We start from the raw sequence: 55,025 nt of genomic DNA on the forward strand, positions 1-55,025 counted from the left end.
CAGCCAATGTCACGATCAACTTTCCCTTCGGCACGATCTTCGGATGGTTCGGTGGATCTGTGGCGTCAATAACCACGAACGTTACCGACTCTGCGAGGGTGTTCGGCACATGACTTCGCAGTCCCTCACATCATTCATGACCGCATATCTGCACCGTTTTCGCGAGGATGACAGCGGCGTGACGCTGGTCGAGCTGGCCATAATCATCCCGGTCTTCCTGCTGCTGTTGTTCGGTCTGATCGACTTCGGCCGCATGAGCGGTGACTATGTGATGGCCAACAAGGCGATGCACACGGCTGTGCGTATGGCAGCGGTCCGCCCGCCTGTAGCCGCCCAGTTTTGCGGTGGCGTGGCCGTACCTGCGACCAACCTCCGCGGTCCGGTCCAGCAGGGAACGATCCCGCCGCGCTTCGGCACCAGCTGCTCGGCCGGAGCGAATGTCTGCGCCACTCCGGCTGCAGCGATCTGTACCGGCGATGCAACCGATCCTACAGCGAACGAAATCTGGACGAAAATCCAGCCCATGATGCCTGCCGGGTCGTCGCCGAGCAATCTTCTGATCCGCTACGAATTCGACTCCAATCTCGGTTTTCTGGGTGGGCCATATATTCCGGTCGTCACGGTCGAACTGCAGAACCTCAATTTCCAGTTTGTGACCCCGCTTGGCGGACTTGCCGCCCTTGCCGGTGCCACGGGCTCGACCATGCCAAACTCCGTGACCGTCCCACCGATGAGCACTTCGATGCCCGCTGAAGATCTCGCTTCAGGCAATAACGGATAAACCAAAGACCGGCGCAGTAGCGCCGAGAAGGACAACAAGATGGCAACCGAACAGAAACGATCAATGCTGGTTATCGCTGCCGGAAGCGAAGTGGCAGATGCCATCGTCAATGCGTTTTCCGGCGAACACGACCTTCGCATTGATACCAAGGATACCACGCTTGCCCAGATGAACGGCAAGGCGATCCGCGCGATGGCCGATTATGACGTCATCATGTTTCAGGCGAGCCCGGATGACAGTTCCGATATCGAAGCGATCCAGACCCTGGTCTCGAACCGGAGCAACGAAACGACCCTTGTGGCCCTCGCCGATGGCGATATCTCTTTGTCGAAGGCGCGTGCGCTGTCCAATGCCGGCGTTGACGAGGTTCTGCCGCTGCCGAAGGGCGACGGCGAGATTGACGCCCAGATGCTGCGGCTCAGCCGCAAGAAAGCCGCGAGGCATAGCGGGGGCGCTGTCCATCAGGGGTGCCTGATCGCGGTCGCGCAGGCCCGCGGAGGCGTTGGCTCCACCACCGTGGCGGTGAACCTTGCCGATCAACTTTGCCTCGGCAAGGGACGGTTTTCGCGTGGTACGAAACCCAAGGTCGCGCTGGTGGATCTGGATCTCCAGTTCGGGACGATCGGGTCGTTCCTCGACCTCGGCGAGCAAGATGCTCTGCTGCAGCTGGCGATGGATGGAAAGGTCCCCGACGCCACCTTCCTGACCCAATCCATGGTGGACCTGCCGAGCGGACTGTCAGTTCTGGCCGCGCCGTCATCATTCGCACCGCTCGACTCGCTTCGGTCCGATCAGGTTGCGGCGATCATCGATACGTTGCGGGAAAGCTATGACTTTGTCGTCGTGGACATGCCCCGTGCGCTCGTGGGCTGGATCGAACCCATCGTTCAGCGCGCGGATGAAATGATGGTCGTCACGGACATGTCGGTGTCCTCTGTCCGTCATTGCCGCCGACTGATCGACTTCTTTACGCAAGACAACCTGTCACTGCCGGTCCAGGTGGTGGTTAACCATCAACACAAACCTCTGATGCAGACGCGTCTGCACCGGGAAGCCGCGAAGGTACTCGACCGCAAGCTCGAGCACTGGCTGCCGCATGATCCGCGTGCAGCCTGTGGCGCTGCCGATCGCGGAAAGCCGCTTTCGGTTGCCGCCCCCCGCTCACCTCTCGGCAAGGCGATGTCCCGCCTCGCCCGTGCAACCCTTTCCGGCCGTCAACTTGCGACGCAGCAGGCGGCGAAATAGGAGTCTCAGTCGTGTTCAAACAATTTACCCGCTCAAGCCGCGACAAATCCTCCAATGTTGTCGAACTGGCGCGCCAACCTGCACGCACGGCACAAGTCTTGCCCGAGCCGACCGAGCAGGATCTGGAGCTTACCGCCCGCCTCGAACTGAAGAGCCATCTTCATGACATCCTGCTCGACCGGCTCAACCTTGCCGTCATCGACCGCGTCCAGCCCGAAGAGCTGCGCCGCGAGGTAGCGACCCTCGTGTCGCAGATCCTGAGCGAGGAAGGCCGCCCGATGCGGTCAGACGAATTCAAGCTGCTCGTCGACGAGCTTCTGGACGAGGTTCTCGGATTCGGACCGCTGGAACCGCTTCTGGCGGATCCCACGGTCAATGATATCCTCGTCAACTCGCACCGCAGCGTGTTCGTGGAACGCGCCGGGGTGCTGGAGAAGACGAAGGTTCGGTTCCGCGACGAACGGCACCTGCTGCGGATCATCGACAAGATCGTCAGCCGCATCGGTCGCCGGGTCGACGAATCCAACCCATGGGTCGATGCCCGTCTTGCCGATGGCAGCCGTGTCAATGCGATCATCCGGCCCTGCGCCATCGACGGACCGTCGCTGTCGATCCGTAAATTCGCCCGGGTGCCGCTGACACTGGACCGCATGGTCGAAATAGGCACGCTGAACGAGGCGGCGGCCAGCCTGCTTCAGGCGCTGGTTGCAGCCAAACTTAATGTGCTGATTTCGGGCGGTACCGGTTCGGGCAAGACGACGATGCTGAACGCCATGTCGTCTTTTATCAGCGGGCGCGAGCGCATCGTCACGATCGAGGATGCCGCCGAACTGCAACTTCAGCAGGACCATGTGGTCCGGCTGGAAACCCGCCCGGCCAATCCGCAGGGCTCTGGTATCGTTACCCAGCGCGATCTGGTTCGGAACGCGCTGCGCATGCGGCCGGACCGCATAATCGTCGGAGAGGTACGCGGCGCGGAAACCTTTGACATGCTGCAGGCCATGAACACCGGCCACGAAGGATCGATGACCACGGTTCACGCCAACACGGCCCGCGATGCACTCGGCCGGATCGAGCAGATGGTGACGATGATCGGCCTCGACTTCCCGGTCTCGGCCCTTCGCGCCCAGATCGCGTCCGGCCTGAACGTCGTCGTTCAGCTCAACCGACTCAGCGACGGCAGCCGCCGTGTGATCTCCGTATCTGAGATCACCGGTATGGAGGGCGATAAGATCATGATGCAGGACATCTTTGTCTTCCGTCGTCATGGTCTGGACGAAGACGGCAGGGTCCTCGGCGAGTTCATTTCGACCGGTATCCGGCCGAAATGCTACGACCAGCTGCGCCAGGCCGGCGTCGACCTACGTGGCGACCTGTTCGTCAATGACGGGGCAAGAGCATGACCTGGCTTCCGACTTTCGACACCTCTTCACTGGCTTATGTCGGCGTCTTTGTCGGGGTGCTGCTTGCCTTCTCGGGTATCTATCAGATCCTCACCCGTAGCGAGACCCTATCCGAAACCCGCAACCGCCGCATGAAGATGATCGCGGCGGGCGCGACGACCGAAGAAATGTTGCGGCTGCTGAAACCCACGGCCGACGAATGGAGCCTCAAGCATGTGCCGTTCATTGGAACAATCCCTTCGGACCTGCGTCGTGCGGGATTGACGGCGACACCGTCCGTCTTCCTCATGGTCATGATCGGTGCATTTGCGGTGATTACACTGGCGGCATCGACCATGATCAGCGCGTCATCCGCTGCGCTGGTCGGGTTGATTGTCAGCATTCTTGCCCCGATCACCTGGCTTCGGTTTCTTCGCAACAAGCGGATGGACACACTTGTCCGTCAACTTCCCGACGCGCTTGATCTGATGTCGCGCGGCCTGCGCGTGGGTCATCCGCTCAACACCACAATTGCGGCGGTGGCGAAAGACATGAGAGATCCGATTGCGACGGAGTTCGGCGTAATGGTCGACCAGGTCAGCTTTGGCGACGATCTCGTCGACGCGGTCATGGATTTTGCCGAGCGGACCGAGCTGGAGGATGCACGTTATCTGGCGGTCAGCGTGGCGATACAGCACGGAACAGGTGGCAACCTCGCCGACGTTCTTAGCACGCTGTCAAAGGTCATTCGCGACAGGATGTCCATGCGCAAGCGGATCAAGGCGATTTCCGCCGAAGGGCGTCTGACCTCCTATTTCTTGTCCTTCCTGCCTTTCCTGATTTTCGGCGCGATGTCGGCGACGTCTCCCGACTACTACATCGGCGTTATGGACAATCCGATGTTCCGCCCGATGGCCATCGTCGTGGTCGGACTTGTCATTGCCAATTTCGTTGTCATGCAACGCCTTGTGAACTTCAGAATCTGAGGAAACGGAAATGCTGAACTCCCTCCAGGAAATGTTGGCCGGGGCGAATATCTCGCCGCAGACGCTCGTCGTCCTTGGTGTCGGGTTTGGCGCGATGCTCATCGTCTTCGGCTTGTCTGGGACATTGGCGGGCAAAGATCCTGTTCTGAAGCGTATGGAGGATCAACGCAGGAAGCGCGGTGCCTCGGCAGATATGGGCATTCTGCGGCAAACCAGTTCCGATCCGAAGGGACTGATGAAGTCGCTGATCCCCGTGGACCGGCACGAACGCAGCGAGATCCAGCGGCAACTCGCGCTCGCGGGATTCAACTCGGCTCATTCCGTGCGCAATTTTTATCTCATGCGCTTGTTTTTGGGCTTCATTCTACCAGCAGCCTTTCTGGCAATGGTCTGGTCCGCACAAACCGGCCTTGCGATTCTGCCGATAGGAATAGATGCGAAATTCGGCGGTATGAGTCAGACCCGGATCATGCAGGTTCTGGCCCTTTTGGTAGCACTTGGTTTCTTTGGCCCGGCCTACTGGATGCGCTCGCGTGCGGAAGAACGCCGTCGCGCAATCGACGAAAGCTTTCCCAACGCGCTCGACCTTATTCAGATCTCGGTCGAGGCCGGATTGGGATTCGACGCAGCCATGGTGCGTGTCGGGAACGAATTGTCGGCCGCTGCCCCGGCTATTTCAGAGGAGTTTCTGACGGCCCAGCGGGAGATCCAGGCCGGGCGCAGCCGCGAGGCCGCACTTTATGACATGGCCGCCCGCACCGGCGTCGAGGAAGTTCAGGCATTCGCCAGCGTTGTCCTGCAGTCCATGCAGTTCGGCAGTTCCATCTCGGAGACTCTGATCACCTATGCCAGTGAGATGCGCCGCAACCGCGAACTCCGCGCTCAAGAGCAGGCTAACAAGTTGCCTGTCAAAATGTCCGGCGTTATGGCATCCCTAATGCTGCCCGCACTTCTCATCCTTGTTCTGGGGCCGACCATTCTCCGTTTCATTGAAGTATTCTCAAAGTAGCAATATTAACGCTGCATGAACGACTTATTAATGCTGAGTTAATATTCATTTTAAAAGAACGACTCGTCAATTAGCACTAAAAGCAACAATGATGCTGTTGTGCGCGAATCTCTACCTCCAAATCACCCCCTTCATCACCCGGAAGTTGTATTCTTCGGTTATTTGGAGGGGGGTGGATTCAAAAAGTTGACTCAATTCCGATACCCATGAAAACTTACTGGTAGAGAAGGGATGCGGGGGCAAATTTCCCGACATCGGAAAATTTTATTCTGCTCTTTCCAGCAGCACGGATTTCTATCCGTCGGCGAGGAATTAGTGACGTCTTCTGGAGGGAAGATGACGAGTAATTTGGTACAAAGCGGCAAGATCGCGACGACTGCGCCCGGTTCGTTTGAAACCGGTATTATTGAAGCAATGGCTGAATGGTGCGACGCACTTCACGGCGGAGTGGGTCTGGAAGACGCGTTTGCGCATCTCGCAGCAGGCTTCGGTGCAGAGGCGGGACTACTTGTCCGAACCAATCTGACTGATTTCCGGCCGATGCGGATTGCCGCATGGGACCGGCGTAGCGCAAGCACAAGCGCGCCTTTGACGTCCTCTTTTGCTGACGGTTTCTTCGGCCGTCCGCTTGCCCGGCCGCGCCCTGCCTCGATCTGGCTCGCCTCGACGCATGAAGACGATGGCGACAACACTCCGGATCCAGCACTGGTGAACTGGCAGTGTCGGCGCGGACTGACCGAATTTGCGACGCTGGTCCTGACCGGCGGTCCTCCGATCCGCGATCATATTGAGTTGCACTTTACCAATCCGGTGCCGAGCCCGGTTCATGCTGCCTTTGCCGCGGTAATGCCAACCATGGCGCGCACCTGGGCCAGCCGGCAGGTCGGTCTTGTTGCCCGCACCGTGACCAATCCCCGCACTCCCCGCGATGCCGGGCACAATGGGCCAGTCACCGGAGCGGTCCTCGGCATCGCCAATCCGGCGCGTCTCAGCCGTGCGGAGTTCCGTGTCTGCCTTTTGCTCAGCCGCGGCAGGTCGGTCCTCGGAGTTGCCGAGGAGCTTGCGGTCTCGGAATCCACTGTTCGCTCCCACCTGCGCAGCATTTACGCTAAGACCGAAACCTCGAACCTTGCGGAACTGGTGTTCAGACTGCTGGCCACCGCGCCCGGTGACGATCTTCCAGACAGAAGCTGTGCGTGAAGGAGGGGCGAGATGAGTCTGTTACCATTGTTTATTCTTTCGCCGCTTCTCATGGCGGTTGTCTGGTTCGATATGCGTTACATGCGAATCCCGAACTGGTTCAGCCTTCTGGCGATCGGCTTTTTTGTTTCGGTCGCGGTAATCTTTCAACCCGCTGACCTTTGGCTTCGCGTTCTGGTCGCCGCTTCGGTCTTCGGGATCGGATTCGCCGGATACTGCTTCAGACTATGGGGCGGCGGCGACGTAAAGTTCCTGTCCGCGCTGATGTTGTTCATCCCGTTCACGACCCTGACGATCTTCGGCTATGTTTTTTCGACGGCGCTCCTGTTGGGTATTGCACTCGTACTCGGACTGCGGCGGGTACCGACCGTTGCCGGCCATGATTGGAAGGCGATTTCCGGCAGCAACAAGTTTCCGATGGGACTGTCCATCGGCATGGCCGGGCTGGCGCATCCGCTGATCGTTATGCTTCTCGACGCGCCGCTGCCGGGCTAGCTTCCCGCAGCTTCCCGCGCGATGGAATCGAGAAGCGCCTCGACCTCCTCCATCGGGCCATCCGGCAGATTGCGGTAACCTATCTGAACCTCGCCCGCCTTGTCGGTGACGAATATCCCGTAAGGGCAGTGCGCAATGTTCATCGGATCGGCCTCCATTACCTTGCGCGACACGACCGCCGAGCAAAACAGGAACACGTCCGCCGCGTCGAAGATTTTCACGTCGCTGCCGACATCAGCACCGGTACGGTTCAGCATCTCGCCCACGTGGCTTCGGTAGTCGATCACCAGCCCCTGCCCCACGATGGCATTCTCGACCGCGAAAGCCGCGTCATCGAACGTCCCGTCGAAGGGATAGGTGGTGGCGTCCTGCGCCAGCGTGGCACCTGATCCAAGACCCAAGGCCACAATCGCCGCAAATCCGAATTTCGTCATGATGGACCCTCCTTTGCTAACATGCTCCGTCGCACGACGGCGGCCTTGCCGCGCCGCGGTCAGACCTCTTCCGTAAACCGGTAACCGGTATCGGTCTTCTCGGCCCGGCCGATACCGCCCCCCGGCAGATGATACCCTGAGATGATGAAGCCGTCTGCCGCAAGCCGGTCTAGAAGTGCGACACGCGTCTCGGCGGCCAGCGCTGTATCCTGATCGGAGCCCGACAGCCAGTCCGGCCGTTCGAACGCGACGTGATGGTTGGCGATGCAGTCGCCAAGCACCATCACGGGCGTCTGACCCGCAATCTCGAACGCCATGTGCCCCGGCGTATGGCCGGGTGTCAGCCGCGCGGCGATACCGGACAGCGGTTCCTCCCCGTCCACCAAAAGCCGCACACTGTCGGCGATGGCGCCAAGCCGCCGTGCCGCGCCGACCGCGAAGGTCGTCCGGGCCTCTCCGATGGTCGATACCGTGTCGGGATCGGTCCAGTAGGCGAACTCAGCCTCTCCGATCATGTATTCGGCATTGGCAAAGACCGGTTCGTCAAACTCGTCGAGAAGCCCCCAGATATGGTCGGGATGGGCGTGGGTGAAAAGCACATGCGTCACCTCATCCGGCGTCAGGTCCATCGCCTCCATCGCCTCGGAAAGCTTGCCGGCAGAAGCCTGAAAATCCGGCCCTGCCCCGACGTCGAACAGCACGGTGTTGGTGCCGTCGCGAAGAAGCGTGACGTTGCAGGGCGGCGTGACCTGATCGGCCGGAACGCCGTACCTGCCGAGGATCACCTTCAGCTCGTCCTGCGGCATGTCGCCGAACAGGAAGTTGCCCGGCAGCATGAGGTTGCCGTCCGACAGTGTGTCGATCCGGATGTCGCCGATGCTCAGCGTATTCGCGGCCCAGACCCGGAGCGGGGCAAATGGCGCGGCGGCTGCGGCAGTCAGAAGGGTGCGTCGGGTGAGCATTGAATGCCTTTCGAGGTGGGATGCGGGGCCCCATCAGAGGGGCCACCGCCGGTTGTCGTCAAGTTAGCCAAAGATGTCGGCGGTGATCCCCGCATACCAGCCGAGACTTTCCTCATAGGTCGCCTTGCGCAGGTCGGCATCCTCACCCGTCTGGCTGACAAAACTATCGACGGAAGCGATCTTTTCATCCGTCGCCTCATACGAGGCGCCGACCTTGACCCCGTCGTCGGTCTCGATCAACGACCAGCAGGTGTTGGAATACTTGGCCGGGAAGGCCTTCGATCCCGTGAGTTCCGAGCGGATGTTCATCGCCGCGACCTTGGCCTGGCTGTTGGCCGAGAAGCCCGACTTCGGCATATCCCCCTGCGCCGAGGCGTCGCCCATCACATAGACATTGGGATCGGCATGCGTCGCCATCGAATGCGGGTTCACGGGGGCCCAACCCTTGTCGTCGGTCACGCCCGCGGCCGCTGCAATTTCCCCCGCCCTTTGCGCCGGGATGACGTTGCACACATCGACCTTCTCGACCTCGCCGTCGATCACGACTTCCATCGTGTCGGGCCGCACCTCAACATTCGTCGCACCGAAATCCGGCCCGATCCGCTCGATCATGCCCGAATAATGCTTCTGCCAACCCTCTTCGAAGAGCCCCTGTTTTGAGAACTTCTCCTTCGGGTCGACCAGCAGGATCTTGGCGGTCGGGTTACGCTCTTTCAGAACATGGGCGACCATGCTGATCCGCTCGTAGGGACCGGGCGGGCAGCGGTAGGGATTGGGCGGTGCGATCATGCAGAAGGTGCCGCCTTCCGGCATCGCCTCCACCTGCGCTTTCAGCAGCTGCGTCTGGGGTCCGGCCTTGTAGGCATGGGGCATGATCTCGGCCTTCGAAAGATCCCAGCCGGGAACCGAGCCGTCGACGAAGTCGATACCCGGGGCGATCACCAGCCGGTCGTAGGACAATGTCTCGCCCCCTGCCAGCGTGACCGTCATCGCGTTGCGGTCGACGCCTGCGGCCATATCGCGGGCATGGGTGATGCCGTAGTCGCCGGTCAGCTTATCATAGCGGTGCGCGAGACTTTCGAAATCGCGGAAGCCGCCGATATAAAGGTTGGAGAAGAAGCAGGTGTAATAGACCTCGGCCGGTTCGACGAGCGTTACGTCGATGGCGCCGTCGCTATCCTTGGCGATGTAGCGCGCGCAGGTCGCCCCGCCAGCGCCGCCACCGATGACAACGACGCGCGGTTTGGTCTGGCCAAGCACGGCCGGCGCCGCGAGCACCGCCCCCGAGGCCGCAAGCGTTCCGATGAATCCGCGTCTGTTCAAAATCATGTCTTCTTCCTCCCTTTATTCCTCCAAAGTTCCGAAATAGGCGGCGAGCGCCGCGATCTCCTCCTCCGTCAAACGACCGGCCATCATCTGCATGACGGGGTGTGGTCTTAACTTTTGCTTGTAAGCATGCATAGCTAATACAAAATCTTCTTCTGGCCAGAGTGTGATCGCGGGGATACCCTCATCCGCGCCACTCGCCTGATGGCAGGTCTGGCATTCGCTTGCGAGGTATTCACCGAATTCCGGATCGCCCTTAAGCGCCAATACTTCCGGCGGCAGTTCTGGCAGGGTGCGGCGCGCGGTTGGCTCAGCCTCGGGAATGTCCCGGGGCTTGTCAGAAAAGTCGCGCAGGAAAGCCAGAAGGTCGGCGCGTTTGCCCGCATCCTTCAGCCCACGATAGGACATCCGCGTGCCAGATGCGAAGGTGCGCGGGTTTTCGATATAGGCATCCAGCGTTTCCAGCGTCCAGATCAGCCCGTCGCGCCCGGCACGCTCCAAACTGCGGGAATAGGGGAACGCCTCGATACTCGCCGCCTTTCGCCCGAAGATACCGTTCAGCTTTGGCCCGATCGCATCCTTCGCTTCGGGTCCGATCTGGTGGCAACCGGAACACTCGCCCCAAATCTCTGCACCCTTCCCGGCATCGCCGATCTCGGACGCAGACACCTGGGAACCGCCCCACGCCACCAGAAGCGCGAGGCCGAGGGCGAGGTGAATGTCCCCCCGCCCCGCCATCACTATCCGCCGAACGTGCCGAGATACGCGATCACGGCGTCGATTTCTTCAGCCTTTTTCAGACCCGCAAAGGACATCTTGGTACCCTTCATGTAGCCCTTCGGGTTGGCGAGGAATTCGGCCAGAGCCTCATGGCTCCAGACCAGCCCGCCCTCGGCCGCTGCCTGCATCGGTTTGGAGTATTTGAACCCGTCCACGGCGCCGGCGGCCTTTCCGACAATGCCGTTCAGTATCGGGCCGGTAGCATTCTTGGCCCCGTCACCGACCTTGTGGCACGCCTTGCACTTCTTGAAGACTTTCTCGCCCGCCTCAACCAGCGCCGGATCGGCGGCGGCGGTTTCCACGGCAGGCGCCTCCTCGGCAGCCTCGGCCGCAGGTTCCTCGGCCGGGGCCGCAACGTCACCCGCTGCCGCGAGTGTCAGGGGCGGCAGGGTTCCGGCGGGCTTGCCGTCCGGGTCCTCGGGCGTGACGTTCAGATCGACGGCGCGTTTCGTGACCTTCAGGTCGCCCGCGCAATCCGCCATGCAGGGTTCACCCATGAAGAGCGGGTATTCCGCCTCTGCCCTGTCGTCGGGCCGGAAACCGCCCTCATTCGGCAGCCTGATCTCGCTGAAATTCTCCTTCGACAGGACAAAGTCGTCTTCAACCAGCCCGTTGGAATAGAGAATGAACGCCGTGATGGCATAGGCCTCATCCGGCGTGACGGTTTGGGCCGCGCCAAAGGGCATCGAGCGGTGGATGTAATCCCATACGGTCGAGAGATAGGGCCAGTAGGAGCCAACCGTCTTGACCGGGCGGCGGTTGGTGAGGCTGTTCTGCCCGCCTGCCAGAACCGGCCAGTTGTCGATCCCCTCGGCAAAGTCGCCGTGGCAGGAGGCGCATTTCTCGGCAAAGACCTCATCGCCGGTGAAGACATCGCCCGAGCCTTCCGGCAGGCCGGTGCCGTCGGGTAGGACCGCGACGTCCCATGCCGCAACTTCCTCCGGCAGCGCCGGGCGGCCGAGGCCGATCTTTTCGGCCAGGACCGGGGTCGCGGCCGTGAGCGCGACGGTGCAGGCGAGGAGCTTAAGCGATTTCGACATTCTCGACCTCCCCGTCGGCGCGGACCCACCAAGTCTGGATGGAATTGTTGTGATAGACGTTGTTCAGGCCCCGGATTTCGCGAAGCTGGTCCTTTGTCGGCTGGACATAGCCGGTTTCATCCATGGCGCGGGACTGCAGCAGCAGCTCCGACCCGTCCCAGTCGATATCCAGATGGAAACGCGTCAGCGCCTTCGGCTTCACGTCGCCCGATAGCCGCGCGGTCTGCCAGTTCTTGCCACCGTCAATCGACACATCGACGCGGTCGATCTTGCCGTGACCCGACCATGCCAACCCGGTGATGACCAGCGGCCCCTTGCCGTGGCGGATCGGCGCCTGCGGCGAGGGCGAGGTGATGACCGACTTCGCATCCATCACCCAGGTCCATTTCCGGGCTGATCCATCGGCCATCAGGTCGGTGTATTTCGAAGTTTCCTCGCGGCTTTCGACGGCCTGATCGTAGACCCCGATCCGGCGCAGCCACTTGACCCACATATTGCCCTCGAAGCCCGGCACAACGAGGCGCACCGGATAGCCATGTTCCTTTCTCAACGCCTCACCATTGGCGAAGAAAGCGACAAGCACATCGTCCAGAGCCTTTTCCAGCGGCATGGATCGGCCATTGGAGGACGCATCCGCGCCCTCGGCATAAATCCATTTACCTTCAGGCTTTACACCGGCTTCTTCAAGCAACAGGCGCAGGGGTACGCCGGTATATTCCATGTTGTGGATCATGCCTTGCGTGAACTGGCAGCCCTCCAACTGCGCGCCGCCCCATTCCATGCCGCCATTCGCCGCGCATTCGCAGAATGCCGTCGTGACAGTGCGGGGGAAACGCATCAGGTCTTCGTAGGTGAAGACCATCGGCGTCTCGACAAGACCCGAGATCATCAGCCGGTAATCGCCCTTGCTGAGTTCGATCGCGCCCGAATGGTGCCGCTCAAAGGCGCAGCCCTGCGGGGTGATCGTGCCTTCCAGCGCGTGGATCGGCGTGAAGTTGATCGAGGAAACCGGGCTTTCGGTCAACCATTCGACATTGCGCCGCACAACATGGCTCTCGAACCGGATCGGCGTACCGTAAGGCGCCGCATCCACCGGGTCCCCGAAGGAGGACGCCCAGTCCTGCACTTCCGTGATCAGCGGATCGGCTTCCTGCGCCCGCCCCATTCCCGCTGCCAGTGCACCGGTCGCAAGACCTGCGCCCAGCACAGCCCGGCGGCTCGGGCCTTTCTTTTCGGTCTCAGCCATTGAAACCTCCTGTCGTCTTATGCTGCATGGTCATTTCCGTCCGGGACCGCACCTGCCGGTCCCCGCCCGGCAGGTGCGATCCAAAACCCGTGGTGGTGGCCACGTATCTCATGCCCCGGTCACCTGAACCGAGGTATTGGGGTCAACCGTCACGGTCCCCTGTTTCTTGATCCAGCCCTCGACGAGGTCCCAGATCGCCGGACCCTCGGTGCCCTCGTTGACGCTGGCCCAGCCTGCGACGACATAGGTCTTGGCCGGATCAACCGCCTCGCCGGTCTTCAGCATCGTCATGTTGGTGATGCGAGAGCCTTGCGGCTTTGACACGTCGATGTGGTAGCCCATGCCCCCCACGCGGACCATATCGCCGCCCTGCTGGTAATAGGGGTCGGGATTAAAGAGGTTGTCTGCCACATCCTCAAGGATCGTGTGCAGGGTCCCACCCGTCATCTCGCTGCGATAGGCGGCCGGGTAGGACATGGCGGTTGCGTTGTGCAGATCCTCGCGGGTGATGCTGTCGCCTGGCAGAAGCGACGGCCCCCAGCGGAAACCGGGTGAGAGCGCGATATCGGCCTGATGTTCGTCAATCAACGCGTTGCAGATCAGGTCGTCCCAGGTACCGTTGAAGTTACCGCGCCGGTAGAGGAGCGAGTCCGTCGTGCCCAGCACCTCTTCCAGTTCCGCCTTGAACGGTTCGCGCTCCGCATCGATCAGGCCAGCCACCTCGGCATCCGGCTCGATCACGTCCGAGAAGATCGGGATCAGCTTGTGGCGGAAGCCCAGCATCTGGCCGTTCTGGACATCGAGATCGACGCGGCTGATGAACTTGCCGTTGGAACCGGAGGCGATCATTAGCGTCTGGCCGACCATCACCGGTTCGGGCAGTGCATCATGGGTGTGGCCGGTCAGGATCACGTCAATCCCCTCGACATTGCCGGCCATCTTGCGGTCAACGTCGAAGCCGTTGTGGCTGAGGACGACGACCAGATCGGCACCCGCGTCGCGAACCTCCTGCACGACCTCGGCCATGCGCTCCTCGCGCACGCCGAAGGAGAGGTTCGGGAACATCCATTTCGGGTTGGCGATGGGAAGGTAGGGGAAAGCCTGTCCGATAACCGCGACCTGCGCGCCGCCAACCTCGAACATCTTGTAGGGCTCATAGGCCGGTTCGTCCCATTCGGCATCAAAGATATTCGCGCCAAGGAATGGGAAGTCGAGGCCCTCGACAATCTCGGTCACCCGGTCGATGCCCAGCGTGAACTCCCAATGCGAGGTCATCGCATCGGGCTTCAGCGCGTTCATTACATTGACCATATCCTGGCCCTTCGTGCGCTCTGCCGTCAGCGACCCCTGCCAAGTGTCGCCGCCATCGAGGAGCAGCGCATCGGGCCGCGCCGCGCGGATTGCCTTGATCACGGTCGCGCAGCGGTCGAGCCCGCCCATCCTTCCATAGCCCTTGGCCAGCCCCTCGAAATCCGGGTAGGTCAGCGCATAGGCGTGAGGAGAGCCGGTTTCGATATTGAAAAGCTTCAGGAAATCGGCTCCGGTGACATGCGGCGGCAAGCCGTTAACCTCGCCCACGCCAAGGTTGATCTCAGGCTCGCGGAACCAGATCGGCTTCATCTGAGCATGGATGTCGGTGATGTGGATGAGAGTCACGTTGCCGTAATCCTCAAACTCCAGAAGCTTGTCCTGCGTCAGCGCCTGTTGCGCGGCCAGCCGCCCCCAGTTGCCCACGCCCGACGCGCCCCAGAGCGCTGAGGCCGCGACCGTTGCCTGTAGAAAATCCCGCCGGGAAATCATCGCCTGTCGTTCCTTGTCGTTCGGCAATACACGACCGCTCGCGCGAAACGCACGTCCGGCCTTTGCCGTAGTGAAAATGGACTAACGAATAGACCGGGCGGCGAACCGCCCGGCCCTGCCACTAGTTACGTACCGACGGCCCTTCGACCGACAGTCCGTTGCCACGCGAAGCGACGTACAGCTCCAGCGCGATGAACTCGGGCGACCCCGGCTTGAACGTCTCCGCGCGCGTGTCACGGATGCAGCCCTTGAAGCGGTTGTGGATCGACGAAAGCTTAGCGTCCTTCAGCCGGTAGACCGGGAAGCCGTTGATCTGGCCCTGGCTCAGGTGGTCGGCGCGGATGTAGTTGCCGTAGTTGTCCTCGTGACAGTTGGAGCAGGACAACTCAAGCTGGCCATAGCGGGTGTAGTACATCTCCTTGCCTTGTTCCCAGTACGGGGCGGCAGGTCCGTCGATGGCGACATTCATGGGCATACCGCGCGAAACGGAAGAGATGAGCGCTGTCATATTGACCATGTCGGCGCTGTCCCAGTCCCAGGCTTCGGCGCCCATGCGCTCCGTCCGGCACTGGTTGATGTACATCTCCATCGTGTACATCTCGCCCTTTTCTTCGTTGAACTTCGGCATGACCGCGCGAACGCCCGCCATGCTCTCCGCGCCTTCGTGACAGGACGCGCACGCCTTGCCCTCCGTGCCGTCGGCCGTATCCCAAACGCCCATGGCTGCCTCGACACCCAGCATACCGGGGTTGTCGAAATCGTCAGCCTGCATCACGCGCGTATCATCCTCGCGGAAATGCCAGCCCGAGTACTGCTCCGACAGGCCCTCGATGTAGTCAGGCGCTTTTTCGGTATGAGTAATCATGTTGATCTCGCCATTGACGACAAGCGTGTCATCTGCGGGATCGGCGGTTGCGGAGAGCCCCGTGAGCGTCAGAGCCGCAAGGGCGCAGCCGCCGGCGAGTAGTCTCATGTTCATGCGTTATCCTCCCTGAGTATCCACCGCCGATCACACCGGCAGCGGCCCTGTCCTCATCCCGTTCGCGTCAGGCAACTTCGATCGGCTTCGTATCCTCGTAGACCGAGCCGTCGTCGTCGTACCAGGTGAACTTGAACTCGCCCGTGGCATCAACCTTGGCCGAAAACTCAATATAGGGGTTCGTCGAAATCGCCGGTTCGAGCGTCACGTCAACGACGTTCTGGCCGTTGAAGTCGCAGGTAAACCGATTGATGATCGAGCGCGGTATCAGATTGCCGTCGCTGTCCTTGCGCTGGCCGCTTTCCATCGGGTGGCTGATCAGGGTCTTGATCGTCACCACCTCACCGGCAGCGGCAGAGCTCGGAACCTTCACGCGGGGTTTTACGTCTTTTGCCATCTTGTTCTCTCCCTGACCTCAGCCGCCGCAGCCGCCGATGGTGACCTTGACCGTAGACGTTGCCTGCACGACCGAACCATCCGCCATCTTGGCAAGTGCGACCACATCCTGCGTCTTGGCCAGACGGATGCGGGTCGAGGCGGCCTGAGATCCGGCAGCCGGACCGAAGTTGAAGGTTGCGACCGGTGGCGTCGGGTTGCCGGTGGCTAGGATCATGATGGACACGGCCCCCGGCGCATCGACGCCGATAGGCACTGTATTGCCGTTCTCGGCGATCTCCGGCGCGGTCAGCGTGAGGCCGCCCGAACCGATCTCTGCGCCGCCGGAGAACTCTGCAATCAGTTCCTCGACCGTCGCGGCGAACGCAGGCATCGGCAGCGTTGCGGCAGCCAGGCCGCCGAAGCCGATCGCGAGCGCGTCTCGTCTTGTTATCGTCATTGGTTGCTCCTTATCCTCTGTGTCCGACCTGCCCGCTCATTCCTTGAGCGTCATCAGGTAGGCCACCACATCTTCGATCTGCTGGGCCGTCAGAAGCGGCGGCAATTCGCCTTCAAAGGCCTTTCCGGTAAAGGCATCGCCCTGCCGGATATAGGGGCCGACCTTGTAGAACGACGGCATGATCGTGCCATCAAAGGTCATCTTCGCGTCCGACACGATGCCGCGAAGCTGGGCTTCTTCCCAGCGATCCCCGGCACCGTCCAGCGACGGACCAACATTGCCCTGGAACGCGACATCCGGCATCGCCGAAACGGCGTGACAGGCAACGCAGTTGCCCAACCCGCGGTTTGACATGACGTTTGCGCCTTCGTCCGGGTTGCCCGGCATTCCCGTCAGAGATTGGGCCACTGCCCCTTCTTCGTAGGCCACCGCGACCGGTGCGGTTTCGGCCATAGCGGCCGTCCCGACGATCACCGGCAGGACCATGCCTATGAGTATCTGGCGCTTCATCAAAGTCCTCCCTGTTCTCTCCCGAGTCGGACACTACCTGAGGCATGCTGTCGCATGCAACATAAAATTCATTTGCTTGAATATATGAATTCGAGAAAATGCCGATCCAGCCGGTTCCGTACGATTGCGCTTAGTTAGATGAGTTCTCCTTCCAGCGATCGGCGACATATTTCTGGAAGTTTTCACCTGACTCGTAGCCGTGATCCCTCACCCAGGTAAGCAGCGCGCTCGTGGTGCCTTTTTCGAATGCGCCGGGCATCATGACCACCGCCGCCTCGGACACTGTCTTTCCTTCCGGAACCTCTTCGGGAAGAAAGATCATCGTCGGGGTGAACATGACGCCCCACTTCATCGCCATGTCCTTTTCGGCCCGGACGTCGCCATCGAAGTCTGTGAACTCGACGTCGCCAAACAGGTTCATCTGAACGACGAAATAATTCTCTCGGATGAGTGTATCGATCTCGGGGACCGGAAAGACCGTTTCGTACATCTTGGTGCAGTAGGCACAGCCGCGCTGTTCCACGATGATCATAAGGCGCTTGCCCTCGGCATTTGCCTCGGCAAGGTCCTCACGCATGTCTTTGAATGTTTCACGCAGCCAGGTCGGCTTGTGCAGCCCGTCATCGCCGAGGGGCGCCACCTCTGCCGCCCTGACCGGAACGGTGAGCGATAGGACGAGACATGCAGCGGCAAACAAGCGGTTCATTTGTTTTCCTCCCTCAGATGTTCAGATGAATTTCGTCGTCCAGGGCATATGTTCGATCATGAACTGGGCAATTGCGTTGACCGATCCGGTGGCGATCAGGATGGCAAAGGCGATCAGCATGACGCCCATGATCTTCTCGACATGGCCAAGATAGCGGCGGCTACGGTTCATCCAGGCGAGGAACGGCTTGGCAAAGACCGCCGCCAGAACGAAGGGCGCGGTCATACCCACGCCATAGACGAACAGAAGCACCGCGCCGCGCCAGATCGTATCGAGTCCCGAAGCCACCATGAGAATCGCCGCCAGCGCGGGTCCAACACAGGGCGTCCAGCCAAAGCCAAACGCGAGACCCATTACGTAGGCGCCAAGCATGGTTGACGGCTCAACTTTGGCCTCGATCCGTGCCTCACGGTAAAAGAACGGTATGCGCAGGATACCGAGGAAGTGCAGACCGAAGAGAAACAGGATGCCAGCCGCAACATAAGACAGCGGCCTCAGCCATTCCCGGAACACCTGCCCAAGCGCGGTTGCGCCCATACCCAGAAGGACGAAGATCGTCGTGACGCCAAAAGCGAAGGCGATGGCCGACAGAATCAGTCGCCGTTGCGCGCCGGGTGCGATCGTCGCATCCGACCGCAGCTCGGCCATGGAAATGCCTGCCATGTAGCACAGGTAGAATGGCACCATCGGAAGGATACAGGGCGACAGGAACGAGAGGATACCAGCCAGCAGGGCACCGCCGAATGTCGGATCGATCAGCACGGGAACCCTCGCCTTGCCGGTAACAGAAAAACATATTACGATTTTTATATGTAAAGCCGAAGGCGTCAACCATGCGTATCGCCCTGATACCGTTTCTGGCCGCTCTGCTGGCCGCATCTCCGGCCATGGCGGACCTGCGCCTGCTCATGGTCGAGCAGGACGGATGCGCCTATTGTGCCGAATGGGACCGGGTCATCGCGCCGATCTATCCGAAAACCCCAGAGGGGCAGACAGCGCCGTTGGAGCGCGTGCATTTACGCGGCCCCTACCCTTCAGATGTTGAGATTGGTCCCCGACCTGTCTTCACCCCGACCTTTATCCTGATTGCAGACGGCCGTGAGGTTGGCCGTATCGACGGCTATCCGGGCGAGGATTTCTTCTGGGGGCTACTGGGGCAGATGATGGAGAACACGGGCCAGTTCGAACGGAAGGACTCAGAATGAGGAAGCCTTTGGTTATTCTGACATGCATGGCCGCGCCTGTCGGTGATGCCGTTTGGTTGACCGACGATGTGACTTCGGGTCCACCGCGTTCGGGTTTAGCAGGTGGCCTTGCCTTCTGACCGGGAACCGCTCACCGGCCCGAAAGCCGGTGACATGGGCTGCGGGCCGACGCTCGCGGACGATCTAGGTCCGCGCGCCGACGCGGCCGCCAATTTCCTCAAGGCACTCGCACATGAGGGGCGGCTGACCATACTCTGCCATCTGCTCGACGGTGAAAAGTCGGTGACAGAGCTTGAAACGCTCCTGGCCTCGCGTCAGGCTGCGGTCAGCCAGCAATTGGCGCGGCTCAGGCTGGAGGGGCTCGTCCGTCCCCGGCGCGATGGAAAGGTGATATACTATTCGCTGAATGATCAGCGGACGGAACGCGTACTTGGGCTTCTGAACGACCTGTTCTGTCAGGACCCTTGAAATAAGTCTCGGGGAGGAGACAGGAATGGAGACGTTACCACCGGGCGTTCTGGCGGCCCTTGTCGGCCTCAGCGCGGGCGCGATTCTCGGCCTTGCGGCACGGCTTGGCGATTTCTGCACGCTTGGCGCGCTGGAAAGCGCGGCTTACGGCGCCGACCAGCGGCGGCTACGGCTTTGGGGAATCGTCCTTGGCGTGGCGATCATCGGTACCTTTCTGGCCGAGGCGGCGGGTCTCGCCGCGCCGACCGAGACCTTCTATCACACAATCGGCTGGACCCCCTTTGCTTCGATCCTTGGTGGGCTGGTTTTCGGATACGGCATGGCGATGGCCGGGAATTGCGGTTTCGGGGCTTTGGTGCGGTTTGGCGGCGGCGATTTGCGGTCGCTTGTCGTTGTCGTGGTGATCGGGATATTCGCCTTCGTCACCCTATCGGGTCCCCTTGCCCCGTTGCGGGCCGCGATCTTTCCGCAAAACGATGCCACGGCGACGCAGGGTATCGCGCATTGGCTGGCGGCCCGGACCGGCCTGCCGCCCTTGATCTTCGCATTTGTCGTCGGTCTGGCCGCGTTGTCTTGGGCCCTCGTCCATGCGCCGCTTCGCCAAAAACCGGCGATGATCGCCTGGGGGGTGGCCGCGGGCCTGGCGGTCGTCTGGTGTTTTGTCGGCACAACCTGGCTATGGCACGAGAGCTTTGGTGAGATCGGGGTAGAAGGACCGTCTTTCACCGCGCCCCTCGGCCGTACCATCATATTCTTCATGACCTCGACCGCGGGCGGCATCAGCTTTTCGGTCGGCATGGTCGCGGGCGTCCTCGGCGGCGCTTTCGCGGGGTCCACAATCCGGGGACTTTTCCGATGGGAGGCTTGTGAGGACCCACGCGAACTTGGCCGTCAGGTCTCGGGCGCGGCGCTGATGGGAATCGGCGGCACCCTGGCGCTCGGATGCTCAGTTGGCCAAGGTGTGACCGCGATGGCGACCCTCGCCATCTCCGCCCCTGTAACACTGGCGGCAATCGCCGTGGGGGGGCTGTTCGGGCTCCGGCAACTCATCGGCGGCTTTCAACCCGACTAGTGGTCAGGCCAGCACCAAATATAGGCAATCAACCGCGTGGCCGTTCGCCCATCAGGTAACGGGGACCGGCGCCTTTGAGCCCGGCCTCGTCGTCGGGGTTATAGAGAGTGCAGCGTTCAAGCGAGAGACAACCGCAACCGATGCATCCGTCCAGCCGGTCGCGGAAATCCTGCATGAGGGCAATCCGCGCATCGAGCTCTGTCCGAAACCTGCTCGCCAACCTCTCCCAGTCGCGCACGTTTGGCGCGCGTCCCTCGGGCAGTTCCGCCAGTCGCGTGGCAATCTCGGCGATCGTGTAGCCAAGCTGCTGGGCGATCATCACGAAGGAAAGCCGCCTTATGTCTGAACGGGCAAACCGTCTCTGCCCCCCGGCATTGCGGCCCGGCCGAACCAGCCCGCGCTCCTCGTAAAACCGGATCGCCGACACCGAAAGCCCGGTTCTTTGCGACAATGCGCCTATCGTCAGTTCCCGCTCCACTTCGCCTCCGATCATCCGCCTGACCTCAAGTTTAGTTGAGGAATAGTCGGAAGCAACAAGCGAAGGGCCAAAGCGGCTTACGATCCGGCTTTTTCCTCAAGCATCAGCCATTCCTCCTCGGCTGCGGCAAGGGCAGCCTGACGTTCGGAAAGCCCTTCCGATGCGCGGCGGAACTTATCTGGCGACTTGTGGAAAAGGTCCGGGTCCGACAGGAAATCCGACAGTTTGCCAATCTCTGCCTCCAGCCGCTCGATGATACCGGGTAAGGCATCCAGCCGGTGCTTTTCGGTGAAGGTGAGACCCTGCGATGCCTTCTGCGGCTTGGTCGCGGCGGGCGCGACGGGCTTCGCAATCTTGGGCGGCTTCGGCGCGGTCGAGACCTCTCCCCGCTGCGCCTGATAGTCCGTCCAGCCACCCGCATAGGCAATGGCGCCCCCCTCGCCTTCCATCGCGATGGTGGTCGTCGCCACCCGGTCGATGAAGTCGCGGTCATGGCTGACCAGCAGGACCGTGCCATCATAGTCGCCGAGGATGTCCTGCAAGAGGTCAAGCGTCTCGACATCCAGATCGTTGGTCGGTTCGTCCAGAACAAGCAGGTTCGACGGTTTCGCCATGATCCGCGCCAGCAGGAGCCGCGCGCGCTCGCCGCCGGAAAGCGACCCGATAGGTGCTCGCGCCTGCGCCTCGTCGAAAAGGAAATCTTTCAGATAGGCGACGACATGTTTCGGCGTTCCGCGCACCATGACCTGATCCGACCGGCCCGAGACCGCCATATCGGGGTCGTTCACCAGCCCGTCCCAAAGTGTCATGTTCAGATCGAGCGTGGCTCGCGCCTGATCGAACACCGCCATTTCCAGCTTCGTGCCATGGTGAACGCTGCCACTGTCCGGCGCGACCTCGCCGGTCAGCATCTTCAGAAGCGTCGTCTTGCCTACGCCGTTCGGGCCGACAAAGGCGACGCGATCGCCGCGCAAAACCTTCAGATCAAACAGCTTCAGGATCACCTTTTCACCGAAAACCTTTGAAATTCCTTTCGCTTCGATCACCAGCTTGCCCGAGGTCTGGCCACTCTCCAAAGCCAGATCGGCCGTGCCCTGCCGCCGGATCATCGCCGCGCGTTCGGCCCGCATCGCCTGAAGCGCCCTGAGCCGCCCCTGATTGCGCTTGCGCCGGGCCGAAATACCCTCCACCGCCCAGCGTCCCTCGGACTTGATCCGGCGTTCCAGCTTGTGGCGGGCAAGGTCTTCCTCGGCCCAGACCGTCTCGCGCCAGTCCTCGAACGCCTCAAAGCCCCTCTCGCTGCGCCGCACCTCGCCCCGGTCGATCCAGAGCGTGGCCTTCGTCAGTGCACGCAGGAAGGCACGGTCATGGCTGATAATGACATAGGCGGCGCGGGTTTCCTTAAGCTCGGCTTCCAGCCAGCCGATGGCCTGAATGTCGAGATGGTTCGTGGGCTCATCCAGCAGCATCAGCTCCGGCGCCTCGGCCAGCAGCTTGGCAAGCGCCGCACGGCGCCGTTCACCGCCCGAGGCGGCTGAGACCTTCGTCGCCGGATCGAATTTCAGACCTTCGGCGACGACGTCGACTTTGTAAGCCTCGGTCTCCGGCAGGCCCGACGCGGCGAAGTCGCCGAGCGTTTCAAAGGCCGAAAGGTCCGGTTCCTGCTCCATATACCCAACGGTCACGCCCGGCGGCACGACGCGGGACCCGGCATCGGCCTCCACCAGCCCCGCCATCACCTTCATCAGGGTCGATTTCCCCGATCCGTTGCGGCCGACCAAAGCGACCCGGTCGCCCGGCTGAACGGTCAGGTCGAGCCCGTCGAAAACGGGGTTCCCACCGAAAGTCAGCGAGATACCGGAGAGCTGAAGAAGCGGAGCGCGTGCCATGGCCGCCCAGCTACCCGGCCCGATGCGCGGCGTCAACGGCTCCCGGCGACACATCGCGGTCTCGCCAGTACCGTCGGTAATGCGGAGCAGTTACACTGCGCAGATCCTTGCCTCCGGGGATGTCCGCAGTTGCGAAACCGCGTCAATCCTTGCAAAAGGGGCGCGCAGATCCGGAAAGGAATCGATCCCGCCCATGACCATGCTTTCGACCTTCATCAAGCCGATGCATCGGGAAGGATACCGCTTCGTCGGTATCTTCACGGCGGTCACTCTGGTTCTGTTCCTGATCTGGCAGCCGCTTGGCTGGATCGGCGTGGGCCTTACGGTCTGGTGTTATTACTTCTTCCGCGACCCGAACCGCGTGACACCAGTGCGCGAAGGGCTGATCATCTCGCCCGCCGATGGCGTCGTGCAGATGATCGGCAGGTTCGCCCCTCCCGAGGAACTGGGACTGGGCACCGAACCGATGACGCGCGTCGCGGTGTTCATGAATGTTTTCAACTGCCATGTGAACCGCGCCCCCATCGCAGGCCGCATCGAGAAGATCGCCTATCGGCCGGGGAAGTTCCTCAATGCCTCGCTCGACAAGGCAAGCGTGGACAACGAAAGAAACGGCCTCACGATCCGGATGGAGGATGGCCGCGCCATCGGCGTGGTGCAGATCGCGGGCCTCGTCGCCCGCCGCATCGTCTGCGAGGTGCAGGAAGGTCAGGCCATCGGCACCGGCGAACGCTTCGGCATGATCCGGTTCGGCTCGCGCCTCGACATCTACCTGCCGGAAGGTGTCTCGCCGCTCGTCGCGGTGGGCCAGTCGACCATTGCGGGTGAAACGGTGCTGGCCGATCTGGTCAGCGATGAACCTGCACGCGCCGGGGCGGGGCGGTAGGCATGAACGATCAGCCGCGCCACGACCGCGACTCTGACACCCAGCCCTTCTTGGCGCTGGTGCCCAACATGGTGACGATGATCGGGCTCTGCGCCGGGCTGACCGCGATCCGCTTCGTGCTGGCAGGCAATTTCGAGATGGCCGTAGGGCTGATCATCTTCTCGGCCGTGATCGACGGGCTCGACGGGCTTCTCGCACGGCGCCTGAAAGCGACAAGCGATATCGGCGCGCAGCTTGATTCCCTGTCCGATTTCCTGAATTTCGGCGTGGCGCCGGGGCTGCTGGTCTACCAATTTGCGCTGGCCAACAGCGAACGAATGGGAAGCTGGGTTGTCGTTCTGCTTTACGCAAGCTGCACCTGCCTGCGGCTGGCCCGATTCAACGTCGCCCAAAATCAGGCGGTCACGACCGGGATCAAACCGCCCGCGCATTTCGTGGGCGTTCCGGCGCCTGCGGGCGCGATGATGGCGCTGATGCCGGTCTTTCTCGCTTTCGAGACCGGGCTTGACCCGGCGAAGTACCCGTTCCTGACGGGGTTCTACCTAGGTGTGGTCGGCCTCCTGATGGTCAGCCGCCTGCCCACCTTTTCACCGAAGTCACTGCGCGTTCCAAAAGAGCGGACGAGCCTGATCCTGATCGCTCTGGCACTGATTATCGGTGTACTGCTAACCCGGTTCTGGCTGTCACTGATCCTGCTCGGACTGATCTACGTTCTTTCCCTTATCTTTTCATTTTACAAAGTTCTCGCGGCCCGCCGCCGCGGCCCGGCCGACTGAAAGGAACCACGTTGGAGCTCGCCGCAGTGAAGACCAGTTACAAGTACTGGGCCCCGATCTACGATTACACATTCGGTCTGATCACGCGGCCCGGCCGGCGGCGGATGGTCGACTACATCAACAGCCGTTCGGGCCGGGTGCTGGAAATTGGCGTCGGCACGGGCCTGTCGCTTGACCGCTATCACACGCATCTGGATATCACTGGCATCGACGTGTCTCCCGACATGCTCGACAAGGCGCGTGAAAAGGTCGCCGAGAAGGGTCTGACCCATGTCACCCGCATTTCCGAGATGGACGCGCGCACGCTGGCATTCCCGGACGATCATTTCGACACGGTAGTGGCCATGTATCTGGTTTCGGTGGTGCCGGAACCGGAACGCGTGCTTGCCGAAATGGCACGGGTCTGCAAACCAGGTGGCGAGGTTCTGATCGTCAATCATTTCGCCCGCGAAACGGGGCTGCTCGCCGCGCTGGAAAGGCTTTTCGCGCCGCTGGCCAATATCATCGGCTGGCATTCGGATTTCGCGATGGAGCGGGTTTTAGGCGAGCGGGCACTGGAAACGGTCGGCATCCAGAATGTCGCCCCCTTCGGCATGTTCACCTTCCTCCGCCAGCGCAAGCGCGCGGCAGACGCAGCGGCAGCCTGAAGCAGGGGCTGAACGCGCCCTTCTCCGACGTGATTCACAAATGAAAAGGCCGCGCTTGCTGCGCGGCCTTTCGAGTCTATCAATGTCGGTTCGGATCAGAGCTCGTCGAGCGCCTCGACAGCCTTTTGCAACTTGTCCTTCGACACTTCCTTCTCGGTCACCTTGGCGCCCGCGACGACCAGATCGACGACCTTGTCTTCGAAGATCGGCGCGCGCAGCTGCTGTTGCATCTGCGGATTCTTCTGAACGAATTCAAAGAACGCGCGTTCCTGTCCCGGATACTGACGGGCCTGCATCATCACCGCCTGCGTCATCTCGCTGTCGGTGACCTCGACATTTTCCTTGCGTCCGATCTCAGCCAGCAGGAGGCCAAGACGCACCCGACGCTCGGCCAGCGACTTGTGCTCGTCCGTCGGCTCGATCGCACCGTGGTCGTGGCCGTGATGGTCGGGGTTCTCGTCATGCCAGAGCTGGTGGGCGATCTGACCGGCCTCGGCCTCGACGAGGCTCGGCGGCAGGTCGAACTTCACCAACTTGTCGAGCTGGTCGAGAAGCGCACGCTTCATCACCTGACGCGAGGCGCCGACATATTCCGCTTCCAGACGCTCCGTGATCTGACCCTTCAGGGCCTCAAGGCTTTCGGCCCCGAACTGCTTGGCAAGCTCATCGTCGATCTCGGCGGGCTTCGCGCCCTTCACGGCCTTTACGGTGCAGTCAAAGACGGCTTCTTTGCCCGCCAGATGCTTCGCGCCGTATTCCGCCGGGAAGGACACCTTGACGGCCACTTCGTCACCGGCCTTGGCGCCAACAAGCTGTTCCTCGAAGCCCGGAATGAAAGAGCCGGAGCCAAGCTCCAGCGGGTAATCCTCGCCTGCGCCACCTTCAAAGGCCTCGCCGTCGATCTTGCCCACGAAGTCGATCACGACCTGATCGCCGTCCTTGGCCTTGGTGCCCTTCTTCTTGTCCTCGAAGTTCTTCGCGGACTTCGCAAGGTTCTCCAGCGCCTCGGTCACGGCCTTTTCGTCGGCCTTCACCACGAGCTTTTCCAGCTTGACCTTGGATACGTCGACTTCCGGGATCTCGGGCAGCGCCTCATAGGACATCTCGACGACGACATCGTCGCCCTCTTTCCAGTTTTCGCCGCCCTGCATCTCGACCTTCGGCTGCAAAGCCGGGCGATCGCCGGTCGTGTCGAAATGCGATTTCATCGCACCGTCGATCGCGTCCTGCATCGCATCGCCAAGAATACGCGGCCCGAACTGCTTTTTCAGCAGCGCCATCGGCACCTTTCCCTTGCGGAAGCCCTTCATCTCGACATCCGGCTGCGCCTCGATGAGCTTTTCATTGACCTTCGCGTCAAGATCGGCGGCCGGCACGGTGATCGTGTAGCTGCGCTTGAGGCCGTCTTTCAGGGTCTCGGTGACCTGCATTCCTTCGTCCTTTTATCCATGGTGCGGGTGGAGGGACTTGAACCCCCACGCCTTGCGGCGCCAGAACCTAAATCTGGTGCGTCTGCCAATTTCGCCACACCCGCGATGCCCAAAGAGGCGGGTCCAGTGGATCCGCCCCCGAAATCCGCGCCCTTCTAGCAAGTCTCGCTGGGCGATGCGAGCGGAAAAAGCGCCCCGGAAATGGCACCGGGCCAGCGCAATCTTGACATATTCCGATCCGATCATCGGTTTTGGGATAGGACGGGGAAAACCATGACACATATGGCAAGGGAACATATCGCGTCTGAACGGGCCGATGCCGTACAGGCGCCGGTTCGCGGGATTGCGGCCGGAACCGTGGTGCTGACGCTCGACGGGGCCATGCCGGTCGATTTCCTGATGCCGGGCGACCGGGTCGTGACGCGCGAAGGGATGCGCGTTCTGCGTGAGGTTCATGTGCACCGCTATTCCGGTCCCGCGATCTGTGTGAAGGCTGGCGCACTTGGACATGACCGGCCAGAGCAGGATCTGGTCCTGCCCGAGTCGACCGAGGTTTTGGTCCGTGACTGGCGGGCCGAGGCGCTCTTCGATCAGGATCAGGCGCTGGTCCCGATCGCACGGCTTGCCGATGGTGAGTTTATCGCCCCCACCACGACGCTCTCGATGCGGCTATATGAACTGCGCTTCGACAGCGAACAGGTGGTCTACGCGGAAGGTCTGGAACTGGCCTGCCCTGCCGTCGAGGCTGAGGCCCGGATCGCCGCAGAATAAGCCCGAGAGATTAGACGGGTTTTACCCCACCCCGGCTACCGGATCTTATTCGGCCGCCTCTTTGGCAGCCTCGATCTCGGCCGCGCGGGCTTCGACCAGTTCAACGATATGGTCGATCATCTTCTCGTTCGACAATTTGTGGTCCTGTTTGCCCGCCAGATAGACCATGCCCGACCCTGCCCCGCCACCGGTGAAGCCGATATCGGTCATCAGCGCCTCGCCCGGGCCGTTCACCACGCAGCCAATGATACTGAGCGACATCGGAGTCTTGATGTGCTCCAGCCGCTTCTCCAGCGCCTCGACTGTCTTGATCACGTCAAAGCCCTGCCGCGCGCAGGACGGGCAGGAGATGATCTGCACGCCGCGCGTGCGCAGGCCGAGTGATTTCAGGATTTCATATCCGACTTTCACCTCCTCAACCGGATCGGCCGAGAGGGAAACCCGGATCGTGTCGCCGATCCCGGCCCAAAGCAGATTGCCGAGCCCTACCGCCGACTTGACCGTGCCAGTCATCAGCCCGCCCGCCTCGGTGATGCCGAGATGGATGGGCGCGTCGGTCGCGTCGGCCAGTTGCTGGTAGGCGGCAGCAGCGAGGAAGACGTCAGATGCCTTGCAGGAAATCTTGAATTCGTGAAAATCGTTGTCCTGCAAGAGTTTAATGTGATCGAGCCCGCTTTCGACCATCGCATCCGGGCAAGGCTCGCCGTATTTGTCGAGCAGGTGCTTTTCGAGCGAGCCGGCATTGACGCCGATGCGGATCGAACAGCCGTAATCCTTCGCGGCCTTCACCACTTCGCGTACACGGCTGGCTGAACCAATGTTGCCCGGGTTGATGCGCAGACACGCCGCGCCCGCCTCGGCCGCCTCGATGGCGCGCTTATAGTGGAAATGGATATCGGCGACGAGCGGCACCGGGCTTTCCCGAACAATCGCGCGCAGCGCTTTCGTCGAGGCCTCGTCTGGGGTCGAAACCCGCACAATGTCGGCCCCTGCAGAAGCAGCCCGCAGCACCTGCTCCACGGTCGCCTTCACATCCGAGGTGATGGTGTTGGTCATCGTCTGGACCGTTATCGGCGCATCGCCACCCACGGGCACATTGCCGACCATGATCCGGCGCGACTTGCGGCGGTCGATGTTCCGCCAGGGACGGATCGGATTATGGGTCATCGGGGCCTCGGGTCTCGGTACGCTCGGGCTTTAGATAGAGCGCCGCACCGGAATGGGCAATTGCCGGATTACTCGGTGGCGGCTTCCGGCGCAACGACTGCGGTCGCATCTGCCACGGTCGTGAACTGCGCCAGATCGGCATCCCGGCTGACATCGGCGACCACATAGCCCGCCTTCAAAGCCTCCACCGACAATTCGACGTTTTTCGTCACGACACCGCGATCACCCGCCGGACCATAGGTCTCACCATTGACGGCGAAATAGAGCGCACCGGATTCGCCGACCCGCAGGTTCGGCGCTTCCTCAGTCTTCGGCACAGTAAACCGCTCACCCGCATCGAGGATCTTCTCAAGAATGATGGTGCCGTCGCTCGCCTGAACGCGGACCCAAGCGGGCCGGACGGCCAGCAACTCGATCGCCGGGACATCGGCCGCGACGACCTGAACCGGTGTTTCCCCAAGCGCGGGCACGTCAACAGCCGGGATCGCATCGGCCTCGGGCGTGACTTCAGCCACCAGCATCCCGACTGTACGCGGGTCGATCGCGGCAATCGGACCATCCCGGGCAACCAGAACCGGTACATCCAGCGCTTCGGGGCGGTAGAGCCGGTCAAGCGCATCGGGTGCGGGGGGCAGTGCGCCTTCCCCGGGCAGGTCCAGCAGCGCGACATCGGTCATGGCATCCTGCGTTTCGGGTGCGCCCATCGCGACACCTTCCAGCGGATCAAGCTCGGCAATCACGCCCGGCGCCTCATCAACCGGTGCAAGATTGACCTTCTGAACTTCCTGCAACACCGTCCAGCCGCCGTACCCGATGCCGCAGATCAGCGCCACAAGGACAAGGATCGACCCGATCGCACCCGGTTCGACGCCAGACATGAAGGCCTGGCCGCGCGGCACGAAACTTGCATTGGGATTGGCAAGCGGGTCGCTGTAATGCACCTGACGCGTCGGTGTCTTGCGCGGGCCCGAGGCCGCTGCCGACATGCCGTGCACGACCGTGAAGTTCGCTTCTTCGCAGAACCGCTGAAAGGCCCAGTCTCCATCCATGCCGAGATAGCGCGCATAGGACCGGACATAACCCGCGACGAAACCGGGCGTCTCAAAGGCCGAGACATCGGCGTTTTCGATCGCGGCGATATAGCTCGCCTTGATTTTCAGTTCGCGTTGAACATCGAGAAGGGATTTTGCAAGCGTCGCGCGTTCGCCGCGCATGACATCGCCGAGCCGCAGTTCGTAGTCGTCAAACCCCTTGGGTTTGTCCGCGTCCTGCGTCGAAGGAGTGGCCCTCCGCCCGATCATGCCTGCTGCCCCGTAACCTAGTATCCCCGAACGGCCGACGATTCGTCGTACCATCACTGTCCTATTGTTCAATTAATACCATAGGACAAGCGTGATTACGACTGTGGATAACCTCACGCCGTAAGGTCAGCGCGATTCAGCGCACAATGCGCCCACAGCTTGTCCATGGCGCGGACAAGGTGGTCGATGTCCTGCAGCGAGTGGACCGGCGACGGCGTGAAACGTAGCCGTTCAGTCCCACGCGGAACGGTCGGGAAATTGATCGGCTGCACGTAGATCCCGTAATGCTCCAGCAGCATGTCCGAGATCTTCTTGCAGTGGACCGGATCGCCGACATGGACCGGCACGATATGAGTGCCGTGGTCGATGATCGGCAGGCCGAGCGCACGAAGCCGCATCTTGAGGATCTTCGCGTGTTCCTGTTGCTTCTCGCGCAGTTCCGGCGCGGTCTTCAGATGCTTGACCGACGCGGCCGCCCCGGCAGCCACCGCAGGCGGCAGTGAGGTCGTGAAGATGAAGCCCGGCGCGTAGGAGCGGATCGCGTCACACATCTGCGCGGTCGAGGCGATGTAGCCGCCCATCACGCCATAGGCCTTGGCCAGCGTCGCGTTGATGATGTCGATGCGGCCCATCAGGCCCAGCTTTTCGGCAACCCCGGCGCCCCTCGGCCCGTACATGCCAACGGCATGAACCTCGTCGAGATAGGTGAGCGCGTTGAATTCCTGCGCCAGATCGCAGATCGCCTCCATCGGGCAGATATCGCCATCCATCGAATAGACCGATTCGAAGGCGATCAGCTTCGGCGCCGCCGGATCGTCGGCCTCAAGCTTGGCGCGCAGATCGGCAAGATCGTTATGCTTGAAAATGCGCTTGGCGCCGCCATTCCGGCGCACGCCCTCGATCATCGAAGCGTGGTTCAGTGCGTCGGAATAAATGATGAGACCGGGAAAGAGCTTCGGCAGCGTCGAAAGCGTCGCGTCATTCGCGATATAGGCCGACGTGAAGAGAAGCGCCGCTTCCTTGCGGTGCAAATCCGCGACCTCGGCCTCAAGCCTTTTATGATAAACGGTGGTGCCCGAGATATTGCGTGTGCCACCCGACCCGGCGCCGGTCGCATCCAGTGCCTCGTGCATCGCCTCAAGCACCACGGGGTGCTGGCCCATGCCAAGGTAATCGTTGCCGCACCAGACGGTGATGTCCTTTTGGGTGCCATCGGGCTTGTTCCATACGGCCTTGGGGAACTGGCCTTTCTGCCGCTCAATATCGATGAAAGTCCGGTAGCGACCTTCGTCATGCAGCCGTTTGATGGCTGCGTCGAGCTGAGCGTTGTAGTCCATATCCGTCTCCCCGGCTCTTCGTCTGTCACACGAGACCTAGGGCCCCTCTTCGCGTTTTTCCTTGATAAAGGTCAATAAGGATGAAGGCGAGAGTACAATTTGCCGCGCATTGGTGACGCGGTCATCTGTCGGCAAAGTGCCCATTGCAGACATTTTCCTCATGCTAAACGTTTGCCGGACGGGTGCTTGCCCGTTGGGCGGCTCAGAAAAAGTCCGTCAGATCAGTTTTTGCAGCGAACCCTGTTGAGTGGCACGCGAAGCGCACGGCCTCCAAACCGTCAGCCCGACAGGACGGGCAGCGCTCGCACGGCGCCTTCGGCTTGATTCCCGGCGCAAAACACCGCCCCAATATCGTAGGACGGCAGGCAAAGCTCTATTCAATCGACCAGTACTTTGCGCCTCGTGGCTTCGGTACGCCATCGGGCACGATCAGCCGGACACCACGCTCGGTCGTAAGTCCCGCAGGCAGCTCGATGGCACGGCGCACCACCACCGTCAGCGGAAACCGCGCATGGCTGCCACCGCCGGGCGTATCCTGCCAGACGACGCCATCCGTCCTCTCGTTCTCGGGCACGACGCGTTTGATCCCCTCGGGCACGTTCCGCGACAGAAAACCCGGAGGCGGCGCGACGAAGTCGATCTTGCCTTCCGAGGCAAGCACGATCAGACCGATTTCAAGGGGCGGCAGGTCACGCGCACGAACCGGCATGGTCGACTGAATGTCGCCAGGATCGAGCATCTGATATCCGCCAGGATCAAAGGACAGGAAGCGATCGACGATGAACTGTCCGTCGCCCATCATGACCGGCAGGGCATCATGGTCCAGCAGGCCATCCGACCCGTTTTTCAGCGTGCCGAGATCGACCTGTCCCAACCGCTTGGCAACAACGGCGCGAAGATCGTCGCGGCCCAATGCCCGACCGAATTCCGCCGCGACACCGCCGGGTTCCACGACCCTTATCCCAAGAAACCCCCTGTGGCATGGCGTATTGGCAAGATCCGCCGCGCCTCCATCCAGCGCGACCGTGTCAGCGACGCCGATGACCGCCTTGACGCGTCCGACGCCCGGCCCCGTCAGCCGCATCACCGTCGGTGAACGCATGGACGCAATAAGGTACATGTCCGTCGCACCTTCCGGAACCATGACCTCCGCCATGCGGACAACCTCGTCGTTTGGTTCCGAAAAAGCCAGGTTCGTGACCGCAGTGCCGGAATCGCCCTGAATCACCACGGCCTCGGCCGACCGGGGCACCTCCGGCAAAGTGCACCTGATCCGTCCCTCACGCGACGGATCACCTGCGCGCGCACGGGCCTTGAAAAACGCCTGACGGGCGACCCGCGCCTCTTCGGTATCAACCACATTGTCGTCATTGACGTCGATAAGTTCGAGCAACCTGCCCGCAGCCAGCCGGACCTCTGCTTCGGTGATCGTTCCGTTCCCATCAGCGTCCCAGATCGGATCCAGCGCGCCGCCCTCCGTCCTGAGTCGCGTCAGAATGCGTTCCGCGTCAACCGAAGCAACCGCCTCGTCATAGGTGACGGCATCGTCACCATCGAAATCTCGCGCGAGGAAGGCGCTGACATAATCCATGACCAGCGCCTCGCGCTGCTCATCGGTCAGTTCGATCGAGTTGCCCAGACCCTGACGACGGGCCTTCTCGTCATATCTTGTCCGGCCGACAACCATCAGCTCCGCCCGCGTTACGATACCGTCGCTGTCCAGATCGTTTTCAGCCCAAGGTTGAGCCGCACGGGCGCGTGCCTGCGCGATCTCCACACGTGCGGCCAGTTCCCGGTCAGCATCGGTGATGCCGGGCCTCCCATCAACATCGTCCTTGGCGAAATTCCTGACGAGGCCAGCGACAATCGCAGCGCGCGACGTACGCGCGCGGACATGGTCCAGAATGTCGAGGCCACGGTAAACAGTGTCGAGATCAAGCGCCCCCATTTCCGGCTCTGCGACCTGCTCGGCAGGCGACTCGCCTGGACGGATGAATTTGATCTCGGCAGCAGCCGGCGCCGCGGCGGACAAGAGCGAAACAATAGTGGTCAAAAAAAGTTTAGAAATCATGTCCCGATCCTTTCGGAGCAATTGGGCGGGAATGTGACATCTGCCAGTTGAGAACGAAAGGGAGCTTCGTCTCTCGAAGATGCGCATTCGTTTCGCGATAAGAAGGACCGAATGAGGCACATGGCGCACCAACCGGGCGCTACATCTGCCCGACGGCAACAACTGGACACCGCCAATACGCCTGATACGGTCGCGCCTGACCAATCAGGAGCCCAAAAAATGAGCCTCGACGCCGTCCTCGCCAAGATCGACGAAACCCTGCCCGAAGCGATGGAGCGGCTCTTTGGCCTTCTGCGCATTCGGTCGATCTCCACCGACCCCGCTTTCAAGGCGGAATGCGCCAAGGCTGCGGAATGGCTGGCGAACGATCTCAAATGGCTCGGCTTCGACGCTGCCGCCCGGCCGACACGGGGCCATCCGATGGTTGTCGGTCATTCGAAAGGCGACGGACCGCACCTGCTGTTTTACGGCCATTACGACGTCCAGCCTGTCGATCCGCTGAACCTCTGGCACCGCGACCCGTTCGATCCGGCCATCGAGGATACGCCGAACGGCAAGGTGATAAGGGGACGCGGAACTTCGGACGACAAGGGTCAGCTCATGACCTTTATCGAGGCCTGCCGGGCCTGGAAGGCGGTCCACGGAAAACTGCCCGGCAACCTCACGATATTTCTGGAAGGCGAGGAGGAATCAGGCTCGCCCTCTCTCATCCCCTTCATGAAGGAAAACGCTGCCGAACTGACCTCGGACCTCGCGCTGATCTGCGATACGTCGATGGTCTCGCCCGGCGTGCCCTCCATCGCCTCGCAGCTTCGCGGTATGCTGAAGGATGAGTTCACCATCATCGGACCCCGCATCGACTTGCATTCCGGCCATTACGGCGGCCCGGGGCTGAACCCTTTGCGCGAAATGGCCCGCATTGTCGCCTCATTCCACGATCCCGACACGGGCCGTGTCGCGGTCGAAGGCTTCTATGACGGCGTCCACGAAGTGCCGGACGCGCTTCTCAAGCAATGGGAGAATTGCGGCTTCGATGAAAAGGACTACCTGAATTCCGTCGGCTACACGCAGGCCCATGGCGAAAAGGGGTATTCGACGCTCGTCCAGCAATGGGCACGCCCGACGCTCGAAGTGAACGGCATGTGGGGCGGCTATCAGGGGGCCGGATCGAAGACGGTGATCCCGTCTGAGGCGCATTGCAAGATCACCTGCCGGCTTGTGGGCGATATGGACCCCGACGATCTGCGCGAAAAGATCCGGGCCCATGTCTCGGCCCGCCTCTCGGCCGATACGAAAGTGAAGTGGGACAATGACCTCGAAGGCTCCCCCGCGGCCGTGATGAACACCGACCGCGCGGAATTTGAGGCGGCACGTAAGGCGCTGTCGGACGAGTGGAACCGGGACGCTGTTTTTGTCGGCATGGGCGGCTCGATCCCCATCGCCGGGTTCTTCAAGGAGATTCTCGGCATGGATGCGATGCTGGTGGGATTTGCCAATGACGACGACGCGATCCACTCACCGAATGAGAAATACGACGTCAAAAGCTTCCACAAGGGCATCCGCAGCTGGGCGCGCATCCTCGACGCGCTGAACCGGTGACGGGTTTTGGGGACGGCACAATCGAACTCGAAGGCCAGACCATCGCCTACACAACGGGCGGTTCCGGCCCGCCGGCCCTTCTGCTACACGGCTTTCCCCAAACCCGGGCAATGTGGAACCGGATCGCCCCTGATCTCGCCCGGCACTTCACCGTCGTGACCGCCGATCTGCGCGGCTACGGCGCGTCGTCGAAACCCCGCGGGGCGGAGCACTACACGTTCCGAGCCATGGGGCACGACATGTTCGCGCTCATGTCCCAACTCGGACACAAGCGGTTCCACCTCGTCGGCCATGATCGCGGCGCGCGAACCGCATATCGCATGGCGCTGGATGATGAGGCCCGACTTCTCAGCCTCACGCTCATGGATATCGTCCCGACCCACCATCTGCTGGCGGATCTGAACCACAAGGTCGCGGCGAGCTATTATCACTGGTTCTTCCTTGCCCAGCCCGCCCCCTTCCCGGAACGGCTGATCCTGTCGGATCCGGACTATTTCTTCGAAAGCTGCCTGCTGGGCTGGGGCGGGGCACAGCTTTCCGACTTCGACCCCGACCAGCTTTCCGCCTACCGCGCGGCATGGCGCGACCCGGCGACGATCGGTGCGATGTGCGATGACTACCGCGCGGCTTTGCGGCTCGATTTCGACATGGATGCCGCCGATCTTGACCGGCAGGTAACGGTGCCGAGCCTCATCCTCTACGGTCGCGATGGCGCGATGGCGAAAGCCTATGACGTCCCGCAGAGCTGGGCCGGGCGGCTCGCGAACATGCGGCACGCCGCTGTGCCGGGCGGCCATTTCTTCATCGACACCACACCCGAGGCGACAGCCTCGGCCCTGCTGGACTTCCTCTCATGCCCCTGACACTCCGCGACGCAACCCCCGAAGACGAAACCGGCTGGCGCGGCCTCTGGGAAGCATACCTCGCTTTTTACTCGATCGACCTCGCCCCGGCCGTGACCACCGCGACCTGGGCGCGGCTGATGGATCCTGCCTCTTCCCTCAAGGCCCGCCTTGCCACGCGCGATGGTCGGATCACGGGTTTCGCTATCCACCAACATCACCCATCAAGCTGGGTGCCGGGCGACGATTGTTATCTTGAGGACCTCTTTGTCGCCGATACCGAACGCGGAAAGGGCACCGGACGGGCGCTGATCGATGACCTCATCGCACTGGCCCGCGCGAAGGGCTGGCACCGGCTCTACTGGCACACGGACGAGGGCAATGCCCGCGCCCGCGCGCTCTATGACAGTTATACGCCAAGCGACGGCCATATCCGCTACCGCCTGACGCTCTGAACCGGACCTTTCCGAGGATGCTTTAAGTCCGACTACGAAATTCGACTGGCGCCCTGGGCGCTCATTTCCGCTTGCCATGACCGGAAAACATATGGGTCCGGATTTAACCCACAGCGGACGTTACCCCATTCGCAGCTCAAGCCGGGCGGGCGGCTGCCCGTGGGGTGGCGCGGCCACCTTTCTTCAGGGCAGTTTATCGTGGCAAAGTCCCTCCGACCTCCGGCGAAGCACGCCGCCTCCAAAGCGCCAGCCCACCGGGACGGGCAGGCGCTCGCCCGGCGCCTTCGACCTGATTCCGGGCGAAAGGGAGCAACCGTCAACGTCCTGAAATCGGACCAATTTTGTTCCGCAACACCGCCCATCCGTCACGCTCCGCGGGTCAGCGCCATCCGGACGAGCTTGGCGACCACAACCAGCCAAGGCGCGGCGTGCAGCAGTAGATCAAAGATGTCGATGGGCCGGGTCAGCGTGCCCGCGGCCAGCATCTTCAGCTTTTCCCAGATATGCGGCTCCGGAACGAAGGGCGCGAGCCCCAGGGTCAGCGCCGCAAGCACCGCAATGGTCATGGGGATTCTGTCAAGAAGGTCCATCGCTGCCTCCGGTCACACGCCACCGGAATAGAACACCGAGACTTCCCGATCACTGAGGCGAAATGGCGCGGTTGACGGGGCTCGAACCCGCGACCCCCGGCGTGACAGGCCGGTACTCTAACCGACTGAGCTACAACCGCGCGTGGCACGCTCTCGGGCGATCCGGGTGGTGGCGCGGTTGACGGGGCTCGAACCCGCGACCCCCGGCGTGACAGGCCGGTACTCTAACCGACTGAGCTACAACCGCGTGTCCACCCGCCCGGATCGCCGCCCGAGCGTGGGATGCGTAATAGGCATCCCGCGCGGCCCCGTCAAGCGGACATTGGCGGGTTTTCCGCATCCCCCGGAATCGCGCCGGATTCAGAGTTCTTGCTGAATATCTGCTGAACCCGGCAGGCGAAGCTGCACGAGGCGCGACATAACCAAGGAGGCAACCAGAAACCCGGGCAGTGAAAGGAAAAACGAATGCCAGAACTTGTCTTGCGGGGGGTACCCTTGTCGCTGCAACGTGACGCCTGGTGGCTCGCAGCCGCCGATGAAGGGGAGGCCCCTGCACCGGTTGACCACCCGCAAAGGGAACACCGGACAAGCACCCGCCAAATACGAATTGTCTGGCCGGTGCTGATCGCCCTCGTAACCTTTGCCGACTGGCTCTTCTGGGGCCACGCGGCGGGTCTGTCTCTGCCCCTCTTCGCCGCCGCCTGCCTTCTGGCGATCTTCGGTCTCTCCCCCCATCCGCTCAACGCGCGCGGTCTTGCGTGGATTGGAGGAGCCTTCGTCGCCACAGCCCTGCCGGTGATCGAAACGGTGCAGGCGCTCTCGCTCCTCTTTCTCATTGGCGGCAGCCTTGCCATCGCCGCATGGCTCTTGTTGGGCGAATGGGTCACCATGCCGGACCTTCCCGCGCTGACCGCACGGCTTGCCCTGCTGCTTCCGGGCGCAGCATTGCATGAGGTCGCCGAAACCGCGTCATCCTCCACCACCTTGCCCCGCTGGCACGCCCTCGCCCGCGACTGGACGCTGCCGCTGGTCGTGGGCCTGATCTTCATCACGCTCCTGATCGCCGGTAACCCGGTTGCCGAAAGGTGGAGCATCGAGAGCGGCGACTGGCTGGCCCAAACCCTCTTCGGCAGTACCCGCCCGCTTTTCTGGGCGCTTGTCGCCCTGCCACTCTGGCCGCTCCTCAGGCAGAACACTCTGCGCGCCGGGTTAGAGCGACCGTCCCGGCGCTTATCACGGCCCGCAATCTCGCTCTCTGCCGAGGGCCGGGCGTTGTTCCACCCGGCTTCAGTCACCCGGTCGCTCATCCTCTTCAACCTGATATTCGCCGCCCAGTCGGTGATGGACCTCACCTATCTCTGGTCCGGAACAGCCCTGCCCGACGGGATGAGTTACGCCGAATACGCCCATCGCGGCGCCTATCCTCTGGTGGCGACGGCGCTTCTGGCCGGGGGCTTTGCGCTGGCCTGCCGCCCCTTCGCCGCCCACAATGCCGCCCTGCGGGCTCTGCTCCTCCTCTGGATCGGCCAGAACGTGCTTCTGGTGATCTCCTCGCTCTACCGGCTCGACCTTTATGTCGGCAGCTATGGGCTGACATATCTGCGCGCCTATGCGGCAATCTGGATGGGGCTTGTGGCGGCGGGGCTCGTGAGTGTGGTCTGGCAGATCGCCCGCACCCTGACGAACGGCTGGCTGGTCGGCATCAACGCGGGACTTCTGGCCGCCACGCTCTACGCCTCGACCTTCGTCAACTTCGCCCACGTGATTGCCACCTACAATCTCGCCCGGAACACCGACGCGATTGACTACTACTACATCTGCGATCTCGGTCCCGACGCAGCCGCCGCCCTGCGGGCAGCCGATTCGCAGATCGCGATGGACCAGTGTGCAGGCTATCCGATCGTGGAGTGGCCACAGATCGAGGGCTGGCGCGATTGGGGGTTCCGGTCCTGGCGCATCCGGCGCTACCTTGCGGCAACCGAAATGGCAGATCCGGGACCAGATGCAGGCGAAAATCCTCGTCACTGACGACGACCCGCAGATCCGCGAGGTTTTGCGGATCGCGCTCGAACGCGCGGGCTTTGCCACCGTCGCGGCGTCGGACGGACGCGCGGCGCTCGCCTCGGCGGCCACGGCCCGGCCCGACCTCATCGTCCTCGATATCGGCCTGCCGGAGATGGACGGGCTGGCGGTCTGCCGCCGCCTGCGCGCCACTTCGCAGGTGCCGATCCTGTTCCTGACAGCGCGGGATGACGAGATCGACCGCATTCTCGGCCTCGAACTCGGCGCCGACGACTACGTCACCAAACCCTTCTCGCCGCGTGAGGTCGTGGCCCGCATCCGCGCCATCCTGAAACGTGCGGGCCACGGGCCATCCGAACCCCGCCTGATGCGTCACGGCATCATCGAACTTGACCCCTCAGCCTATGATTGCCGGGTCGCGGGCGATGCTCTGAAACTGACGGCGACGGAACATGCGCTGCTCGCGCGTCTCATCCGCCGACCTGAGGAAGTCGTCACCCGCCGGCAACTGGCGGACGCGCTTTATGGAGCAAACAGCGCGGTCTCCGACCGAACCGTCGACAGCCATTTCCGCAACCTGCGCCGCAAGCTGTCTGACGCGGGCTGCGCCGATCCGTTCGAGACCCTGCACGGGATCGGCATCAGGATGGGTCCATGCGGGAAAGGATAAGCCGCAAATGGCGGCCGCCGCTGCTTCTCGTGCTTGGCGGGGCGCTGGCGGGCGTTCTGGCCTCAGGCCTCGCGGGACTACTTGCGATGCCGGTGCTCGCTCCGATCCTGGGGCCGCGCCCGGCCGCGCTCATGGTCTTCGTCGCCGTGGTGCTGGTGACCGCACTTCTGGCCTTTCTTCTGTGGCGGCTGATCCTGCGACCCGTCACGGCGCTGGCCGACCGCGCCCACAGGCTCAGGGAAGGAGAGGCAGATGCCGTCCAACCCCTGCCCCATTACGGCACGCCCGAACTGCGCGATCTGGGCGAAAGCGTGCTGGGCATGGCCTCGGCCTTGCGGAACCGCGCCACGACGATCCGATCCTATACCGATCATGTGACCCACGAATTCAAGGCACCGCTGTCCGCGATCCGCGGGGCCGCGGAACTTCTGGCGGACGCGGACCTCTCTGCCGAAGACCGGCGCCTCGTCACCGCGATCACCGGCTCCGCACAAAGGATGGACACGCTGCTTGCCGCCCTTCGAACCGTCGCCGCCGCGCGTGAACCTGCTGCCCCGGGCGAAACGACATTGGCCGCGATCCTGCCCCGCCTTCAGGCCGATCATGCAAGGCTTAGCTTCCAAACAGACGGCAACGCCCCGTCACTGCCACTGCCGGAACCAACCCTGTCAGCGGTCCTCGGCCATCTCGCCGCCAACGCGGCCCAACACGGAGCAAGAACCCTTCATCTGAACACCACAATCACGGAAGGCGGCCCGATCCTTGAGGTCGGCGACGACGGAACAGGAATCGCCGCGGGCAACCGCGCCCGCATCTTTGAACCCTTCTTCACGACGCGCCGCGAAACGGACGGCACCGGCATGGGGCTCGCCATCGCCGAAAGCCTGCTGTCCGCGCATGGTGCAGGCATAGAACTGACCGACCGCCAGCCCGGCGCATGGTTTCGGATCACGTTCTGAGGGGGATGGTGGGTCGTGACGGGCTCGAACCGCCGACATCTTCGGTGTAAACGAAGCGCTCTACCAACTGAGCTAACGACCCGTTGGGCGAGCATTTAGCCGCTCGCGCCGGATGGGGCAAGCCCCCAGTCTCTCAAGCTCGACAGAGATGCCATGCTTATGGTGACACTCCATGCCCTGCTCGTTCGTCAGGCGTGCAGACCCGTGCAGATCAGAGCCACGCGGCGACGAGAGAATGTTCGCCGCAAGCCTTTTAACAGCAGTCCGTATCAGGGCCGGACCGCCCCCCTCAACCCGATCCCGACAAGGCCGGCATTGATCAACAGGTAGGGTGAGGTACCGCCAAAGGTCGTGCTGATGGCGCGTGTCCAATCGCCAAGATGGTGAACCGGCTCAAACGCAATGAACAGCCCGGCGCCAAGCGGCAGGGCCGAGGCGAGCCAAGTCAGCGAAAACGGTTTGAAATATCTGAATTCTATCGGCACGGCGGCACTCTCCCGGCGGTTCGGAACCGGTGCCGATCTCAGCCCACGCGGCTTGATTTGCCGTTAAGCAAGCGAACGCTACAGATCAAAGAGGGAATGGTGGGTGATAACGGATTTGAACCGCTGACATCTTCGATGTGAACGAAGCGCTCTACCACTGAGCTAATCACCCGTCCGGCGCGGTTCCTAGCCGCATTCGCGCGCCTGTGCAAGAGCGTTGCGCCACTGCGCAACCGCTCAATCCACATACGAACCGATGAGAATTCAGTGAAGGTTGTTCAAGGGAGCGTAGACATGAATATCCCGCGCCATCCGACGCAAGGCATGGCCGAACGTCTCGGCGAGGGTGGCCAGTGAGGGTGCGTAGTCAGGCCGCACCATCCCCGATGCAATCCTCATCGAATCCTCGTGTGCGCCTCCGCTTGCGGTGACGATGAAATCCGCAAAAAACGACTCATCGACGCCAAGTTCGCCGCAGCCCGTCTTGTGACAGACGAGTGGCCGCTGACCATGCTGAAAACAGAGTTCACACAGCGCGCCGAAACATTCGGCCGCCTCGCGCCCGGCCTCATCGCCCAGCGTTCTGGTGAAGTCATGCGTCACCGCGTCCCGTCCGGCTGGACCATCGCACCAACGACGAAGGCACAACACGGCTCCGGCCCCGATTTCATCCAGTTCCGTAATGTATTCCAGCGGCGCAACAAGCTCCTGATGCAGATCGTTAGTCATTGCGCGGACATCCCGGCTGAGATGCGAATGATCTCACCCTGAACTATTATTGAAAGATGCGATTTCTTCCCGGCGATCATCCCGCAGCGTTCCGCGTGTTTCGCCCCCGTCACCAATACGGTCAAAAATATCAGAATTTGTCAACCGCAACCATAACGCGAACATCTGATCACTGTGACCCGTGGCGGCGAGTCCGCGGCGGCCATTCCGGGCAACTGTCGCGTTTCGGGTTATCACTGGTTCAGAATTCGAACCCTATTCGTTCGAAACCTGATGCCTGACTTATCAACTCAAACCCGAAACCCTTTAATCGTCCTGATCTTCGGATAGGCCTGACACGTGCTCCGAAGCGGCCGGTCGCTTCAGCCGGATCGTCAGGGTCTCGGCCGCGCCGACAGGCTTCCGCCGCGTGACCTTGGCATTGCCAAGAGGCGCAAGGGCAAGGCTTTCACCTCCCGACAGGCTGTCACCAAGCACTTTCAGGGTCGCCTCGACGATCAGTTTCACGTCCCGCTTTTTCGCCCCGGTGGCTTCCATGACCCTGTCAAAAAGATCCTTCCTGCGCAAAACGGCCGCATCGTCAGCACCGGTTTTCGACACAACCGATGCGTCGTCCCCTTGGCCATCCGACGGCACGCCGACGAGTGTCATAACGGGTTTCCTCGGCCGGTCTGACGCCGGTTTGCGGGACTTCTCTTTTGTGGCCATGACGTGCTGTGTCTTTCCTGAAATTTCAGTGACAATAGCGGCCTTCCGGGGGCCGCGCCATGTCCATTCTGGTCGACTCGGGAAAAGGTCGTAACCGCAACGAAAAGGGCGCGCCCGGAAAGACGCGCCCCTCAATCATGATCCTGGTCACCCGGTCAGTGCGCGGTCGCGCCCGTGCTGCCTTTCTGCTCGGCAAGTGCTGCCTTCGCCGCGGCTTCCTCGGCCTCGGCATCCCAGACGATCGGTTCCGGCGTGCGCACCAGCGCGTGTTTCAGAACTTCGCGGACGTGGGATACGGGGATGATCTTCAGCCCCTCTTTCACGTTGTCCGGAATCTCCGGCAGATCCTTGGCGTTTTCCTCCGGGATCAGCACGGTCTTCACCCCGCCACGAAGCGCGGCAAGAAGCTTCTCCTTCAGCCCGCCAATGGCCAGCACATTGCCCCTGAGCGTCACCTCACCCGTCATCGCGATGTCCTTGTGGACCGGGATCTGGGTCAGGACCGACACGATGGACGTCACCATGCCGACACCGGCGGACGGACCGTCCTTGGGCGTCGCGCCTTCGGGCACGTGGACGTGAATGTCGATCGTCTCGAAAACGGTGGGTTTCACGCCGATCTCGGGGCTGATCGCCCGAACGAAGCTGGAGGCCGCCTCGATCGATTCCTTCATCACGTCGCCAAGCTTACCGGTTGTCTTCATCCGACCCTTGCCGGGCAGTTTCAGCGCCTCGATGGACAGAAGATCACCGCCGACCGACGTCCAGGCAAGACCGGTCACGACACCGATCTGATCTTCCTTCTCGGCCAACCCATAGCGGAACTTCTTCACCCCAAGGAAATCCTCAAGGTTCGCTTCGGTGACCGCGACGGTCTCGACATCCTTCCGGACGATCTTGGTCAGCGCCTTCCGGGCCAGCTTGGAAATTTCGCGCTCAAGGTTCCGCACCCCCGCCTCGCGGGTATAGGTGCGGATCATCTCCTGCAGCGCGTCATCGCCGAGCGTGAATTCCTTCTTGCGCAGCCCATGGTTCTTGATCTGCTTCGGAATGAGGTGCTGCTTGGCGATCTCGCGCTTTTCGTCCTCGGTGTAACCGGCAAGCGAAATGATCTCCATCCGGTCCAGAAGCGGGCCGGGCATGTTGTAGGAGTTCGCGGTGGTCAGGAACATCACGTTCGACAGGTCGTATTCGACCTCCAGATAATGATCCATGAACGTGTTGTTCTGTTCCGGATCAAGCACTTCCAGCATCGCCGAGGCCGGGTCGCCTCGGAAGTCCTGCCCCATCTTGTCGATCTCATCGAGCAGGATCAGCGGGTTCGTGGTCTTGGCCTTCTTCAGCGCCTGAATGATCTTGCCGGGCATGGAGCCGATATAGGTCCGGCGGTGGCCGCGGATTTCGCTTTCATCGCGCACGCCGCCAAGCGAAATGCGGATGAACTCGCGCCCCGTCGCTTTGGCCACAGACTTGCCGAGCGAAGTCTTGCCGACGCCCGGAGGGCCGACGAGGCAGAGGATCGGGCCCTTCATCTTCACCGAACGCTGCTGCACCGCGAGATACTCGACGATGCGTTCCTTGACCTTCTCAAGCCCATAGTGATCGGCGTCCAGCACCTCCTGCGCTTTGCGCAGGTCCTTCTTGACGCGGGACTTCACGCCCCATGGCAGACTCAGCAGCCAGTCGAGGTAGTTGCGGACGACCGTGGCCTCAGCCGACATCGGCGACATCGACTTCAGCTTCTTCAGCTCCGCCTCGGCCTTGTCACGGGCCTCCTTCGAGAACTTGGTATTCTTGATCTTCTCGACCAGTTCGTTGATTTCGTTCTGGCCTTCCTCGCCATCGCCCAGCTCACGCTGAATGGCTTTCATCTGCTCATTCAGGTAATACTCGCGCTGGGTCCGCTCCATCTGCGTCTTGACGCGGGACTTGATCTTCTTCTCGACCTGCAGGACGGACATTTCGCCCTGCATCAGGCCGTAAACCTTCTCCAGCCGTTCCGCCACGTCGAGCGTTTCCAGAAGCTCCTGCTTCTGGTCCACCTCGATGCCGAGATGACCTGAGACGAGATCAGCCAGCCGCGCCGGTTCGCGCGCCTCGGCAACCGCCTGAAGCGCCTCTTCCGGCACGTTCTTCTTGATCTTCGCGTAACGCTCGAACTCCTCGGCCACCGAACGCAACAGCGCATCCACGGTGTCCTTGTCGCCCGGCAGTTCGGCCAGCGGAACGGCCGTGGCCTCGAAATAGGCGTCGTTCGACAGAAACTCGGTGATACGCACCCGGCTCTTGCCCTCGACCAGCACCTTCACGGTGCCATCGGGCAGCTTCAGAAGCTGCAGCACGTTGGCCAGCACACCGGCCTTGTAGATGCCGTCTTCGGTCGGATCGTCCTGCGTCGGGTCGATCTGCGACGACAGAAGGATCTGCTTGTCCTCGCGCATCACCTCTTCCAGCGCCCGCACCGATTTTTCGCGTCCGACAAACAGCGGCACGATCATATGCGGGAAAACCACGATATCGCGCAGCGGCAACACCGGATAGCTGGGGGCCAATTGATCAGTCATTAACACTTCCTGTTCTTCGCAAGAGGACACCGGCCCCGGTCTTCGGCGGCACCCGGCCCTCTCCGTTCCGCGCTATATCTAGTCAGAGGCGCATATGGGTTCAACCATGCCCTTCACCCGGCAAGTCTCACAATGTTGCGTCACACTGACGGGAACAAGTCAGTCAGGCAATCGCAATTGCGATCAGACCGGTATTTTCCGCCGCCTTTCGGGCGCGGACAGTAATAGGCCACGCGACGCGCAATGCAAGGCTGCCACGACGCTGACATTTGACCCGGAAACAAACGGCGGCCCCTTGCGTTATTGCAACATCGCGCCGCCCGATCCGGATACGATGTCGATCGACAACGGCGTTTCCGGGCCATTCACAGTCGCCCTCACCGACCGCCTCATCGGATCTCAAGGTCACAGCGAACCCGGCAATTGCCGGGTTCGTTCTTCATCAAACCCGTCAGTGAACGAACTCCGCCTCCGTCACTTTACTCGTCGGCATGCTGAGAACCGCATAGCGGTGTCCGTCATCGGGGCTTCTGTAGGCTTCACCGACCCGGTCGCATTGCCATCCAAGCTGCCGCAGCGACCGAACCAGCGATGCCCGGGTCAACGACATCAGTTCCGACGCACCATGCTGGCGCGCGGTTTCCGCCATCCCGTCGAGAATAAGGGAAAGACAGCGCACACGGTCATGCTGCTGTGTCAGCTCTTCCGAGATCACCAGTCGCGTGCACTCCCAAACCTCCGGGTTGTCCACTTCGGACCCGTAGATCTGCTTCGGGATATTGGGCAGCTTCCCCGCCACCGCATCCCGCACGAGATAGGTGTGCTCCCCCCAATGCGAGGTCGTCGACATTGCCCGCATACCGCCAAGCACGACACCCTCCCGCAGGACGAGCGAGTAATGGGCAAGCGGGTTGTCGTACTGGTCCATCTCGAACAGATCGTTGTGAGGAATGTCCCAGCGCAGCGTGTCCACGAAAAACTGCTTGCGAAGCTTCAGATAGTCGAAGAACGCGGTGCCGTGGATGTGCAGGTCCGACAGGGTGAAAGTGATGTTTTCCATAGTTTGCCCCTCCTATTTGGCAGGGCAATTAGAGCATCATGGAACATGGTTGATAAATCCTGAATGGCGAACTTCGAAAACAAAAAACGCCTATAAAGTGTATATGACGCAGCGGCACCCACGACATCAACCTCCACCGCAGGCTGAAATCGGACTGGGGACGATTCAGATCAGGCCATAGCCCACGGCGGCCGAGACCGCCTGGCTTGAGGTTTTCGCGCCCAGCTTGGCCTTGGCGTTCTTCAGGCGCTGCTTGATCGCGCCCTCGGTCACCGACAGCCGCACCGCAATCTCCTTCAGCAGCAGACCGTCACGCACCATCGACAAAGCCTCCAGTTCCGCCCGCGTCAGATTCGTCGGTGGCGCTGTAGCCTCATGCAAGCGCCGCAACTTTGCCTGCAATACCGCGATTTCATCGCTCTCGAATTCACGGTCGGACCGCGCGAAGGACCCGAAACTGCGCTGCCCCTCCGGCCCGGTCGGCGCACAGGATATCGCGACACCGTATGTCAATCCGTGACGACGCGCCTGAGCCATCACGCGACGCGGATCCGGCAGGTCGATCTCGCTCCAGCGGATCGTGCCGGAATTCTCGTAAAGCCAGCGCATGACCGGGTCATAGGGCATGAAACCCTGTTGCGTGTAGCGCTCGATCCAGCCTTTCGGCAAAGCGTTGTGTTCGGCGATCGGAAAGGCGAACCCGACGCGGAGCGCGATGTAATAGCCAGCAGGAGCAAGAAAGGAAAACTCGCCTCCTTGCTGTGCCTTCGACATCGTGTGATCTTCCTGCCAATAATCTGGTAAAACGCGCGATGCGCCCGTGCGCGTAATAGTTGTGTCCGTGGCGTGGGTATGCCATGGAAACCTTGGTGAGAAAAGCCACACCAATCATGAACGCGTGATGCCAAGCCAGGAAAAGATCAGCGAGCTTATCGAGAAGGTGCATGCTGCATGGCCGGCAGGCTTCGCGGTAGGGTTGCATGTAACCTTCACGACGCCGCGTTACATGTTCCAATCCTACGAAAAAAACTGGCTCGACACCTATTCCAGGCTTGGCCTTGTTCTGCTTGATCCGGTGGTGCGATGGGGCTTTTCCAACACCGGCACGATCCGCTGGAGCGATCTCGCCGGCCAGGACGATGCAGGTGTGCTGAAGCGGGCGGCAGAGCACGGGCTGCATTACGGCGCCGTTGTTGCCATCGTGCGCAACGGCTCACGGTCCATGGGCGGTTTCGCCCGCAGTGACCGCGAACCAACAGATGCGGAGCTTGCTACTCTGTCCAAGGATCTGACGAGCTTGCACGATCTGACGCAAAACGTAGAACGCCTGGCCCCCTCGGTCCACGAGACGCTGAAGCAGATGTCGATCTACCTCACCCACGGCTGAGGACGGGCCTAGAGCGGTTCGATATCGCCTTCGGCACGAAGCGCGTGAAACTGCTGAACGAAATCCTGAAGCCTGCCATCGGCAATCGCATCGCGCAGCCCCTGCATCAGTTGCTGGTAGTAATGCAGGTTGTGCCAGGTCAGCAGCATCCCGGAAATCATCTCACCCGCCCGGAAGACATGGTGCAGATAGGCGCGGGAATAGCTGCGGCAGGCCGGGCAGGTGCAATCTTCGTCCAATGGGCGCGGATCGTCCTGATGGCGGGCGTTCTTGATATTGACCTGCCCGCGCCGGGTCCAGGCCTGCCCCGTGCGGCCCGACCGCGAGGGCAATACGCAATCCATCATGTCGATGCCGCGTTCCACCGCGCCGACGATGTCGTCGGGCTTGCCGACACCCATCAGATAGCGCGGTTTGTCCTCGGGCAGAAAACCCGGCGCGTAGTCTAAGACGGAGAACATCGCCTCCTGCCCCTCGCCCACGGCCAGCCCGCCAACGGCATAGCCGTCAAAGCCAATTTCCTTGAGTTTCTCGGCGCTTTCCTCACGCAGCTCACGTGTCACACCGCCCTGCATGATGCCGAAAAGCGCATGGCCCGGCCGGTCGCCAAACGCATCGCGCGACCTCTGCGCCCACCGCATCGACAGCCGCATGCTTTCGGCCACCGCCTCCTCCGTCGCGGGAAGCGCGGGGCATTCGTCGAAACACATGACGATGTCGGATCCCAGCAACTTCTGGATCTCCATCGAGCGTTCGGGGCTCAGCATGTGCTTTGACCCGTCGATATGCGACGAAAACCGCACCCCTTCCTCGGTCAGCTTGCGAAGACTCGCCAGGCTCATCACCTGAAACCCACCGCTGTCGGTCAGGATCGGGCGCTCCCAATTCATGAACTTGTGCAACCCGCCGAGCCTTGCAATGCGCTCGGCCGTCGGGCGCAGCATCAGGTGATAGGTATTACCGAGAAGAATATCGGCCCCGGTCGCACGAACGCTTTCGGGCAGCATCGCCTTGACCGTGGCCGCCGTGCCGACCGGCATGAAGGCCGGTGTCCGGATCTCACCCCGCGGGGTAGAGATGGTGCCGGTCCGGGCCGTGCCGTCGGTCGCGTGAAGGGAGAATGAAAAACGCTCTGTCATGGCCGCGCCTCTTAGCCGAGCCCGCGACGGTTGGGAAGACTGGCCGGCGGTGCGAGAGAGGTCCGAAAAGAAATAGAGATACGTCCGGAACGCGGACATTGCTGCCGTTCAACGATTTCACCAAAGCCCGGAATCAAGGCGCGCTGAAGGCGCGCCGCCGGGCAGCGCCCGACCGCCCCCTGGGCGGGCGCTCCTGCACCGTTTCAAGCGGTACAGACGTCCGAAGTGGCGGCACCATAAAGTGCCTGACACCGTCGTTGCGGCGCCCACCCGCGGTCGGGCGCTGCCCGGCTTTCCAAGATCCGCAACGGGCCGTTCTCGTCGATCTGGGGAGCAGATCCGATTGGCGCTCTGCTGCACCGCCTCAGGTCCGGCCCGAGCCCTCCTTGCGTTTGCTGCTCTGACCGCCGGTAGCCTCGTGGGCTGGGCCAGCCAGTGGGAATAGTTAATCGCGGCCCCCCGCCGAAGGTGGGCGGGCCGACGCGGTGGGATTGCGTCGGGATCCGCGCGCACTGGCCGTTAGAATCTTGCACTGCTGATATCACCGCCAAGAGCGTAGCGGCCGCCGATCACAAACTGCTCGGCACTCATGGCGATGTGCTTGGCCGCTGCCCGAACGTCGCGTTCGCGCCTTTCGAATGGCTGGGACTCGGCAAGGGCCCGGGCCCCGATCAGATCGTTCACCTTCAGCACCACGCTTACTGCGACTTCGGCAGCGTGAGAACAGGCAAGCCGGTAGTTGATCCGGGTCTCAACCTGATCCGGGCCATCGCCTTCGACGGACGCGCACAAGGCTGACATGGCTGACCGCATATAGGCGCCGGCCGATCTGCACTTTGCAAGGCAGCGTCCGATCTCGGCCTGAATCAGTTCGCGTTCTGCAATGGGAACGGTAATGCCCAGTCGACGGTGGCCATTGCTGACCGAGATGAGCGCATTGATTGCGCCCTGTGCGATCCCCAGAGGTACGGTGGCAACCGTCCAGACAAAGGCGGAAATACTCGGAAGGCGATAGACGATGCCGGGCTGGGTCGGAATTGGCGGCAAGTCGCAAACGAATTCGGCCGGCAGGAACACGCTGTCTGCCTCAAAGTCCCAGCTTCCGGTGCCTCTCATCCCTGATACATGCCAGTTGTCGATCAGTTTTAGGGCCTCACGCGGCAGGAACGCCAGAACGGCCCGCCCGTTCCCGGGCCCCTTGCCTTCGTCGACCTCGCAGACCGCGGCAAAGGTCGTGGCATGGGGCGCACCGCTGGCATAGGGCCATCGACCGGTGATGCGGAAGCCAGACTTCGCCGGCACCGCTTCACCGGTCGCGCCGGTGCTTGAGGCGACGAAGGCCGATGGGTTCCCGAACACCTCTTGCGCGGCTTCAGGCGGCAGATACCCGCCGGCGCGCGACATGCCTCCGCCGTTTCCGACGAGCCAGCCGATTGTCCCGTCAAGTGCTGCGGCGTGTTCGACCACGGTCATGAAATCGAGGGGTGACAGCCCGCATCCGCCAAGTTGAGCTGGCAGCAGAAGTCGGAAGAAGCCTGCGTCGCTCAGGGCACCAAAAACCTCGTCCGACAGCCGTCGATCCGCGTCTAAGCGCCCGCATTGCGCTGTCAGCAAAGGGCGGATCCGTTCGAACCTTTCGATCATGGTTGCAGCGGTCGAAGCCGAATGTTGGTCCAGCATGTTGATCCCCTTCCCGAATGACGGAATGGTCGGGCTTGATGAGATGCGGGGCAACAGCAAAGAATTCGGTGTAAGGTGAATACAGTTCATCTAGAATTTGACCCATGCACCGCCTTCCACCTCTACGAGAGCTTCAGGCCTTTGAATCCGCGGCCCGCCTCCTGAGCTTCAGGAAGGCGGCGGAGGAACTGTCCGTCACACCGACGGCCGTCAGCCACCAGATTCGGCTGTTGGAACGCTATTGCGGCCAGCCCCTTTTTCAGCGCCAGCCAAGGCCCCTGCAGCTCACCACGGCGGGCGCACAGCTTCTGCCCGTTGTCCGCGACGCTTTCCTGTCGATCTCGGACGAGCTTGCCCGCCTTACCCCTGGCAGCCGGATCGGCCATCTTCGGGTGACGACAACCAGCGCCTTCGCCGCGCGCTGGCTGCTGCCGCGCCTGGAAAGCTGGCGTGCGGAAGCGCCGGGATCGACGCTCGACCTTGTGGGAACGGATACCGTGCTGAATCTTCGCACCGGCGAAGTTGACGTTGCGATCCGCTATGCGCGGCGGCCTCCGGATGACGGAAACGCGGTGGAACTGCTGCGCGATACCTTCCACGTCGTTGCGGCGCCGTCGATGCTTCAGGGACGAACCGGGATGATCGAACCGCAGGCGATCCTTGACCTGCCGCGTGTCGAGGTCGGTTGGCCCCTGACCGACACCGGTGCTCCCACTTGGCGTCACTGGGAAACTGCGGCCCGGGCGGCAGGCCACCGGATCACTGGTATCGTCCGGCCACCGCAACTGAAATTCCACGAAGAGCACCACGGGATCGAAGCGATCATAGCCGGGCAGGGTTTTGGGCTGTGTAGCGATGTGCTCGTTGCACGCGAACTTCGCGATGGCCGTCTTCTGCGGGTCAGCGATATCGTTCTGCCCGGCTACGGCTTCTACTTTGTCTATCGGGCCGAGCACCCGAGGCGCGGGGCCGTGGAATCTCTGCTTCGCTGGATGCAGCGACAAGCCGCCGAATGAGGTCGACGGTCAAACATGCGCGCGCCAGCTCTCACGCACAGAAGATGACTTCAACCGATATTTCGCGCCGACCCGGAATGACAGGAATGCCAATGCTGTTCTGCAGAAACTCGGGTCCCAGTGAATGACCGGTTTAGGTCGGAACGGCGTATCGTCCTACGGCCGATTCGTCCGTTTTGCATGCTTTCACCCGCAACAGCATCCGGCAACTTCGGTGAATGTCGCATATGGCCGGCCGCGCCGCAGCAAACTGGATACGGGACGAACGGCAGCAATCGGCCGTCCGCAGATCAGATGGCGTTCTGCACCGCAACATACGCCTTCGGAAAGCGCGGTAGCTTTCGGCTCGAAACGACCCATGATCATGGCAACCCATAAGCAAATCGGACTTGAGGCAGAACCATCTGTTCTCCCGTGGCGGGTTGCCCCCGTGGGCGGGACAGTGTCGGGACGGGTGCCATACGCTTGCCATACGTTATGCCGTCGCTGTGCAGACGCCCCGCGGGGCCCGGTCCCCGGCTATGGACCTTGGCGCGGAATTCCCTATATATTCGCTCAGGAACCAAGCGAGACTGTCATGACCGCCGAACACAAGGACCCGATCGAGGGCACGCCACTGATCAAGCCCTCGACCACGGACCACCCGCTTTATGATAGCGTGGTGGAGGCGTGCCGGACTGTCTATGATCCTGAAATTCCTGTGAATATCTATGATCTCGGCCTGATCTACACGGTCGATATCTCGCCCGAGAACGAGGTTAACATCATCATGACCCTGACCGCCCCGGGCTGCCCCGTCGCGGGCGAGATGCCCGGCTGGGTTGTCGATGCGGTCGAACCCCTGGACGGCGTCAAACAAGTCGACGTCCAGATGACCTTCGAACCGCAATGGGGCATGGACATGATGTCCGACGAAGCCCGCCTCGAGCTTGGGTTCATGTAGTCAAGTATTTTGGCTTGATTATTTAAAGTAAAGCTTATAGGCTTTATCCGAAGGATGAACCATCATGACTTCGGACACGCTCTTCGCGATCCTTACCGGCGACCTGATCGGCTCCACCCGCGCATCACAGAAGCGGGTTGAGCACACGATGAACCTGCTCTCTGGCGGGCTGCCCCCCGGCATCCGCTGGGACGGCTGGACAGCTGCAAACGTCCGCTTCACCCGACATCGCGGCGACGGATGGCAGATGCTGGCGCCGGAACCCGACCTCGCATTGCGCTGGGCGGTGACGCTGCTCGCAGGGCTGCGCGCGGATCCCCAGGCGCTCGGCACACGTATTTCTATTGGCATCGGCACCATTACAAGCCGTGGCACCGAGGACCTGCGTGATGCGTCCGGTCCGGTCTTCGAGGCTTCAGGACGCGGGCTCGACGCCATGCGCCGGGATGAGACCCTGTTCATGATGGGCGGAGAAACCGGCCACAGTGCTTCGGAGACTCCTCGTCTCGCGGGGGCAGTAAAGGCGTCCGTCATGCTGATCGACGAACGTATCGCGCGATGGTCCCCGGAACAGGCCGAAGCGACCGCGTATTTCCTGCATCCTTCCGCGCCCCCCGCAACAGAGATCGCACGCCGTCTGTCGATCACCCCTCAGGCCGTCAGCTATCGGTTGAAAGGTGCTGGCGCCAGAACGCTTAAAGACGCATTGTCGGCTTTGGAACACGATTGGAGAGAGACCTGGAGCCGCCCGGAATGATCGAAACCTTCGCCGCGCTCCTTTTCGCCCATGTCCTCGCCGATTTCGTATTCCAAACAAAATGGATCGCCGAGAACAAGCTGCGCCCGCAAGTCCTTCTGCTGCACGGGCTGATCGTTATGGCGATGGCAGCCGCCGCTACAGGACGCATTGATGCCTGGCAGATCGGTGTACTCGCCCTTGTCCATATCGCCACCGATTGGGCCAAGGGCACATTTGCACCGGACGGTCTGACGGGCTTTGTCGCCGACCAGACAGCTCATCTTGTGACGCTCGGCGTGCTTTCCTTCCTCGTCCCCTCCCTGTTCGCAGAAGGGCTCTGGAGCGACCTGACCTTCCTGCCCGCTCTCATGACCCTTGCAGCGGGGCTGATCCTTGCCACCCGCGCGGGTGGCTTCGCCGTCGGGTTCCTGATGCAGCCCTGGGCCGAGGATGTGCCGAAGGGGCTGACCAATGGCGGCAAGCTGATCGGACTTCTGGAACGCGGGCTGATCTTCCTCCTTATCCTCGTCGGCCAACCCGTCGGCATCGGCTTCCTGATCGCTGCGAAGTCGGTCCTCAGGTTCGAGACAACGTCAGAGGATCAACGCGCCGGCGAATATGTGATCATCGGCACACTTGCCTCTTTCGGCTGGGCGCTTCTCTTCTCCTATGCAACCGTCTGGATGATGACCGCCCTGCCCCCGCTTGAGATTGCCCGGCCCGCACCCTAGATTGGGGACAGGAAACGGAGACCAGACCATGTTCGGCATTCCCGGCAAATCCCCGGTGACGCTCACCCCGCGCGCGGTGGCGCAGATCACGCGGCTTATGGCGAAAGACGGCGCCTTTGGGCTGAAGCTCGGCGTCAAGAAGGGCGGCTGTGCGGGCATGGAATACACGATGGAATTCGCCGCCGAGGCCGCGCCCCATGACGAGGTTGTCGAACAGGATGGCGCGCGGGTGATGATCGCACCGATGGCGCAGATGTTCCTTTTCGGGACCGAGATCGACTATGAGACCTCGCTTCTGGAAGCAGGCTTCAAGTTCAACAATCCCAACGTCTCCGAGGCCTGCGGCTGCGGAGAATCGATCAAGTTCAAGGACATGCCGAGCGCATGAGCGTCTCGGACGCCGATATCGCCTTTGCACTGGAGCTTTTTGAAGGCCTCGGCCCCCTGACAACCCGCAAGATGATGGGCGGGCTGTGCCTGTATCGCGACGGCACGATCTTTGCGATCCTGCATTCAGACGGCTCGATCTGGCTGAAGGGTGCGGGTAATTTCGCCGACCAGATGACGGCAGAGGGCTGGACCCGCTGGACCTATTCCCGCGACGATAAGAAGACCACCGCCATGCCCTATTGGCGGCTGCCGGATGCGGCGCTTGATGACGCCGATCATGCCTGCGATCTGGCCCGGTCCGCGCTGATCGAACTCTGAACGCAGCTTTCAGCCCGCAGGAACGACCTGCCTCGACTGAAGGTGAATATAGGTTTCGTCGTACCGCTTTTGCAGGTGATCGACCGCCCGGATCACCTGCCCCGACCCGATTGGCGCAACATTGGCATCGTAATTGGGATTGAAGAAAAGCGGCACCGAGATCCGCTCGTCCTTCGTGCCCCTGACCCGGTGCGGTGTCGCCTTGACCCGGCCCGCCGTCCACATCTCCAGCATCTCGCCGAAATTGATGATGAATTCACCCGGCGGCGCACTGACCGGTATCCAGCCGCCGCCCCGCGTCCGGACCTCCAGCCCCGGCGAGCCATCGGTCGCCAGAAGCGTCAGGCAGCCATAGTCGGTATGAGTCGCGATCCCGAAATCCTTCTCGGTCGCCCAGGCGGGACGCTCAGGGTAGTAATTGCCACGCAGAAGCGCCATCGGGCGAGTGAACTTGTCGTCAAAATAGTCCGCATCCTCACCAATCGCCTCGGCAATGATATTCAGCAGACAAAGAGAGAAGGCGCAGGCCTCGCGGTAATAATTTTGCAGGGCCAATGCGAAACCGGCGGGCGTGGACGGCCACAGATTCGGTGCATAGCAGCGAAGGCCCGAAGCAGCCAGCGGGTCAGCGGGGTCCAGCACCAGCCCACAGTCGAAGACCTGCTTGTAATCGGGGTTGGCCTCGGGGTCGACCTGTTCGGAGCCTGGCGCGCCCCAGCCCCGGTTCGACCCGGTCCGTGCCATGTCATATGGCGCCTTTTCCGCGGCGGGCAGCGCAAAGAATG

The 55,025-nt window shown here is 61.9% G+C and carries 58 protein-coding genes and 5 tRNA genes (2 of these 63 cut by a window edge); 28 read left to right on the forward strand and 35 right to left on the reverse strand.

The window, feature by feature from the left end:
* The 8 genes from QKW60_RS00525 to QKW60_RS00560 all read left to right on the forward strand — a co-directional run.
* A protein-coding gene (locus tag QKW60_RS00525; RefSeq protein ID WP_282365635.1) for a TadE/TadG family type IV pilus assembly protein crosses the window boundary here: on the forward strand, window positions 1-113 show its 3' end. 394 nt of this gene lie to the left of the window's left edge; the window shows 113 of its 507 coding nt (coding positions 395-507); the start codon falls outside the window, past its left edge; it ends in the stop codon at window positions 111-113.
* Window positions 110-781 (forward strand): TadE/TadG family type IV pilus assembly protein, encoded by a 672-nt coding sequence (locus QKW60_RS00530; RefSeq protein WP_282365636.1) that lies wholly within the window; start codon window positions 110-112, stop codon window positions 779-781. The genes QKW60_RS00525 and QKW60_RS00530 overlap by 4 nt, the downstream gene beginning before the upstream one ends.
* A 39-nt stretch (window positions 782-820) precedes the next feature.
* The gene (locus QKW60_RS00535; RefSeq protein ID WP_282365638.1) at window positions 821-2,026 is read left to right on the forward strand and encodes a CpaE/TadZ family protein; all 1,206 of its coding nucleotides are present in this window, start codon (window positions 821-823) and stop codon (window positions 2,024-2,026) included.
* Window positions 2,027-2,037: 11 nt separating this feature from the next.
* Window positions 2,038-3,429, forward strand: a complete 1,392-nt coding sequence (locus QKW60_RS00540) for a TadA family conjugal transfer-associated ATPase (protein WP_282365640.1) — start codon at window positions 2,038-2,040, stop codon at window positions 3,427-3,429.
* Window positions 3,426-4,394, forward strand: coding sequence for a type II secretion system F family protein (locus tag QKW60_RS00545; protein WP_282365642.1), 969 nt, complete (start codon window positions 3,426-3,428; stop codon window positions 4,392-4,394). Before QKW60_RS00540 ends, QKW60_RS00545 begins: the two co-directional genes overlap by 4 nt.
* A 10-nt stretch (window positions 4,395-4,404) precedes the next feature.
* Entirely contained in the window at window positions 4,405-5,403 is a 999-nt protein-coding gene (locus QKW60_RS00550; RefSeq protein WP_282365644.1) for a type II secretion system F family protein, read from the forward strand.
* Between the two features lie 336 nt (window positions 5,404-5,739).
* A complete protein-coding gene (locus tag QKW60_RS00555; protein ID WP_282365646.1) occupies window positions 5,740-6,603 on the forward strand; it encodes a helix-turn-helix domain-containing protein in 864 nt (287 codons plus the stop codon).
* Window positions 6,604-6,615: 12 nt separating this feature from the next.
* Window positions 6,616-7,098: an A24 family peptidase gene (locus tag QKW60_RS00560; RefSeq protein WP_282365648.1), complete on the forward strand. Its 483-nt coding sequence runs from the start codon at window positions 6,616-6,618 to the stop codon at window positions 7,096-7,098.
* Here QKW60_RS00560 and QKW60_RS00565 read toward each other — a convergent pair.
* The 13 genes from QKW60_RS00565 to QKW60_RS00625 all read right to left on the reverse strand — a co-directional run bounded on the left by QKW60_RS00565 (window position 7,095) and on the right by QKW60_RS00625 (window position 18,475).
* The gene (locus QKW60_RS00565; RefSeq protein WP_282365650.1) at window positions 7,095-7,532 is read right to left on the reverse strand and encodes a DUF302 domain-containing protein; all 438 of its coding nucleotides are present in this window, start codon (window positions 7,530-7,532) and stop codon (window positions 7,095-7,097) included. The two genes, QKW60_RS00560 and QKW60_RS00565, sit on opposite strands and share 4 nt — an antisense overlap.
* Window positions 7,533-7,591: 59 nt before the next feature.
* Window positions 7,592-8,494 (reverse strand): MBL fold metallo-hydrolase, encoded by a 903-nt coding sequence (locus QKW60_RS00570; RefSeq protein WP_282365652.1) that lies wholly within the window; start codon window positions 8,492-8,494, stop codon window positions 7,592-7,594.
* A gap of 63 nt (window positions 8,495-8,557) precedes the next feature.
* A complete protein-coding gene (locus QKW60_RS00575; RefSeq protein ID WP_282365654.1) occupies window positions 8,558-9,823 on the reverse strand; it encodes an NAD(P)/FAD-dependent oxidoreductase in 1,266 nt (421 codons plus the stop codon).
* A 15-nt stretch (window positions 9,824-9,838) separates the two neighbouring features.
* Entirely contained in the window at window positions 9,839-10,558 is a 720-nt protein-coding gene (locus QKW60_RS00580; RefSeq protein WP_282365656.1) for a c-type cytochrome, read from the reverse strand.
* Between the two features lie 2 nt (window positions 10,559-10,560).
* Complete coding sequence (locus QKW60_RS00585) at window positions 10,561-11,640, reverse strand: c-type cytochrome (protein WP_282365658.1); 1,080 nt, start codon at window positions 11,638-11,640, stop codon at window positions 10,561-10,563.
* On the reverse strand, window positions 11,624-12,886 hold the full coding sequence (gene soxC / locus QKW60_RS00590) for a sulfite dehydrogenase (protein ID WP_282365659.1): 1,263 nt from the start codon (window positions 12,884-12,886) through the stop codon (window positions 11,624-11,626). Before soxC ends, QKW60_RS00585 begins: the two co-directional genes overlap by 17 nt.
* 108 nt (window positions 12,887-12,994) lie before the next feature.
* Window positions 12,995-14,686 (reverse strand): thiosulfohydrolase SoxB, encoded by a 1,692-nt coding sequence (gene soxB, locus QKW60_RS00595; RefSeq protein WP_282365661.1) that lies wholly within the window; start codon window positions 14,684-14,686, stop codon window positions 12,995-12,997.
* A 121-nt stretch (window positions 14,687-14,807) separates the two neighbouring features.
* Window positions 14,808-15,665, reverse strand: a complete 858-nt coding sequence (gene soxA, locus QKW60_RS00600) for a sulfur oxidation c-type cytochrome SoxA (protein WP_282365663.1) — start codon at window positions 15,663-15,665, stop codon at window positions 14,808-14,810.
* A 67-nt stretch (window positions 15,666-15,732) separates the two neighbouring features.
* Window positions 15,733-16,062 (reverse strand): thiosulfate oxidation carrier complex protein SoxZ, encoded by a 330-nt coding sequence (gene soxZ, locus QKW60_RS00605; RefSeq protein WP_263738089.1) that lies wholly within the window; start codon window positions 16,060-16,062, stop codon window positions 15,733-15,735.
* 18 nt (window positions 16,063-16,080) lie between these two features.
* Window positions 16,081-16,500: a thiosulfate oxidation carrier protein SoxY gene (soxY, locus tag QKW60_RS00610; RefSeq protein WP_282365667.1), complete on the reverse strand. Its 420-nt coding sequence runs from the start codon at window positions 16,498-16,500 to the stop codon at window positions 16,081-16,083.
* Between the two features lie 36 nt (window positions 16,501-16,536).
* Entirely contained in the window at window positions 16,537-17,010 is a 474-nt protein-coding gene (soxX, locus tag QKW60_RS00615; protein ID WP_282365669.1) for a sulfur oxidation c-type cytochrome SoxX, read from the reverse strand.
* A gap of 130 nt (window positions 17,011-17,140) precedes the next feature.
* Complete coding sequence (locus tag QKW60_RS00620) at window positions 17,141-17,716, reverse strand: thioredoxin family protein (RefSeq protein ID WP_282365671.1); 576 nt, start codon at window positions 17,714-17,716, stop codon at window positions 17,141-17,143.
* A 21-nt stretch (window positions 17,717-17,737) separates the two neighbouring features.
* On the reverse strand, window positions 17,738-18,475 hold the full coding sequence (locus QKW60_RS00625) for a cytochrome c biogenesis CcdA family protein (protein ID WP_282366836.1): 738 nt from the start codon (window positions 18,473-18,475) through the stop codon (window positions 17,738-17,740).
* A gap of 74 nt (window positions 18,476-18,549) precedes the next feature.
* Between QKW60_RS00625 and QKW60_RS00630 the strand changes: the two genes are divergently transcribed.
* From QKW60_RS00630 to QKW60_RS00640, 3 genes are all read left to right on the forward strand, one after another.
* A complete protein-coding gene (locus QKW60_RS00630) occupies window positions 18,550-18,921 on the forward strand; it encodes a hypothetical protein (RefSeq protein WP_282365673.1) in 372 nt (123 codons plus the stop codon).
* A 153-nt stretch (window positions 18,922-19,074) separates the two neighbouring features.
* Complete coding sequence (locus QKW60_RS00635) at window positions 19,075-19,389, forward strand: ArsR/SmtB family transcription factor (protein WP_282366837.1); 315 nt, start codon at window positions 19,075-19,077, stop codon at window positions 19,387-19,389.
* Window positions 19,390-19,414: 25 nt separating this feature from the next.
* Complete coding sequence (locus QKW60_RS00640; RefSeq protein ID WP_282365674.1) at window positions 19,415-20,461, forward strand: YeeE/YedE family protein; 1,047 nt, start codon at window positions 19,415-19,417, stop codon at window positions 20,459-20,461.
* A gap of 28 nt (window positions 20,462-20,489) precedes the next feature.
* Here QKW60_RS00640 and soxR read toward each other — a convergent pair whose 3' ends face one another.
* Window positions 20,490-20,954, reverse strand: a complete 465-nt coding sequence (gene soxR / locus QKW60_RS00645) for a redox-sensitive transcriptional activator SoxR (protein ID WP_282365675.1) — start codon at window positions 20,952-20,954, stop codon at window positions 20,490-20,492.
* Window positions 20,955-21,016: 62 nt separating this feature from the next.
* On the reverse strand, window positions 21,017-22,828 hold the full coding sequence (locus QKW60_RS00650; RefSeq protein WP_282365676.1) for an ABC-F family ATP-binding cassette domain-containing protein: 1,812 nt from the start codon (window positions 22,826-22,828) through the stop codon (window positions 21,017-21,019).
* Between the two features lie 193 nt (window positions 22,829-23,021).
* On the opposite strand from QKW60_RS00650, the gene QKW60_RS00655 reads away from it, so the two are divergent.
* Genes QKW60_RS00655 through QKW60_RS00665 form a run of 3 tightly spaced genes read left to right on the forward strand, consistent with a single transcriptional unit; the run spans window position 23,022 to window position 25,137 of the window.
* On the forward strand, window positions 23,022-23,714 hold the full coding sequence (locus QKW60_RS00655) for a phosphatidylserine decarboxylase (protein ID WP_282365677.1): 693 nt from the start codon (window positions 23,022-23,024) through the stop codon (window positions 23,712-23,714).
* A gap of 2 nt (window positions 23,715-23,716) precedes the next feature.
* Window positions 23,717-24,490, forward strand: coding sequence for a CDP-diacylglycerol--serine O-phosphatidyltransferase (gene pssA, locus QKW60_RS00660; protein ID WP_282365678.1), 774 nt, complete (start codon window positions 23,717-23,719; stop codon window positions 24,488-24,490).
* An 11-nt stretch (window positions 24,491-24,501) separates the two neighbouring features.
* Window positions 24,502-25,137 (forward strand): class I SAM-dependent methyltransferase, encoded by a 636-nt coding sequence (locus tag QKW60_RS00665; protein WP_282365679.1) that lies wholly within the window; start codon window positions 24,502-24,504, stop codon window positions 25,135-25,137.
* A 95-nt stretch (window positions 25,138-25,232) separates the two neighbouring features.
* On the opposite strand, the gene tig is transcribed toward QKW60_RS00665, so the two are convergent.
* A complete protein-coding gene (tig, locus tag QKW60_RS00670) occupies window positions 25,233-26,567 on the reverse strand; it encodes a trigger factor (protein WP_282365680.1) in 1,335 nt (444 codons plus the stop codon).
* Window positions 26,568-26,586: 19 nt separating this feature from the next.
* Window positions 26,587-26,671, reverse strand: a tRNA-Leu gene (locus tag QKW60_RS00675).
* Window positions 26,672-26,840: 169 nt separating this feature from the next.
* Between QKW60_RS00675 and QKW60_RS00680 the strand changes: the two genes are divergently transcribed.
* A complete protein-coding gene (locus tag QKW60_RS00680) occupies window positions 26,841-27,338 on the forward strand; it encodes a Hint domain-containing protein (protein ID WP_282365682.1) in 498 nt (165 codons plus the stop codon).
* Between the two features lie 45 nt (window positions 27,339-27,383).
* On the opposite strand, the gene ispG is transcribed toward QKW60_RS00680, so the two are convergent.
* From ispG to QKW60_RS00700, 4 genes are all read right to left on the reverse strand, one after another.
* Window positions 27,384-28,505 carry a flavodoxin-dependent (E)-4-hydroxy-3-methylbut-2-enyl-diphosphate synthase gene (gene ispG / locus QKW60_RS00685; protein ID WP_282365684.1) on the reverse strand — a complete coding sequence of 374 codons (1,122 nt, stop codon included), beginning with the start codon at window positions 28,503-28,505 and terminating at the stop codon, window positions 27,384-27,386.
* A 68-nt stretch (window positions 28,506-28,573) separates the two neighbouring features.
* A complete protein-coding gene (locus QKW60_RS00690) occupies window positions 28,574-29,806 on the reverse strand; it encodes a helix-turn-helix domain-containing protein (RefSeq protein WP_282366838.1) in 1,233 nt (410 codons plus the stop codon).
* Between the two features lie 113 nt (window positions 29,807-29,919).
* Window positions 29,920-31,143: a 5-aminolevulinate synthase gene (hemA, locus tag QKW60_RS00695; RefSeq protein WP_282365686.1), complete on the reverse strand. Its 1,224-nt coding sequence runs from the start codon at window positions 31,141-31,143 to the stop codon at window positions 29,920-29,922.
* Window positions 31,144-31,516: 373 nt separating this feature from the next.
* Window positions 31,517-33,214 carry an EF-hand domain-containing protein gene (locus QKW60_RS00700; RefSeq protein WP_282365687.1) on the reverse strand — a complete coding sequence of 566 codons (1,698 nt, stop codon included), beginning with the start codon at window positions 33,212-33,214 and terminating at the stop codon, window positions 31,517-31,519.
* A gap of 219 nt (window positions 33,215-33,433) precedes the next feature.
* Here QKW60_RS00700 and QKW60_RS00705 point away from each other — a divergent pair, with 219 nt between their 5' ends.
* From QKW60_RS00705 to QKW60_RS00715, 3 genes are read left to right on the forward strand one after another with little or no spacing between them, the layout of a single operon-like run.
* Entirely contained in the window at window positions 33,434-34,813 is a 1,380-nt protein-coding gene (locus QKW60_RS00705; RefSeq protein ID WP_282365688.1) for a M20/M25/M40 family metallo-hydrolase, read from the forward strand.
* Entirely contained in the window at window positions 34,810-35,676 is an 867-nt protein-coding gene (locus QKW60_RS00710; RefSeq protein ID WP_282365689.1) for an alpha/beta fold hydrolase, read from the forward strand. Before QKW60_RS00705 ends, QKW60_RS00710 begins: the two co-directional genes overlap by 4 nt.
* A complete protein-coding gene (locus QKW60_RS00715; protein ID WP_282365691.1) occupies window positions 35,667-36,110 on the forward strand; it encodes a GNAT family N-acetyltransferase in 444 nt (147 codons plus the stop codon). Before QKW60_RS00710 ends, QKW60_RS00715 begins: the two co-directional genes overlap by 10 nt.
* Before the next feature lie 365 nt (window positions 36,111-36,475).
* Here the strand turns inward: QKW60_RS00715 and QKW60_RS00720 are convergent, their stop codons facing one another.
* From QKW60_RS00720 to QKW60_RS00730, 3 genes are all read right to left on the reverse strand, one after another.
* Window positions 36,476-36,700, reverse strand: coding sequence for an RND transporter (locus tag QKW60_RS00720; protein ID WP_282365693.1), 225 nt, complete (start codon window positions 36,698-36,700; stop codon window positions 36,476-36,478).
* A gap of 63 nt (window positions 36,701-36,763) precedes the next feature.
* Window positions 36,764-36,840: transfer RNA gene (locus QKW60_RS00725), tRNA-Asp, on the reverse strand.
* 30 nt (window positions 36,841-36,870) lie between these two features.
* Window positions 36,871-36,947: transfer RNA gene (locus QKW60_RS00730), tRNA-Asp, on the reverse strand.
* 218 nt (window positions 36,948-37,165) lie between these two features.
* On the opposite strand from QKW60_RS00730, the gene QKW60_RS00735 reads away from it, so the two are divergent.
* From QKW60_RS00735 to QKW60_RS00745, 3 genes are read left to right on the forward strand one after another with little or no spacing between them, the layout of a single operon-like run.
* The gene (locus QKW60_RS00735) at window positions 37,166-38,728 is read left to right on the forward strand and encodes a DUF4153 domain-containing protein (protein ID WP_282365694.1); all 1,563 of its coding nucleotides are present in this window, start codon (window positions 37,166-37,168) and stop codon (window positions 38,726-38,728) included.
* Window positions 38,703-39,392 (forward strand): response regulator transcription factor, encoded by a 690-nt coding sequence (locus tag QKW60_RS00740; RefSeq protein ID WP_282365695.1) that lies wholly within the window; start codon window positions 38,703-38,705, stop codon window positions 39,390-39,392. The genes QKW60_RS00735 and QKW60_RS00740 overlap by 26 nt, the downstream gene beginning before the upstream one ends.
* A complete protein-coding gene (locus QKW60_RS00745; protein ID WP_282365696.1) occupies window positions 39,377-40,351 on the forward strand; it encodes a sensor histidine kinase in 975 nt (324 codons plus the stop codon). The genes QKW60_RS00740 and QKW60_RS00745 overlap by 16 nt, the downstream gene beginning before the upstream one ends.
* 6 nt (window positions 40,352-40,357) lie before the next feature.
* On the opposite strand, the gene QKW60_RS00750 is transcribed toward QKW60_RS00745, so the two are convergent.
* The 8 genes from QKW60_RS00750 to QKW60_RS00785 all read right to left on the reverse strand — a co-directional run bounded on the left by QKW60_RS00750 (window position 40,358) and on the right by QKW60_RS00785 (window position 46,671).
* A tRNA-Val gene (locus QKW60_RS00750) sits at window positions 40,358-40,433 on the reverse strand.
* A 187-nt stretch (window positions 40,434-40,620) separates the two neighbouring features.
* Window positions 40,621-40,836: a hypothetical protein gene (locus tag QKW60_RS00755; RefSeq protein WP_282365697.1), complete on the reverse strand. Its 216-nt coding sequence runs from the start codon at window positions 40,834-40,836 to the stop codon at window positions 40,621-40,623.
* Between the two features lie 97 nt (window positions 40,837-40,933).
* Window positions 40,934-41,008 (reverse strand) — tRNA-Val (locus tag QKW60_RS00760).
* A 92-nt stretch (window positions 41,009-41,100) separates the two neighbouring features.
* Window positions 41,101-41,565, reverse strand: a complete 465-nt coding sequence (locus QKW60_RS00765) for a hypothetical protein (RefSeq protein WP_282365698.1) — start codon at window positions 41,563-41,565, stop codon at window positions 41,101-41,103.
* Between the two features lie 306 nt (window positions 41,566-41,871).
* Window positions 41,872-42,216, reverse strand: a complete 345-nt coding sequence (locus QKW60_RS00770) for an HU family DNA-binding protein (RefSeq protein WP_282365700.1) — start codon at window positions 42,214-42,216, stop codon at window positions 41,872-41,874.
* Between the two features lie 212 nt (window positions 42,217-42,428).
* Window positions 42,429-44,837 carry an endopeptidase La gene (gene lon, locus QKW60_RS00775; RefSeq protein ID WP_282365702.1) on the reverse strand — a complete coding sequence of 803 codons (2,409 nt, stop codon included), beginning with the start codon at window positions 44,835-44,837 and terminating at the stop codon, window positions 42,429-42,431.
* A 451-nt stretch (window positions 44,838-45,288) separates the two neighbouring features.
* Entirely contained in the window at window positions 45,289-45,897 is a 609-nt protein-coding gene (locus QKW60_RS00780) for an acyl-homoserine-lactone synthase (RefSeq protein ID WP_282365703.1), read from the reverse strand.
* Between the two features lie 165 nt (window positions 45,898-46,062).
* On the reverse strand, window positions 46,063-46,671 hold the full coding sequence (locus tag QKW60_RS00785; RefSeq protein ID WP_282365704.1) for a helix-turn-helix transcriptional regulator: 609 nt from the start codon (window positions 46,669-46,671) through the stop codon (window positions 46,063-46,065).
* Window positions 46,672-46,798: 127 nt separating this feature from the next.
* On the opposite strand from QKW60_RS00785, the gene QKW60_RS00790 reads away from it, so the two are divergent.
* A complete protein-coding gene (locus tag QKW60_RS00790) occupies window positions 46,799-47,284 on the forward strand; it encodes an autoinducer binding domain-containing protein (RefSeq protein ID WP_282365705.1) in 486 nt (161 codons plus the stop codon).
* Between the two features lie 8 nt (window positions 47,285-47,292).
* Here QKW60_RS00790 and tgt read toward each other — a convergent pair whose 3' ends face one another.
* Together tgt and QKW60_RS00800 are read right to left on the reverse strand one after the other, a co-directional pair.
* Window positions 47,293-48,423 carry a tRNA guanosine(34) transglycosylase Tgt gene (gene tgt / locus QKW60_RS00795; protein ID WP_282365706.1) on the reverse strand — a complete coding sequence of 377 codons (1,131 nt, stop codon included), beginning with the start codon at window positions 48,421-48,423 and terminating at the stop codon, window positions 47,293-47,295.
* Window positions 48,424-48,942: 519 nt separating this feature from the next.
* Entirely contained in the window at window positions 48,943-50,103 is a 1,161-nt protein-coding gene (locus tag QKW60_RS00800) for an acyl-CoA dehydrogenase family protein (RefSeq protein WP_282365707.1), read from the reverse strand.
* Between the two features lie 104 nt (window positions 50,104-50,207).
* Between QKW60_RS00800 and QKW60_RS00805 the strand changes: the two genes are divergently transcribed.
* From QKW60_RS00805 to QKW60_RS00830, 6 genes are all read left to right on the forward strand, one after another.
* The gene (locus QKW60_RS00805; protein WP_282365708.1) at window positions 50,208-51,119 is read left to right on the forward strand and encodes a LysR substrate-binding domain-containing protein; all 912 of its coding nucleotides are present in this window, start codon (window positions 50,208-50,210) and stop codon (window positions 51,117-51,119) included.
* Between the two features lie 577 nt (window positions 51,120-51,696).
* Window positions 51,697-52,062 carry an SUF system Fe-S cluster assembly protein gene (locus tag QKW60_RS00810; RefSeq protein ID WP_282365709.1) on the forward strand — a complete coding sequence of 122 codons (366 nt, stop codon included), beginning with the start codon at window positions 51,697-51,699 and terminating at the stop codon, window positions 52,060-52,062.
* 64 nt (window positions 52,063-52,126) lie between these two features.
* Window positions 52,127-52,819, forward strand: coding sequence for a hypothetical protein (locus QKW60_RS00815; RefSeq protein ID WP_282365710.1), 693 nt, complete (start codon window positions 52,127-52,129; stop codon window positions 52,817-52,819).
* Complete coding sequence (locus QKW60_RS00820) at window positions 52,816-53,532, forward strand: DUF3307 domain-containing protein (protein ID WP_282365711.1); 717 nt, start codon at window positions 52,816-52,818, stop codon at window positions 53,530-53,532. The genes QKW60_RS00815 and QKW60_RS00820 overlap by 4 nt, the downstream gene beginning before the upstream one ends.
* 28 nt (window positions 53,533-53,560) lie before the next feature.
* The gene (locus tag QKW60_RS00825) at window positions 53,561-53,920 is read left to right on the forward strand and encodes a HesB/IscA family protein (protein WP_282365712.1); all 360 of its coding nucleotides are present in this window, start codon (window positions 53,561-53,563) and stop codon (window positions 53,918-53,920) included.
* Entirely contained in the window at window positions 53,917-54,240 is a 324-nt protein-coding gene (locus QKW60_RS00830) for a TfoX/Sxy family protein (protein WP_282365713.1), read from the forward strand. The genes QKW60_RS00825 and QKW60_RS00830 overlap by 4 nt, the downstream gene beginning before the upstream one ends.
* A 9-nt stretch (window positions 54,241-54,249) precedes the next feature.
* Here the strand turns inward: QKW60_RS00830 and QKW60_RS00835 are convergent, their stop codons facing one another.
* Window positions 54,250-55,025: the 3' portion of an isopenicillin N synthase family dioxygenase gene (locus QKW60_RS00835; RefSeq protein WP_282365715.1), read on the reverse strand. 154 nt of this gene lie beyond the right edge of the window; only the last 776 of its 930 coding nucleotides appear in the window; its start codon lies beyond the right edge, outside the window; it ends in the stop codon at window positions 54,250-54,252.

This window comes from Albidovulum aestuarii (assembly GCF_029961185.1).
In the GTDB taxonomy this organism is placed as follows: Bacteria; Pseudomonadota; Alphaproteobacteria; order Rhodobacterales; family Rhodobacteraceae; genus Albidovulum; species Albidovulum aestuarii.

Bases quoted from the DNA above. Each gene is read 5' to 3' on its own strand.
- QKW60_RS00560 (WP_282365648.1), top strand. From the start codon at position 6,616: ATGAGTCTGTTACCATTGTTTATTCTTTCGCCGCTTCTCATGGCGGTT.
- QKW60_RS00720 (WP_282365693.1), bottom strand. From the start codon at position 36,700: ATGGACCTTCTTGACAGAATCCCCATGACCATTGCGGTGCTTGCGGCG.
- QKW60_RS00815 (WP_282365710.1), top strand. From the start codon at position 52,127: ATGACTTCGGACACGCTCTTCGCGATCCTTACCGGCGACCTGATCGGC.
- QKW60_RS00655 (WP_282365677.1), top strand. From the start codon at position 23,022: ATGACCATGCTTTCGACCTTCATCAAGCCGATGCATCGGGAAGGATAC.
- QKW60_RS00530 (WP_282365636.1), top strand. From the start codon at position 110: ATGACTTCGCAGTCCCTCACATCATTCATGACCGCATATCTGCACCGT.
- QKW60_RS00825 (WP_282365712.1), top strand. From the start codon at position 53,561: ATGTTCGGCATTCCCGGCAAATCCCCGGTGACGCTCACCCCGCGCGCG.
- soxY (WP_282365667.1), bottom strand. From the start codon at position 16,500: ATGACGATAACAAGACGAGACGCGCTCGCGATCGGCTTCGGCGGCCTG.
- QKW60_RS00690 (WP_282366838.1), bottom strand. From the start codon at position 29,806: ATGATCGGGCGGAGGGCCACTCCTTCGACGCAGGACGCGGACAAACCC.
- QKW60_RS00800 (WP_282365707.1), bottom strand. From the start codon at position 50,103: ATGCTGGACCAACATTCGGCTTCGACCGCTGCAACCATGATCGAAAGG.
- QKW60_RS00550 (WP_282365644.1), top strand. From the start codon at position 4,405: ATGCTGAACTCCCTCCAGGAAATGTTGGCCGGGGCGAATATCTCGCCG.
- QKW60_RS00745 (WP_282365696.1), top strand. From the start codon at position 39,377: ATGCGGGAAAGGATAAGCCGCAAATGGCGGCCGCCGCTGCTTCTCGTG.
- QKW60_RS00705 (WP_282365688.1), top strand. From the start codon at position 33,434: ATGAGCCTCGACGCCGTCCTCGCCAAGATCGACGAAACCCTGCCCGAA.
- QKW60_RS00830 (WP_282365713.1), top strand. From the start codon at position 53,917: ATGAGCGTCTCGGACGCCGATATCGCCTTTGCACTGGAGCTTTTTGAA.
- QKW60_RS00765 (WP_282365698.1), bottom strand. From the start codon at position 41,565: ATGACTAACGATCTGCATCAGGAGCTTGTTGCGCCGCTGGAATACATT.
- QKW60_RS00790 (WP_282365705.1), top strand. From the start codon at position 46,799: ATGCCAAGCCAGGAAAAGATCAGCGAGCTTATCGAGAAGGTGCATGCT.
- tgt (WP_282365706.1), bottom strand. From the start codon at position 48,423: ATGACAGAGCGTTTTTCATTCTCCCTTCACGCGACCGACGGCACGGCC.
- soxC (WP_282365659.1), bottom strand. From the start codon at position 12,886: ATGGCTGAGACCGAAAAGAAAGGCCCGAGCCGCCGGGCTGTGCTGGGC.
- QKW60_RS00715 (WP_282365691.1), top strand. From the start codon at position 35,667: ATGCCCCTGACACTCCGCGACGCAACCCCCGAAGACGAAACCGGCTGG.
- QKW60_RS00785 (WP_282365704.1), bottom strand. From the start codon at position 46,671: ATGTCGAAGGCACAGCAAGGAGGCGAGTTTTCCTTTCTTGCTCCTGCT.
- QKW60_RS00680 (WP_282365682.1), top strand. From the start codon at position 26,841: ATGACACATATGGCAAGGGAACATATCGCGTCTGAACGGGCCGATGCC.
- QKW60_RS00555 (WP_282365646.1), top strand. From the start codon at position 5,740: ATGACGAGTAATTTGGTACAAAGCGGCAAGATCGCGACGACTGCGCCC.
- QKW60_RS00805 (WP_282365708.1), top strand. From the start codon at position 50,208: ATGCACCGCCTTCCACCTCTACGAGAGCTTCAGGCCTTTGAATCCGCG.
- tig (WP_282365680.1), bottom strand. From the start codon at position 26,567: ATGCAGGTCACCGAGACCCTGAAAGACGGCCTCAAGCGCAGCTACACG.
- soxX (WP_282365669.1), bottom strand. From the start codon at position 17,010: ATGAAGCGCCAGATACTCATAGGCATGGTCCTGCCGGTGATCGTCGGG.
- ispG (WP_282365684.1), bottom strand. From the start codon at position 28,505: ATGACCCATAATCCGATCCGTCCCTGGCGGAACATCGACCGCCGCAAG.
- QKW60_RS00640 (WP_282365674.1), top strand. From the start codon at position 19,415: ATGGAGACGTTACCACCGGGCGTTCTGGCGGCCCTTGTCGGCCTCAGC.
- QKW60_RS00650 (WP_282365676.1), bottom strand. From the start codon at position 22,828: ATGGCACGCGCTCCGCTTCTTCAGCTCTCCGGTATCTCGCTGACTTTC.
- lon (WP_282365702.1), bottom strand. From the start codon at position 44,837: ATGACTGATCAATTGGCCCCCAGCTATCCGGTGTTGCCGCTGCGCGAT.
- QKW60_RS00820 (WP_282365711.1), top strand. From the start codon at position 52,816: ATGATCGAAACCTTCGCCGCGCTCCTTTTCGCCCATGTCCTCGCCGAT.
- QKW60_RS00630 (WP_282365673.1), top strand. From the start codon at position 18,550: ATGCGTATCGCCCTGATACCGTTTCTGGCCGCTCTGCTGGCCGCATCT.
- QKW60_RS00735 (WP_282365694.1), top strand. From the start codon at position 37,166: ATGCCAGAACTTGTCTTGCGGGGGGTACCCTTGTCGCTGCAACGTGAC.
- hemA (WP_282365686.1), bottom strand. From the start codon at position 31,143: ATGGACTACAACGCTCAGCTCGACGCAGCCATCAAACGGCTGCATGAC.
- QKW60_RS00570 (WP_282365652.1), bottom strand. From the start codon at position 8,494: ATGCTCACCCGACGCACCCTTCTGACTGCCGCAGCCGCCGCGCCATTT.
- soxZ (WP_263738089.1), bottom strand. From the start codon at position 16,062: ATGGCAAAAGACGTAAAACCCCGCGTGAAGGTTCCGAGCTCTGCCGCT.
- soxA (WP_282365663.1), bottom strand. From the start codon at position 15,665: ATGAACATGAGACTACTCGCCGGCGGCTGCGCCCTTGCGGCTCTGACG.
- pssA (WP_282365678.1), top strand. From the start codon at position 23,717: ATGAACGATCAGCCGCGCCACGACCGCGACTCTGACACCCAGCCCTTC.
- QKW60_RS00770 (WP_282365700.1), bottom strand. From the start codon at position 42,216: ATGACACTCGTCGGCGTGCCGTCGGATGGCCAAGGGGACGACGCATCG.
- QKW60_RS00620 (WP_282365671.1), bottom strand. From the start codon at position 17,716: ATGAACCGCTTGTTTGCCGCTGCATGTCTCGTCCTATCGCTCACCGTT.
- QKW60_RS00545 (WP_282365642.1), top strand. From the start codon at position 3,426: ATGACCTGGCTTCCGACTTTCGACACCTCTTCACTGGCTTATGTCGGC.
- QKW60_RS00635 (WP_282366837.1), top strand. From the start codon at position 19,075: ATGGGCTGCGGGCCGACGCTCGCGGACGATCTAGGTCCGCGCGCCGAC.
- QKW60_RS00740 (WP_282365695.1), top strand. From the start codon at position 38,703: ATGCAGGCGAAAATCCTCGTCACTGACGACGACCCGCAGATCCGCGAG.
- soxR (WP_282365675.1), bottom strand. From the start codon at position 20,954: ATGATCGGAGGCGAAGTGGAGCGGGAACTGACGATAGGCGCATTGTCG.
- QKW60_RS00780 (WP_282365703.1), bottom strand. From the start codon at position 45,897: ATGGAAAACATCACTTTCACCCTGTCGGACCTGCACATCCACGGCACC.
- QKW60_RS00585 (WP_282365658.1), bottom strand. From the start codon at position 11,640: ATGTCGAAATCGCTTAAGCTCCTCGCCTGCACCGTCGCGCTCACGGCC.
- QKW60_RS00535 (WP_282365638.1), top strand. From the start codon at position 821: ATGGCAACCGAACAGAAACGATCAATGCTGGTTATCGCTGCCGGAAGC.
- QKW60_RS00580 (WP_282365656.1), bottom strand. From the start codon at position 10,558: ATGGCGGGGCGGGGGGACATTCACCTCGCCCTCGGCCTCGCGCTTCTG.
- soxB (WP_282365661.1), bottom strand. From the start codon at position 14,686: ATGATTTCCCGGCGGGATTTTCTACAGGCAACGGTCGCGGCCTCAGCG.
- QKW60_RS00565 (WP_282365650.1), bottom strand. From the start codon at position 7,532: ATGACGAAATTCGGATTTGCGGCGATTGTGGCCTTGGGTCTTGGATCA.
- QKW60_RS00700 (WP_282365687.1), bottom strand. From the start codon at position 33,214: ATGATTTCTAAACTTTTTTTGACCACTATTGTTTCGCTCTTGTCCGCC.
- QKW60_RS00575 (WP_282365654.1), bottom strand. From the start codon at position 9,823: ATGATTTTGAACAGACGCGGATTCATCGGAACGCTTGCGGCCTCGGGG.
- QKW60_RS00810 (WP_282365709.1), top strand. From the start codon at position 51,697: ATGACCGCCGAACACAAGGACCCGATCGAGGGCACGCCACTGATCAAG.